The sequence below is a fragment of the Mycobacterium sp. genome, assembly GCF_035314665.1.
Lineage (GTDB): Bacteria > Actinomycetota > Actinomycetes > Mycobacteriales > Mycobacteriaceae > Mycobacterium.
In genome coordinates, this window is record NZ_DATFZD010000370.1 from 1 (window position 1) to 57,671 (window position 57,671).

Here is a 57,671-nt window from a genome sequence, read left to right on the forward strand (position 1 = left end):
TGGTCATCGCGTCGATTCCTTTGCTCGAGTGACTTTGGACGGTCTCTCGAAGAATCACGCGATGACCTTCATCTATCCGGCTACGACACGCCGGGCCATGCGATCAGGCCCGACTCATACACCACCTTGGTGGACGCAACCGAAGCAGCACTTTCCGCACAGGACCGCAACGCGTCGTCGCTCATCGATGCAGCGGGCAACGAAGGGGACATCCTCGACAGGACCGTGGCGTGGTTCGACCGGTTTATCGCCATGCCAGACCCTGACGACCTGAACATCGTTGCGTTGTGGACGATTCACACCCATCTGGCCACCGAACTACGTAGCAGCCCTCGGTTGACAATCGATTCCACGATGCCCGGCAGCGGAAAAACGACACTCTTGGAGCACCTAAACCGGCTGTGCTACAAGCCTCTTCAAGCAGCCGGCCTATCCTCTGCCGCAGTCTTGTCGCGAGCGATAGAAGCCGAGACGCGCACCGTCTTGCTCGATGAAGTAGACCGCACTCTGCGGCCGGACGGCCCGCTGACCCAAGACTTGCTCGCCATCCTGAACACCGGCTACCGCGTTGGTGCGGTCCGTCTTGTGTTGGTTCCCTCGGGCCCGAACGGCTGGGAGGTGAAAGAGATGGCAACGTTCGCGCCGGTCGCGATGGCCGGCAATGCACCACGGCTGCCCGACGACACGGTGCAGCGGTCCATACGCATCCTGCTCATGCCCGATTTCCAGGGCACCGTGGAAGATTCAGACTGGGAGCACATCGACGACGACGCCGCCCATTTGCACTCGGCCATCGCAGAATGGGCCGACGCGGCACGATCAAAAGTCACCGGTATGGCGGTCACGCTGCCCGAAGGGTGCGTGGGCCGATTCAAAGAAAAGTGGCGGCCACTCAAGCGCATAGCAATGGTGGCAAGCGGCAAATGGCCGAACATCGTCGACCAACTCATCCGCAAAAGCCTCGACGAAGACGCCGCAGAATCCGAAGCAGGGCTGAAGCGACGGCCGCCGGGCATGGTCCTGCTGACCGACCTCCACACCGTCTGGCCCAGCGGCCAACATTTCGTTCCAACCCGAGAACTCGTGTCCGAGTTGATCAAACACAACCCCGACTACTGGGGTCATGCCAGCTCGTATGGCAAAGCGCTGACCGATACACGACTCGGCATGATCCTCGTACAGGCGGCCAAAGTTACGTCAACGCGGCCCGGCGCTCATCGGGGATACGCACGAGCACAGCTTGAACCGATCTGGCACCGACTCGGCATCGCCCGGTCGGAACCCGGCGCACCTGGCAACGCCGGTGAACCCGGCACCGATTACAACGAACGCGACCAAGGTAACCGGGATGACCAACTCCACCAGGCTCAGCAGGGTCTCATTCAGCTAGCCACTGAAACGGTGACCGCGATGCCCGCGGCCAGTAACACGAGCAAGGGGGGCGAACTCTGCATCGAATGTGGTGAACACCCCCGATGCGCCGACGGCATCTTGTGCGACCGCTGCCGTCGCCGGCACGACAAGCTGGACATCACGGTATGACGGTCGTGCCCAAGTCGTCGGCGCGGAAGGCATGGACCGCCGGACGAAACAAGACCTAGTACCTAGCCACGCCGATATATTTTCAAAACTCGTCCGCCCCCTTATACGCCCGGGTCACGGTCTCTAGCCTGCCGCGCTAGGGATTTGGACCCACCCCTTCCACTACGCGAATCCACTGAGAAAATGACGGTGTGGCTCGACATTCGCCGCCACGTACACCCGACACTCTGAGGTTCAGCGAAGGCACCGTGTCCCACGAACGAGAGACACCGCATGAGGCCGCGTTACGCGAACTCATCGAAGAAGCGAACCGCAGCGGTGAATCAAGGTCAGCGCCGCGGCGGCACCACTTGGTGCCCGTCTTCTACCTGAAGCAGTGGGCCGACGACGGCAAGATCCGGGTGACCGACATCGACAAAGGCAAGTCCTGGATCACTACGCCGAAAAGGGCGGCAAGCGAAATCGACTACTACCGCATCGAATCTCCGGACCTCGACCCAGCAGAGATACCGCCCTTGCTGTTCGAGGTGACACTCAGCAAGATCGAACGATGGGGCGCCGATTTCATCGCGGCTGTGACCGACGATCCCATCGCCGCCCTCCGCGATGACGAGATGCGGGTGCTGTTCTCGAACTACATGGCGTTCCAGTATGTACGCGGTCGCGACTATCGAACCTTCACCCACGCATCAATGACCGACTTGTTCAAACTCACCTACGGCGAAATCACGGACGAAGGTATCCGACATGAGCTGTCTGAGAGGGGATTAGAAACCAGTCCTGAGAACCTGGCGTTGTTTCGCGGCTTTGTAGATCAACTCAACAGCGGTGAAATCACAGTCGGCCCGCATCAAGCCTCTGCGATTGGGATGTCGGGCGAGCTTGCCCAGGAGATCGGCTTGCACCTGTTCGCCCGCGGCTGGCACATCTACCAAGTGCCAGAAATATTGTTGACCTGCGACGAGCCGGTAATCCCAATCGCCGGCCCTCCTCACCCACGAGGCGAACGCGGTGGCGTAGGCGACGCAGCCGTCGTGATATTTCCACTGACGCCGGGGCTGCTGCTGGCCATGTTCGACGGTTTCAACGCCATCCCGGCCCCACCACACGAACTGGGACCTCACGATGTCGGTCAACTAAATCGTGAAATCGCTGCTGCGTCATCCACTTACACGTTCGAGCGGCCCGTCCGCAACCTCGCCTCAGGCTTTAAGCTCCCGAAGAAGGCAGCCGCGATTTCTCGAGCAGCCCCTGTCCCAGTCGATGACACCGCGGAGAAGCATCTGATCCGCAGCCACCGCCCGAGCCGGTGGGCCAACGCCAAGCGCATTCCACCGTGGCCGGTCGAACGCTGGTACCAGCAGTCAGGGTGACGGCCAAGGCAGCAGTCGCTGGCCTTAAGGCTCGATCTTGGCCGCTATCGCTGTATCTCGAAACTAAAGAATTGAGACCACTTCGGTGGGATGGGTTGTGTTACAGAAAACGCCAGTTGGTGGTGTCTCAGAAGTTGACTCAAAACAGCTGTCTCATATTGACATGTTCTGCGACTTTTGAGACAATCTCCATATGGCTATCGACACCGCTCCCGCCGCGACCGGCACCCAACTCGGATACGCCCGAGTCAGCACCGGACACCAGTCTCTCGACCAGCAAGTCGATGCACTCACGGGTGCGGGCGTTGAGACGGCCCGCGTCTATAGCGACAAGCTGTCGGGCATGTCTACGCGGGAGCAGCGTCCCGGCCTCGCCGCACTCCTGGACTATGCACGCGAGGGCGATGCCATCGTCGTGGTTGGCATTGACCGGCTGGGCCGCAACGCTGCTGAGGTGATGACGACGATTCGCGAACTCGGCGAGCGGAACATCGTCTTGCGCTCGTTGCGCGAGGGGATCGACACCTCGAACGCCACCGGCCGCATGGTCGCGGGCGTCCTTGCCAGCTTGGCGGAGCTTGAACTGGAACTCGGTCGGGAGCGCCGCACCGCCGCCCGTGAGGCACGCCGGGCACGCGGGCAATCCATTGGTCGGCCCAAGTCATTAGACGAGTCGAAAGCTGCCCTGGCGCAGCGGATGCACGCCAGCGGTGAATCGGCGAGCACGATTGCGGCAACGCTTGGGGTCAGCCGTGCCACTGTTTACCGTGTATTGGCAGAACAGCCCGGCTGACCTCCATGCACGCACGAGAGCGTTAGCAATAGGGGGCGTTGCCGCTGCCGCTGCTGGAGCCGACTCAAGGCTGTTTGAAGGTGACGCCAACGTTGGCGGAATGCTTGGCCTGTCAGATCTTGTTTCTCAGCGGTCAGGCAGTGAATCTTTTGGCAGCGACGCACGCAACTTCTCGAGTGCGTGTGCCGATGTGCTGTTGGGCGGTGCGTGCAAGGTGATGATGTATTGGCCGGGAGACTGGGTGAGGTCGAGCTGCGTGCGGGTCAGGTATAGATCGCCGACATCTGGATGGCGCATGTGGCTGATCCCCTTGGGGTATCCCACGTCGGCCTGTTCCCAGAGCTGCTTGAATCGCTTGCTGGCACTGGACAGTTCGCTGATGAGTGCGCGCAGTCGAGGATCGTCGGGATAATCGGCGGAGCCTTGCCGCAGACCCCGAACGGCCAGGGCGGTCGCTTCGTCCCAGTCGGGATACACCTGCTCGGCCGCAGGATCGAGGAACCGCCAACGCGAGAGATTCTGTCCCACTTCAAATCCCGGACACAACGCGCGGGCGAGCGGGTTTGCGGCCAGCACGTCCTGATACCAGCTCACGACGACCGCGGGCATAGGAAACTGGTCGATCAGTTCGGCGATCGCCGCCGACACATGCTCGTGCGCCACGCTGTGTGGCCGGGAGGCCGGCCGAGCGAGCTGATGCAGGTGGGCGGTCGCTTTGGCGTCCATGCACAGTGCCCGGGCAATCGCATCGAGGACTTCCGCGGAGGGGTGTCGGTCGCGGCCCTGCTCCAGGCGCTGCAGATACTCGCTGCTGATGCCGGCCAACATGGCCAATTCGTCGCGGCGCAACCCCGCGAGCCGCCGTCGCGGCCCCGGCACCAGTCCCACCTCGGCGGGTGTCACCCGCGCGCGCCGTGCCCGCAGGTAATCGCCCAGGTGATTGGCCTTGCCCACGCGACTAAGCCTAAACGTCGCCCTGCCGCTACCAGCCCCAACGGGTTTACCCAGCCCTGGCTGCGGCTCGACACGATCGACAACAGGAGAGCACGTTCTGCGGTCCATTTACACACAAAGGAGAACCATCATCATGACCAGCACAGCATCAGCCACGTCCAAGTCTGACCTGCTCGACACCGTCATTACCGCGTATGGCGACCTCGACCGCTGGCGCTCGCTCGAGCGGCTGACCGCGAAGGTCTCCGCTGGCGGTGTGCTGTGGGGGCTCAAGGGCCAGCCCGGCATCCTCGATCATTACACGCTCACGCTCACCCCGAATGTGCAGTCCGCGACCATGGCGCCGTTCGCGGAACCCGACCTTCGCGCCACCTACACGCCCGAGCGCGTCGCCATCGAGACCGTGGACGGCCGGCTGGTGGAGGAGCGCACAAACCCCCGCGCCTCCTTCCGCGGCCACACCATGCAGACCCCGTGGGACCGGCTGCACGCGGCGTACTTCGGGGGCTACGCGATGTGGACCTACCTCACCGAGCCGTTCACCTTCGCCGAGCCGGGCTTTTCCACCGTCGAGCTCGAGCCGTGGCAGGAGGACGGCGAGACCTGGCGCCGCCTGCAGGTGACCTTCCCCGATCGCATCGCCACCCACAACCGCGTGCAGACCTACTACATCGACGCGCAGGGCCTGATCCGACGCCACGACTACCGCCCAGACGTGCTCGGCCCGGCCGAGACCGACTCGGCGCACTACGGCTGGGGCCACCAGACCTTCGACGGCTTCGTCTTCCCGACACATCGCGCGGTGTACCCGACCGATGAGAACGGCCGCAAGGTGGCCGAGCCGGTGATCATCTCCATCGACCTCGAGGACATCGCCCTGTCCTAGGGCGCACACCTTGACAAACCAAAGGAGCCTTCGCATGTCGACGTACCGCGCTTTTCAGGTCACCGGGCAGCGACAGTTTGAATTGGTGCAGCGCGAGCTGCTCGGGCCGCAGCCGGGTCATGTGCGGTTTCGCGTGCACAGTTGCGGCGTGTGCCACAGCGATGTGCTCGCCGTTGAGGGCTTGCGCGCCGACCCGCGCCGGCCGGTGGTACCCGGGCATGAGGTCGTCGGCGTCATCGACGCGCTCGGAGAACAAGTACGTGGATGGAGCGTCGGTGACCGCGTTGGCCTTGGTTTTTTGGGCGGCCACTGCGGCGTGTGTGTCTGGTGCCGTCGCGGGGACTTCGTCAACTGCGAAAACCAACCTCGGCCGGGCACCACCGCGGATGGCGGATACGCCGAGGTGGTCTATGCCCGCGCGACCGGGCTGGTCCGTATTCCCGACGCCCTGGCGTCGGTGGATGCCTCTCCGCTGCTGTGCGCCGGCATCACCACCTACAACGCAGTGCAGAAGTTGAACGCGGAACCCGACGCGTTGGTGGCGATCCAGGGCATCGGTGGCCTGGGTCATCTGGGCGTGCAATACGCCAACAAGTTGGGTTACCGCGTCGCGGCCATCGCTCGGGGCACCGACAAGGCTGTGCTGGCAGAGAAACTCGGCGCGCACCACTACATCGACAGTGCCGCAGTCGATCCCGCCCAGGCGTTACAGGAACTCGGCGGAGCGGTCGCGATCGTGGCCACCGCGGCCAGCGGCGCATCCATGTCGCCGCTGCTGGCCGGGCTGGCACCACGCGGTCAGCTGGTGGTCGTCGGCGTGGGCGACGACCCGATCGAGGTCAACGCCTCCGATCTCGTCTTTGATAGCCGCTCGATCGTCGGCAGCCTCACCGGCTCGGCGAGTGAAAACGAGGCGAGCCTGCAGTTCAGCGCCACACACGGAGTCGCACCCATGACCGAGGTGCTGCCCTTCGAAGAGGCACCTGCGGCCTATGAGCGAATGATGTCCGGCCAGGCCAGATTTCGTGTGGTCCTCGATATGCAGACCAGTAGCCAAATGGGCACCGAGCGGGCTGGCGGACGCTGAGCTTCTGCAATCGCCACACCTGAAAACACGCTTCCTGCCAACGAATTACAGAACCGCGGCATCGAAGAGACACAACCGAAGAAAACCACCAAAGATCCGTAAGAAGGAGAACCAAAATGATCAGCAACCCGTTCCAGAGGAAAGCCTACGACGCGGTCGCGGCCGCGCTTCCGTTTGCAATTGATCCTGCGAAGATCACCGTGGAGCCCGGGGTGTCTTACCTGCCGAGCCCGATCAAGCTTCACGACTATGCCGCCGGTGTCATGGCCGCGTTCGGCTCGGTCGTCGAACATCTCGGCGAGCTACGCGGGTTGCCGTCCCAGACGATGATCCTGAACCGTCGGCTGTGCGGGTTTCATCTCAACGAACTGCAGGTCCAGCTGCTCAACGGCTATTCGGTCATGCTGGACACGTGGCCGATGGGCGCCGACAACGGTGCCTATCGCACGAAGGACGGGCGCTACGTCTGGATGATTGGGCTTTTTCCGCACTTGGTCAACGCGCTGTTGGGCCAACTGCAGTGCGCGAACACCGCTCAGGCGATCCAAGCGGCGGTCGAGAAGTACACCGCGCAGCAGCTCGAGGATGAGGTCGCGGGTGGCCTCAATCTGGCGCTGGGCGTGGTGCGCACGCCGCAGGAATGGCTGGCCCACCCGCAGGGAGCAGCAACGGCCAGGCTGCCGTTGTTCAACATCGATCAACAGGGCACCACCAAAAGGCGCGCGCTGGGCAACGCCAAGTATCGCCCGCTGGAAGGGGTGCGGGTGGTTGACCTGACCAACGTCGTTGCCGGTCCCACCGCTGGGTTTGCGTTGGCCGAGCAGGGCGCGGATGTCATCGTGGTCCGTAAGCCCCTCGGCGATTGGGTGACCCCGATCTGGCTGAGCGTGAACTGGGGCAAGAAATCCATCCTGACCGACATCAAGAGTTCCGACGGTAAGAAGCGCTTCGTGGACCTGCTGGTCGGCGCGGACGTGTTGCTTAGCAGCAACCGGCCTGGTGCGCTTGACGGTCTTGGTCTCAGCGAGGCCGAGCTGCGCGACATCAATCCCAATCTCGTTTACGGGTCCGAGTCGTTCGCTTCCCTCGGTACGCCGTGGGCTGGGCGCCGGGGATTTGAGCAGATTGCGCAGGCGGTCAGCGGCACCGCGCATGTGCATTCCGAGGGTCTGGGGCTAGACGCTCCCACCGTGACCCCCGCGCTGATGAATGACCACCTGACCGGCTATCTGTTGGCCATTGCGGTGGTGGCGGCGCTGGCCGAGCGCGAAGAACAGGGCGGTTTCTGGCGCGTCGACACCTCGCTCACCCGTTGTTCCACCTTCGGTCAAACGCTCGTCGGGCCGGTCGATGACGAGCCCTACGCGCCGATCACCGAGCAGGACCTCATCGACCACGGCGTGGACCAGGTCAGCCCGTGGGGCACCTTCACGCGGTTCGCTCCACCGGTGGCGTTCAGCCACACCCCGTCGATGGCGTTACGCCCGCCCGCGTGGCCGGGCACTGACCCCGACACCATCGGGTGGACGGCGAACCCGGCCGGCGACGCGCCACCGCAGACGCCGCACTATCCGTCGAAGTTGGCGCGGGAGGGCCGCATTCGCAACTTGGTGCCGAACTTCGGCATCGAGGATCGCGGCGATGGGGGTGGCGTCGTCGGCCTGGTTTCCAAGCCGGAGGCCCTAGAAGCCCAACTGCGAAAGTACGCAGCAGTCCACGTCTAAACCGGAAGCACCTGGCCCGGACCCAACCCGCACTCCCAGCGTGGGGTCCGGGCCCGATGCCGTCTGGCGGTAGTTGACAATCGTTGATCGTGCCGATGTACATTCCACCGTGCTCGTCTCCGCGCGCAGGAGTGTCGCTCCCGTGCGGCGCGAACGGCATTACCGGATAGCGTATTTGGTTGAGGTCTTGGTGCATCCGACGTCTGCTACATATCGACGTCCGCGGTGCGTCCGCAGTAGTTTCATCAGCGGCCCTCGCTTGCCAACGCTCCCAACCGTCTGACCTCGGACTTTTGTACGGAGCCAACGCGATCAATCGCAACAAACGCCCATGTTGACTCGTTCGCATCGAGTAGGTCAGGGGTTCGAATCCCCTTAGCTCCACCCTTAGCTCCACCAAGAAAGTCATCTAGATATCCCGTTGCAGCGGCCGACCGATATTGACGTCGCCATAGTCAGCCCGACAACCGACGGGTTCCCTCCCAGCGATTAAGGCTGCCCACAGCGCCACTGCACCCTTGCTGAGGAGGGAATGGTTTTGTTCGGGCTAATACGTAATGGGGTGCGGACTGAGGAACGGCTATATCTTTGGTCCCGATGATCAAGTCGCCTCTCACTCCGGTTGCGGTGATCGGCATGGCTTGCCGGCTGCCTGGAGGCATCGACTCTCCAGAACAGTTATGGGAGGCGTTGCTGCGCGGCGACGACCTGGTCACCGAAATTCCACCCGACCGATGGGACGCCGACGAGTATTACGATCCCGAGCCTGGCGCGCCCGGTCGGTCGGTGTGCAAGTGGGGCGCATTCCTAGATGACGTCGCCGGCTTCGATCCTGACTTTTTCGGCATCACCGACAAAGAAGCGACCGCGATGGATCCGCAGCACCGCTTGCTGCTGGAAACCTCCTGGGAGGCGATGGAGCACGGCGGTCTCACTCCGAAGGCGCTGGCCGACTCACGGACCGGCGTGTTCATCGGGTTGATGCACGACGACTACCAATTCGTGCACGCTGAGGCCAACGCATTGGAGGGTCCGTACGGATACATGGGCAATAGCTTCGCCATGGGCTCCGGGCGGATTGCCTACACGATGGGACTGCATGGTCCGGCTATGACGGTGGACACCGCGTGCTCGTCCGGCTTGGCCGCCGTGCATGTGGCCTATCGCAGCTTGCACGAGGGCGAAAGCGACATTGCCCTGGCGGGCGGCGCCTCGGTGTCGTTTGAACCGCGCAAATCCTGCTCGGGTTCTGCCATCGGAATGCTTTCCGCGACCGGACGCTGCCATGCGTTCGACATCGCCGCCGACGGTTTCGTGGCCGGCGAGGGTTGCGCAGTGCTGTTGCTCAAGCGGCTACCGGATGCGCTCCGCCACGGCGACCGGATCCTGGCCGTGCTACGCGGCACGGCCGCCAATCAGGACGGCCACACGGTGAATATCGTGACGCCGTCGCGGGCCGCGCAGGTCGAGGCCTATCGGGCGGCATTGGCTGTGGCGGGTGTGGACGCCCGCACCGTTGGCATGGTGGAGGCACACGGCCCCGGCACCCCGGTGGGTGATCCCATTGAATACGCCAGCCTGGCGGAGGTGTATGGCCTTGACGGGCCGTGCGCGCTCGCATCGGTGAAGACGAACTTTGGGCACACCCAGTCGGCTGCCGGAGCGCTGGGGCTGATGAAGGCGGTCCTCGCGCTGCAGCACGGTGTGATTCCGCGCAATCTGCACTTCACCCGGCTGCCGGATGAGATGGCTCAGATCGAGACCAATCTCTTTGTGCCGCAAGAAAATACGCCATGGCCCAGCACCGGTCACGATGGACCCCGGCGGGCGGCGGTGTCGTCGTACGGGTTCTCGGGGACCAATGTGCACGCGATTGTGGAGCAAGCTCCTGAGACGATCGCGCCGGGCGAGGCGCCAACCACTCCCGGCATGGATGGTCCACTGCTTTTCCCGCTGTCGGCCACGTCGGCCGACGCGCTGCGGCGAACCGCTGGTCGGCTCGCTGACTGGGTCGACGCACACACGTCGGACCTCGCGGCATCGGATCTGGCGTACACCCTGGCTCGCCGCCGTGCGCACCGGCCGGTACGCACGGCGGTCATCGCGGGCAGCCTCGAGGAGCTGGCCGAGGGTTTGCGCAAGGTTGCCGACGACGACTTTCCGCATCAGCCCGCGGTCGGGCAGGACGATCGAGGACCGGTATGGCTTTTCTCCGGACAGGGTTCGCAGTGGGCGGCGATGGGCGCCGAGCTGCTCGCGACCGAACCGGTATTCGCAGCGACTGTCGCCAAGGTGGAGCCGCTGATCGACCGAGAGTCCGGATTCTCTGTGACCGAAGCGATTTTGGCGCCCGAGACGGTGACCGGGATCGATCGGATCCAACCCGCGCTGTTCACCATGCAAGTCGCGCTGGCGGCCGCGATGAGGGCGTACGGTGTCCAGCCCGGAGCCGTGATCGGCCACTCGATGGGCGAGGCCGCGGCCGCGGTTGTGGCGGGAGCGCTATCGCTGGAAGACGGGGTGCGGGTGATCTGCCGCCGCTCGCGGCTGATGTCCACGATCGCTGGTTCCGGGGCGATGGCGTCGGTGGACCTGCCTGCCGAGCAAGTGCTTTTAGAACTCATGGCTCGCGGTGTCGACGACGTCGTGCTGGCGGTAGTGGCCTCGCCGCAGTCCACGGTGATCGGCGGCGCCAAGCAAACGGTGCGCGACCTGGTCGCGGCATGGGAGCAACGGGACGTGTTGGCCCGCGAGATCGCCGTCGATGTCGCCTCGCACTCCCCTGAGGTCGACCCGATTCTCGACGAGCTGTGCGACGTGCTGGCAGAGCTCAACCCGATGACACCGGAGGTGCCCTTCTACTCCGCGACCGCGTTCGACCCGCGCGAGCAGCCCGTGTGCGATGCCTGGTACTGGTCGGACAATTTGCGTCACATGGTGCGTTTCGCCGCAGCCGCGCGGGCGGCGTTGGAGGACGGCTACCGAGTGTTCGCCGAGTTGGCTCCGCACCCCCTGCTCACCCACGCTGTCGAGCAGACCGCCGACAACCTCAGCATGCCCCTAGCTGCACTCGCCGCCATGCGCCGCGAACAAGGGCTGCCGCACGGGCTGCGCGGTTTCCTGGCCGATCTGCACAGTGCCGGCGCGGCAATCGATTTCTCGCTGATCTACCCGGCGGGCCAGCTGGTGGATGCGCCGCTACCGACATGGAGTCACCGCCCCCTGCTTCTCACCGGCGGCGATCAGGATTCGCGGCCGCGCGGCGCCTGCACAGTCCCGGTGCACCCGCTGATGGGTGCGCATGTGCGATTAAACGAGCAGCCGGAGCGCCACGTTTGGCAGGGGGAGGTCGGCACCGCGGCGCACCCCTGGCTGGCTGACCATCGGATACACAATGTCGCTGCTCTTCCCGGGGCGGCCTATTGCGAGATGGCGTGGGCCGCAGCTCGCACGGTCCTCGGCGACAACTCCGAAGTTCGCGACATCCGTTTCGAGGCAATGCTGTTGCTGGACGACGAGACCCCGGTATCCGCGATCGCGTCGGCGACTTCGCCGGGCGCCGTCGACTTCGTGGTGGAGACCTTTCAGGACGGCACGCGGATTCGGCGGGCGGCAGCGGTGCTTCATGCCGCAGGATACGAGGACCAGCCACCGCCGTACGACATGCCCGCTTTAGTCACGGCCCACTCATGCCGGCTGGACGGGGCCGAGCTGCGAAAGCAATTCGACGAGCACGGTTTACAGTACGGCCCGGCTTTTGCCGGACTGGCCGCAGTGCACAGCGCGGACAAGACGGGCGGCACAGTGCTGGCCGAGTTGAGGCTGCCCGGCACTGTCCGCTCGCAACAAAGCGCCTACGGCATGCATCCCGCCTTGCTGGATGTCTGTTTCCAGTCGGTGGCGGCTCATTCCGACGCCCAGGTCGCAGGTAGCGTGGGTCTGCTGCTGCCGCTGCGCGTACACCGGATCCGGGCCTACGCTCCTGCCCGCACGGCCCGTTACTGCTATACGAGGGTGACCAGTGCCGATGGGGCCGCGTTGGAGGCCGACCTTGATGTGCTCGACGAGCACGGGACTGTCCTGCTGGCCGTGCGCGGACTGCAACTCGGTATCGGGGCCTCGGAGAGCGCAAACCGCGATCGCGTGCTGAACGAGCGGCTACTGACCGTCGAGTGGAAACAGCGAGCACTGCCCGATCTGGACCGCGTCGGCCCGGGAGCATGCTTGCTGATCAGCACTTCCGCCACTGCAGACGTCATGGCGACAAAGCTGACCGATGCGCTGAAAGCGAAGGGCGCCGGCTGTGCGACCATGACCTGGCCGCAGCATTCCGATCAGCAGGCCAATGTCGAATTGCTCGGCTCGCATCTTGCCGCCGACGAGGTCAGCGGTGTGGTCATACTCACCGGCCCCAAGAACGGCAACCCGGATGACGAATGCGCCCTGCGCGGTGGGGACTATGTGCGTCACCTGGCGCGGATCGCCAGGGCGATCACGGAATTCGACGAAGAACCACCGCGCCTCTACGTCGTGACCCGGGACGCCCAGAGCGTTTTGCCGGGAGACGTGACGAACCTGGAGCAGGCCGGGATTCGGGGCCTAGTGCGGGCGATCAGCACTGAATATCTGCATCTGCGCGCCACCCAGATCGACATGGACGAGGACACCGATGCCGAGCAGTTGGCACGGCAACTGCTCGGGGCGTCGGAGGAGGACGAGACGGCCTGGCGGAACGGTCAATGGCATACAGCGCGCCTGAGCCCGGCACCGCTACGCCCTGAGGAGCGGCGAACCGCCGTGGTGAAGCACCCCCACGGTGGTATGCGCCTGAGGATGCGCCTGCCTGGTGACCTGGAAACGATGGAACTGGCTGCGTTCGAACGCGTTTCGCCGGGGCCGGGAGAGATTGAGGTCGCGGTAACCGCGTCCAGCGTCAACTACGCCGATACCCTGTTTGCCCTCGGCCGGTATCCCGGTATCGACGGGGATCCACTACAGCTCGGAATGGATTTTGCCGGCGTTGTGATCGCGGTCGGTACCGACGTGATAACTCATCGGGTGGGCGACCACGTTGGTGGCTTCTCTCAAAGCGGTTGCTGGGCAACGTTTGTCACATGTGACGCCCGCCTAGCCATGACGCTGCCCCCGGGCCTCACCGACCAGCAAGCGGCGGCGGTGAGCACCGCGCATGCCATCGCCTGGCATGGCCTGCACGATCAGGCCAGGATCGCCAGTGGCGACCGCGTGTTGATCCACTCCGCCACCGGCGGCGTCGGGCAGGCGGCGATCGCGATCGCTCGCGCAGCGGGAGCCGAGATCTTCGCTACTGCCGGCAGCGAGCAGCGGCGAGCACTATTGCGCGACATGGGTATTGAGCACGTCTACGACTCTCGCAGCACCGAGTTCGCGGAGCAGATCCGGCGTGACACCGATGGATCCGGCGTCGACATCGTGCTCAACTCATTGACCGGCGGCGCACAGCGCGCGGGGCTGGAATTGCTCTCCGTCGGCGGACGATTCGTGGAGATCGGTAGGCACGACGTCTACGCGAACACCCGGTTGGGGCTCTTCCCATTCCATCGCAACCTCGCCTTTCACTACGCCGATCTGACGCTGATGTCAAAGAGTCACCCGAAGCGGATCGGCGACCTGCTGGGCAAGGTGTACAAGCTGGTCGCAGACGGTGAGTTGCCGTTACCGGAAACCACTCACTATCCGCTTGGCGACGCCGCCACGGCTGTCCGCGCGATGAGCGCGGCAGAGCACACGGGCAAGCTCGTGCTCGACGTGCCCCAGTCCGGGCAGACCGACGTCGTCGTACCGCCCAAACAGGCCCGGGTTTTCCGGCAAGACGGCTCCTACATCGTCACCGGCGGTTTGGGTGGCATCGGACTCTTCCTCGCCGAGAAGATGGCCGCGGCCGGTTGTGGCCGCATCGTGCTGAGCTCCCGCTCGCAACCTAATCCCAAGGCGCTGGAAACGATCGAGCTCATGCGCGCGATGGGCGCCGACATCGAGGTGGAATGCGGCGACATCACCCAAGTAGGCACGGCGGCGCGTTTGGTGGGCGTCGCGACCGCCACCGGGCTTCCGTTGCGCGGGGTGCTGCATGCCGCTGCGGTGTTCGAGAACGCGATGCTGGCCAACATGACCGACGATCTCATCGAGCGCAACTGGGCTCCAAAAGCCAACGGTGCGTGGAACTTACACCAGGTCACGGCCAGCCTGTCGCTGGATTGGTTCTGCCTGTTCTCCTCGGCGGTGGGTCTGGTTGGCTCGCCCGGGCAAGGGGCGTACGCCGCGGCCAACAGTTGGCTGGACGCATTCGCGCGATGGCGACGAGCCCAGGGCCTTACCGCCACGGGGATCGGGTGGGCATTGTGGGCCGAGGTCGGTCGCGCGGCCGAAGTGCGCGCCGAGACCGGCGAAGAGCTGGCTCCCGGGCAGGGCGGCGAAGGCACTGCCATCGCGCACTGGCGTGACACCGCTTTCACCGCCGACGAGGGTGCCGACGCGTTCCAGACACTGCTGCGCCACGACCGCGCGTACTCCGGGTACGCAAATATGACCGGAACGCCGTGGTTTGCCGCCTACGCACAACGTAGCCCGTTCGCTGAGTTATTTCGGTCCACGAGCCAAAGCTCAACGAACACAAATGATCTGCTTGACGAATTGTATGCGCTGTCGCCGGAAGAGTGGCCCGCCCGCCTCCGTCGCGTGATCTCCGACGCGGTCAGCCTGATTCTGCGTCGCACCATCGATCCGGATCGCCCCCTCTCCGAATATGGCCTTGACTCCATGGGCAACCTCGAGTTGCGCACCCGCATCGAGGCCGAAACAGGGTTACGGGTCACCACCAACGACATCACCACCATTCAGGGTTTGGCCGGGCTCCTGTGCGAAGAGCTGGCATCGGACAGGCCGGCTCGGCACCGTCGCAATAGGTCGGCACATCGACATGTTGGCTGATCCGCTGGTGCTGGACTGAAGGAGGTTCGGGTGTTTGCAGGTGCAGGGTCAGCGCCCGGGCTTTTTGTCGGAACTGTTTATGACTGGGCGCCCGAGCCGGGCAGAATCGTGTCTTGGCAACCCTCGCCGGCCTCGCTTGAGAAAGCCCGGCAGGCTCCGATAAGTGCTGTGCCACTGAGCGCTATGCAAGACGCCCATCTTCGCGGCTTTTCCCGCTACGCGGCACGGGGGCGGAATTATGCACGGCTGGTCATCGGCTCCGGAGACCAACCCGGTCGGTGCGATGTCCGTGCCATGAGTTACGTCATCAACTCACACCTACGCCGGCACAAGACGTATCACAGTTGGTTTGAGTATGAAGATGCGGAACGCATTGTCCGGCATACTATCGGCGACCCCGCCGACATCGAATTCACTCCGACCCGGCATGATGAGATGACGCCAAATGAGTGGCATAAATTTGTGCTGTCTACCCCGGATCCGGTGGAGTGGGATTGCTTCAGGTTCGGCATCATTCAGTGCGCGGACCACTTCACATTTTTCTCGATTGTCGATCACGTCCACTGTGACCCGACGATTATTTCCGGGTTATATACCGAGATCGTGATGAACTACCGTGTCCTCGTGACGGGCGCCGGGCTCGCTCAGTTGCCACCTGCGGCCAGTCACGACGATTTCTGCATCCGCGAGAAGCAGCACATGTCTGCTCTCACCTTGGATTCCCCCGAGGTCCGTAGGTGGATCGAGTTCGCCGAAAACAACGGTGGAACCCTGCCGGACTTCCCACTGCCACTGGGTGATCTGTCGGCAGCTTCTGGTGGCGACCTCGTGGTCGAACGGCTGATGGATCGGGAACAGACGGCCGAATTTGAAGCCCTCTGCATAGCGGCGGGCGCGCGCTTCAGCGGCGGCATGTTTGCCTGTGTGGCTCTCGCGCAATATGAGTTGACCGGCGCCACAACATATTATGGACTTACGCCGACAGATAAGCGCAGATCGCTGGCAGAATTTTCGACAATGGGGTGGTTCACCGGCGTGGTTCCACTGACTGTTCCGGTCAATCCGGCGTCCTTCGAAGACACTGCCCGTGCCGCGCAGGCTTCCTTCGATTCGAACCTAGACCTCGCGAACGTGCCGTTTAACTATGTACTGAAGTTGGCGCCCTGGCTCAGAGAATGGGGACCGAACTGCACCATGGTCAACTACATGGATACGGGCCTTCCCCCATTTTCAGCTACGATCGCCTCCCACATGAAGGACGCGAATATCAGAATCTACTGCGACCCAAGGGATCCGGCGCACATCTATACCTCGGTAATTCGCATCTTCGACGAGGTGTCGATTTGGGTGAACTTCCAGAACAACCCCGTCGCCAGGGACTCCGTGACCCGATATCTGAGTGCAATGAAAACTGTTTTTAAGCGGGTCACGGACGGACGCCCCGCGGATGCCGCAGTTGACGTATCCGGATGAAAGTTGTCTTGGCCGTGCATGGAACTCGCGGCGATGTCGAGCCCTGCGCCACTGTCGCTCGGGAGCTGCAGCGGCGAGGACACGAAGTGCGCATGGCGGTTCCACCCAACCTGGTTGACTTCGTGGAGTCAGCCGGACTGACCGCAGTCGGTTACGGCCCGGACTCGCAGGAGCAGGTGAACGCGGTCGCGGATTTCGTTCACCACGCTTTCAGGCCACAGAATCCGATCAACGTGGTGCGCGCAGGCAGGGAGCTTTTCGTCGAGGGCTGGGCGCAGATGAGCAGGACGCTGACTCCCCTCGCAGAAGGGGCCGACCTGCTGGTAACCGGCCAGACGTACCACGGGGTCGTCGCCAATGTTGCTGAATACCACGATATTCCGTTGGCAGCGCTCCACCACATGCCGATCTGCGTCAATGGCCAGCTCGCACTTCCGGCGATACCGTCGCCGACGCCCCTGGTCCGCTCGACGCTGAGGGCGGCTTGGTGGCTGTATTGGCGCATAACCAAAGACGTCGACGACACACAACGCCGTGAACTGGGGCTACCGCGGGCAGCGGCACCTGCGGTGAAACGAATGGCGGAACGTGGATCGCTCGAAATCCAGGCCTACGACGAGGCGTGCTTTCCGGGCCTCGCGGAGGAATGGAACGGCCGGCGACCCTTCGTCGGCGCTCTGACGATGGAGCTGCCGACGGATGCCGACGGTGAGCTCGCGTCGTGGATCGCCGACGGAGCACCTCCCATCTACTTCGGTTTCGGCAGCACACCAGTCCAATCTCCCGCCGATACGATCGCCATGATCGCCGCTGCCTGCGCGGCGCTAGGCGAACGGGCCGTGATTTACTCCGACGCGACCGAGTCCAACCGCAGCGCACATCCTGACCACGTGAAACTTGTAGGCCTGGCTAACTACGCGGCCATCTTTCCTATCTGTCGCGCGGTCGTCCACCACGGTGGCGCAGGAACGACGGCTGCCGCCCTGCGCGCCGGAATCCCCATGTTGGTGCTCTGGGACGTGGCCGATCAACCACTTTGGGGTGCCCAGATCACGCGCATGAAAGTCGGCCGTGCCGGGCGCTTGTCGACCATCAACCGGAAATCGCTAGTCGGGCATCTCCGCCAGATCCTCACTCCGCAATACGCTAGCCGAGCCCGCGAAATCGCCAGCCAAATGACCAAGCCTGCCGAAAGCGTTTCCGCGACCGCTGATCTCTTGGAAGACGCCGCTCGCGGCTGACCCTGTCCACGTTGGCCTCGATGAGCCGGAACGGATAGCGGGTGTGCCGCTCAATGACGTCGCGCAGCTGCGGCATGGAACTGCGCCAAGCCCTTTTGTGTTGCAGCAGCACCGTTTTGAGGAAAGGGAACCGAAAATCCTTGATGAGGCCGTCCCAGAAATAGAGAGTGCCGTTATTGCGCGCGGAGCGCGCACCAGCCCACCTAGGCTCCGATGAGCGTCCATAGCTTCTTTCGATGGCCGCGGCGGAGACGAACGATTTGACGCTGAGCCCCGCTTTACGCGCCCGTCGGGATAAACCGATCTCGTACCGCCAGATGACGGTGCCCTTGTGGACGACGTAGGTGAACTCACTCCAGAAATCGTTGAGGAAAGGGCGGGTGCGCGAGTTGAGATCCCAAGCCAGGAAGAAAGACTGAAGGTGCGGAACCAGCTGGGTATTTTCGATCGCGCCGTACATGTCAGCGTCGTGGAACGAGTTCCACATCTTTTCGAGAGGAAAGAGCGGACCGAACACGCTGTCGTTGGCGATGACGAAGCGGTCGAACTGATCGAGCGACCAGCCGCGCTGCCTGAGGATGCACCAAGCAAGGTGCCACGAGCCGAAGTCGTGGGAAAGCGTGCGGCGGGTGTAGACGCCTGCACACAGGGAGCGGATGGGAGCGACCGACTCCCGCGTGAGGGTGGGCGAGCCGGAGACGAAGACGATGGTCGCGCCCAGCCCGCGCAGCGCCGCCAGGTAGTAGCCGACGTAAGGATCGACGATGCCTTGGGGATCGAAGTGAGCGAACAGGACGAGCGTGCGGCAATCGGGTGGGGGCTGCGGTGCAAGCGCCACGTGGGTTTCGCAAAGGAAGCGAAACGTGTTGCCGTCCAAGCGGTGGCGCACGGCGGCCAAGGTGCGCTCTGATTCGGTGCGCAGCATGTTCGGGAGTTTCAACACGACCCGAATTCCGTAGTACTAAACGTCCAAACGGGCAAACTGATTCCGCCGGTACCGCTCAACACAGGCCGCTCTTCTGACCTTGCCGCTGGTGGTGATGGGAATCGAACCAGGCGCTACCACAACGAGATCCGCGACGCTGAGGCCATGTACGTTGGATATCGCCGCGGTGACTTCACGTTTGACGACATCGAATCCATTCGATGCCTCGTCGGAGTCCGCGCGGTTCTTGAGTTCGATGATGGCGACGAGCTTTTCCATGCCCTTATCCGGAACCGAGATCGCCGCGCAACGTCCCGGCGCGATGCTCTGAATCGTCGCCTCGAGGTCGTCGGGTGAGTGGTTGCGCCCATACACGATCAAAAGGTCCTTGATACGGCCGATGATGAACAGCTCTCCTTCGGAGATGAAGCCCAAGTCTCCGGTTCTCAGCCACGGCCCTTCAGGGGTGCCGGGCGACGGAGTGACAAGCGTCGCCCCGAATGTCTGCTCAGACTCTTGCGGTTTCTGCCAGTAGCCGGCAGCGACGTTGCCTCCGTGCACCCAGATTTCACCGGTCGTTCCCGCCGGGCACTCAATACCCTTCTCGTGATTGACGATCCGCACCATCGGTGACTGCGGCACGCCGTAACTCACGAGCGGTGTACCGCCCCCGCCTGCCCACCGCGTCGCGAGACCCTCGGTCAGCTTTTCGGATTCGAAACGAACGATTTGTGGTGGTTGACCCGCAGCACGAGTCGCGACATACAACGTTGCCTCGGCCATTCCATACGAGGGCCGTAACACCCTGTCCTGAAGGTTGCAGCGGGCGAACCGCTCCGCGAAGCGCCGGAGTGTCGCGGGCTGTACCCGCTCGGCGCCACTGAGGATGCTGAGCACATGTCCGAGATCAAGGCCGGTCATGTCGCGATCTGATGTTTTTCGTGCCGCCAAGTCGAAAGCAAAGTTAGGTCCTGCCGAAAGTGCATGGCTGTTGCTGGCCAGCAATTGCATCCACCGGGCCGGCCGCTGCAGAAACGAGACCGGACTGGTGAGCACGGTATGAAAACCCGTCAGAACCGGAAAGATGATTCCGAGATGCAATCCCATGTCGTGATAGAACGGCAACCAGGAGACCACAGTGGTGTCGGGTGGCGCAACGCCTCCGTGGTCCCCAAAGAAGCTCGCGTTGATCTGCTCGAAATTCGACATGATGTTTTGGTACGAGACCATGACCCCGACGGGGGTGCGTGTCGATCCCGACGTGTATTGCAAATATGCGGTGTCAGCCGAACCATCGACGCGCGGGGCGGCCCCAGTCTTCGAGTCGAGGTCCAGCAAATCGACCTCGATGATCGACGGAACGGATTCCCCGGACTTCGCCTCGACATACTGGGCAACATCGCCTGGAACATCGGATGTCGTGAGAACGGCAGCGGGCGACGCATCACACAGCACTGCATCAACACGTTCATCGCTGGCGCCACCCAGCGGCACCGCGATGAGTCCGGCCTGTAACGCGCCAAGAAACGCCGTAATGTAGTCCAGTCCTGGTGGCGCCAATATCACAACCCGGCCACCAGTTGACCCGTGAAGTCGGAGCTCTTGTGCAAGGTTAATTGTTCGTCGATACAGCTGCGACCACGTCAGGCTTTCGGGAATGCCTTCCCCGTCCCGTTCGTAATCCATAAACGTGAACGCCGTCCGGTCTGGCTGCAGACTGGCCCGTTCGCGCAGCAAAGTCGGGATGGGAGACTTAAGCATGGGCGTCAGGTTACCTCCGCCATCACCACGGCGTCGGACTTGCGCCGGAGATGATGGCCGCCTCCAACGGACGCCGACCGAAAGGCTCATCGACCGGCTGAACCACAACCCAATCTTCTTGAGAATCTTGAATTCGCGCTTCAAATACGGTTACCGGTTCCTCAGCCGACTGCTCACAAGAGACGATGTGCTGTTCCTCAACTACGGATATGAGGAGGAGCCGCCGATGGCTCTGCCGCTGCCGGCGTCCGATGAGTCCGACCGGTTTCCCATCCAGCTCTACCACCGCACGGCAACCCAGGTGGATCTCACCGCTAAAAAAGTGCTGGAGGTCAGCTGCGGCCACGGCGGCGGCGCATCGTATCTGACGCGGACCCTGCACCCGGCGTCCTATACAGGGCTGGATTTGAACACCGTCGGCATAGAGTTCTGCCGAAAGAGGCACAATCTGCCTGGCCTTGACTTCGTCGAAGGCAACGCCGAGAGCCTGCCCTTCTCTGATCGGTGCTTCGACGTTGTGATCAACGTCGAAGCCGCCATCAACTACCAAAACGTCGCACGTTTCTTCGCCGAAGTAGAACGCGTGCTGCGCCCGGGTGGGCATTTCGTGTACGCCGATATCCGCTACGCCGACGAAATCGCCGCCTGGGAGGCGGAGCTTGCCAACATCCCCATGCGCCTGATATCGGAACAGGTCGTCAACGCGGAAGTTATGCGCGGGCTGGAGAAAAACCGGTTGTTAGACCAGATCACTCGTCGTCTGCCGAATATCGCGGTTCTGCACGGCATAGCCAATGACTATGCAGGTGGGCCGGGCTCGTTGATCTACCGCCGTCTGGAAATCGGTGAGGCCTCGTACCGGTTGTTCTGCTTTGCCAAGGATTGAGGCGGCGTGATGACTGCTGCGGAGTCTCCAACAGCCTATTCTTTGAGGACCCCTGCAAACGCGGGGGGCCAGGATTGGCGGAGGGTCGGATGACGGCCGTAGCGGCGTGCCGGACGTGCGGCACCGAACTCCGTGAGACTGCGCAGTTCTGTCACGCATGTGGCTCACCTGTTGCTGCGACCGACGCCCATGCTGAGTACAAGCAAGTGTCGGTGCTGTTCGCCGACGTCGTGCATTCCATGGACATCGCCATGGCCGTCGGCGCGGAGCGGTTGCGCGAAATCATGGCCGAACTGGTCGACCGCTGCACCAAGGTGGTGCGCCGCTACGGGGGCACAGTGGACAAGTTCACCGGCGACGGGATCATGGCGCTGTTCGGCGCACCGGTGGCGATCGAGGACCACGCTGTTCGCGCCTGTCTAGCGGCCTTGGGCGTTCAGGAGGAAATCAAGCGGCTTGCGATCGACGTCCGAGAGCGCGACGGTGTGGAGCTGCAGTTGCGGGTGGGACTGAACTCCGGTCAGGTGATCGCGGGTGAAATCGGTTCGGGACCGTTCGGCTACACCGCAATCGGTGAGCAAGTCGGGATGGCGCAACGGATGGAATCTGTGGCACCGCCGGGTGGGGTGATGCTCAGCGAATCCACCGCCCGACTGGTTCAGCACGCCACACTGCTGGCCGAAGCCGAGGAGGTCCATGTCAAGGGCCGCGATGTTCCGGTGCTGGCCCGTCGTCTTCTTGGCCTGGCGGACGAGCGTCAACGAAGTCGCTCCCTGCAAGGCGTGTTGGTTGGGCGTGACCTCGAAGTTGCAACGATCGCAGGCCTGCTGGATCGGTCGATGAGTGGGCGGGGATGTGTGGTTTGTGTTGCCGGACCGGCGGGCATCGGCAAGACGCGACTCGCTGATGAGGCGGTCGCGATGGCCCGTCGTCGTGGTGTTGATGTGTTTTCAGTTTTCTGCGAGTCGCACACCAGCGATGTCCCCTTTCTTGTTGCGACCGCGCTGTTGCGCGAAGCCGTCCGAATAACCGAGCTCGACGATGAGGCGGCGCGCGCACAGGTGCGCGCCAGGATCCCCGATGCCTCCGAGGAGGATGTGCTGCTGCTCTATGACCTGATGGGCATTCGAGATCCCGACACGCTGCCTCCCACGATCCATCCCGACGCGCGGCGGCGACGGTTGACCGCACTCATCAACTCCATGTCGTTGACCCGCACCCAACCGGTCCTCTTCGTCATCGAGGATGTGCATTGGATCGATGAGGTCAGCGAGTCGATGCTGGCCGAGTTCCTCACCGTCATACCCCGAACGCCGTCGATGGTGCTGATCACCTACCGCCCCGAGTACTCCGGTGCACTCGCGAACGTGCCTGGATCGCAGACGATCTCGCTGGCACCCTTGAGTGATTCGGAGATCGCGGCGCTGATCGACGAGTTGTTGGGCACCGATCCGTCGGTCGCCGGGATCAAAGCGCTCGTTGCCGAACGGGCAGGCGGGAACCCGTTTTTCGCGCAGGAGATGGTGCGCGAGCTCGCCGAGCGCGCTGTGCTCGAGGGGCACCGCGGCGGTTTCACCTGCGGCACAGATCTGGCCGAGGTCACCGTTCCGGCGACCCTGTACGCCACCATCGCCGCGCGCATCGACCGGCTGGATCCTGATGCCAAGCAGACGCTGAACGCCGCGGCAGTGATCGGCTTGCGCTTCACGCCTGACTTACTCGCCGCTGTGGGCGACGCCCCTGTACTCGACGCGCTGCTGAGGGCCGTGCTGATCGATCAGGTCCGTTTTACACCCGGCGCCGAGTTCGCTTTCCACCACCCGCTGATCCGCACCGTGGCCTACGACTCACAACTGAAATCCAATCGCGCCCAGATGCACCGGCGTCTGGCCGCCGCTATCGAGGCCCGCGAGCCGGAATCGGCCGACCAGAACGCGGCGCTGATCGCCGAACATCTCGAAGCCGCGGGTGACTTGCGGGACGCCTACGGTTGGCACATGCGCGCGGCAAAGTGGGCGACCTACCGCGACATCGCTGCGGCGCGGCTGAGTTGGGAGAGTGCCACCAGGATCGCCGACGCATTGCCCGCCGATGAGCCATACCGGGCAGCTATGTGCATTGCTCCTCGCACCATGTTGTGCGGGATCGCCTGGCGGGTGCATGTGAACAACGTCGGGGACCGCTTCGATGAGATGCGGAAGTTGTGCAGCGCCGCCGGGGACAAGGCGTCACTGGCCATCGCGATGGCAGGGCTGGTGGTGGACCAGACGTTCCAGGACCGGGTGCGCGAGGCGTCGCGGTTGGCTTCCGAAGCCATCACCCTTATCGAGTCCATCGGCGATCCAACCTTGATGGTGGGGCTGTCTTTCACGCCGATCCGCGCCAAGATGGCAAGTGGCGAGTGGGCTGAGATGCTTCGCTTGTCGCAGAGGGTCATCGACCTTGCCGACGGTGATCCCGCCAAGGGCAACTTCCTTTTCGGGTCTCCCTTAGCGCTCGCCTTCGTGCAGCGGGCTATCGCCCGTTACACCCTGGGTCGTCCCGGATGGCGAGACGACCAGAGGCGCGGTCTGGCCATGGCGCACGGCGCCGACTCCCTGTCCTACGTCACGGTCGTCAGCTACGTGTACTCCGCGGGGATACCGGGTGGCGTGGTGCTGCCCGACGATTCCGCGGTGCGCGAGATCGAGGATGCGCTCGCGATTGCCGAACGATCGGGCGATAACCTCCAATTGGGTGTCGCCTGGATGACCCTGGGCCTTGCGCTGGTGCACCGCCACACGGATGCCGAGCGTGATCGCGGACAGAAGCTGCTGGCGGAGGTCCGCGAAGTGTTCCTGCGCGGGGGGCATTTCTTGTGCGATCTACCGATGCTTGACGTGTACGTGGCGCGTGAGGCGGCTCGCCGTGCAGATCGCGACCAAGCGATACCGCTGATGTGCGCCGCCGTCGACCATCTCGCTCGCGATGGACAACTGCTGTCGTGGGGCGTTCCCGCGACGGGTGTTCTGGTGGAGACACTGCTCGACCGCGGGGCCGAACGTGACGTGGCCGAAGCCGAGGCCGCAATCGAGCGGTTAGCGGCTGCGCCAGCCGATGAGGGCCTGGTGATACGTGACATCTGGCTGGAGCGGGCGCGAGCTTTACTGGCGCGGGTTCAAGGCGATGTCGGGGCTTACACGCACTTCAGGGATCGCTACCGCGACATGGCGAGAACGCTTGGCTTCGACGGACATATCGCGTGGGCCGAGGCGATGCCGTAAAGGTCGATTGGGGTAAGCCGACCCCATTACCGTTGTGTCGTCACGATGTCACTCGCCCAGGACGCACCGCTCTGTTGAACCTGGCCAGTTGGGTGCGAGGTCGTCGAGATGCACAAAGCGCAGCCGGGGTCGGGAACAACGAATTCCTCGACGCGGGTGCGTCCGCGGGCTGCCTCGTCTCGGAGGGATGTGGCGGCCGCTAGAACAGATAGACGCGCGCGTTCTTGCCCCCAGTGCAGCTGATCCAGTTGCCTGCAGGGTCTCCCGCGCATTGCATTACGAAATTCGTGCCATCGCATTGCACGCCGCCGTTAGGTTTGCAGTCGAGGGCACCCCGCGCCGATACCGTTCGCTGGTCGCGGGTCGGGCGACCGTATTGTGACCAATACGCATTGAGCACGCTCTGCGCGAAGTAGCACGACGTACTACCGGTGCCACGCCCAGAATGGCTCCCGAAGCCTGTCTCACTAGGCTGTGAATAACCGTGGTCGCAAGTCGCACGGAGGCTGCTGTTGTCGGGGCCTTGCACCAGCGGCGGCAGCGTGGGCGACGGCGGAGCCAGGATGAACTTAGCCAGCAGAACAGCGCCCGCGACTGCAAGGACGCCCGTGACCACCAGTATTGCTACGAGCAGCCCACGTTTTCCGGTTAGGCGCGGCTCGTGTCTCGGCTCTTCTCGTTGTGGGATTTGGCGCTTGTCGCGGTTCAGCGATTCGGTCTGGTCTGTATCCGTGTCCCGCTCCGCAGCCAGATGAACGATTGGCGCTGGGGAGGATCCCCCGGTATCTTCGTCGTCCGCGGGCGCAGGAGCCGTGCCGTCCAGGCTCGAGCTGTTCTTGTTGGGTCGGGGTGCCGGAGCGGTCTTCTTGCGCCGGACCGGGGGCCTCGTAGAGCGACTTGCACGCTCGTCGACCCGGAACAATTGCGTGTTCTCCCCGCGAACATACAAGACGGGTGTTACCCATTCGAGCGTTCCAGGTGCTTGGAGGATGCCGATCCGACCGCTGCGGCTGGCCTCGTCGACACTGCGCCCATGCGCGATCGCTACGTAGAAGCCTTCAGCAAAGGCGATAGCCGCGGGATCGCTTACAGTGAACTGCATCGCGGCCACCGCGCTGATCCCGCTGTGCACCAGCGCGGCGGCGGTGCCTGAGAACAGGTCCTGCGTCCCCTCCGCACCAGAGGAACAGGAGTTCAGCACCACAAGACGTGGCGTCGGTCGAGCCTGGTTCAGCAGGTCAACCAGCTGATCGGCGCCCACCAGATTCGCCTGGCCGCCCGGCCCGACCAGCGCGAGGACTCCTTGGTCGGTTGTGGGGTCGTAGTCGCCGTGGCCAACGAAGTGCAACACGTGCCAGTGGTCGGACAGAAGTTTCTCCTGCACCGCTTCCCAGGTAGCTTGCTCCAGCCACTCCAGGTGGATCAGGCCCCCGGAAATTGCGCCGGCTAGAGCCCGGGACAGGTTGTCTTGCTCAGCTGAGACGTCCAGAGCCGGCATCCCGCGAGGTGAGGCGATCAGCCCCAAGACTCGCAGCGGCGGGGTCACCTTAAGGGGTTGGTGGGTAAATGGCGCAGGGACGCGACGCACCAGCGGCTCCTTGCGGCAGATGTAGGCCTCGATCTCAGGGTCAAACAGCGCCTCCCAGGGCAGCGCGGCAAGCTTTGGTTCAGCCAGCCGCAGCACCATCCGCAAAGGTTCGTCGCGCCGCTGGGCGATTCCCACGCTGGCCCGGTAAGCCCCCAACACCGGGCCGCTGAACAGCGCATCGAAAAGTAGCAGGCCCACCCGGCGCAACTCTTTCTCGGGAGCCGAAACGATCTTGCGCCCCGCCACCGCCGAAGCCAGCACGGTCATCTCCAACGCGTACCGATCCCGCAGCAAGCCCTCCACATCGAGCTGAACAACAGCGGACGGTTCACCACCTGAAGGAGCATTCATCACGCGGGTGATGAACTGACCGGGACGCGGACCGGCGCTCATCTCCAGCTCGATACTCCAGGCCATCACTTCCCCTAGCCGGCGGTCACCCCACCTCCGTTAGAATAGATCGCTCTTTCGGCCGACCAGACAATTACGCCAAAATCTCCCGCTTAGACAGGCAGCCCCTTACTAGGGCATTCCCCTCTAGGCATCTAGAAATTACGAGAGGCGGCTTCCGCTATTTCGGGGGCCATTATGGGAGCAAAGCGGCGCGGCAAGAGGAGTAATCAATGGAGACGCTGGCATTCCCACTTGAAAGCGGTGGCCAGGCCTCGGTGCGCCGCTACCACATCTGGAGCTTGTGGTAGACCGGTGACCTCGCGGATCGTCGCACGCATCCATTTCGTGCAGCGGTTGCTCGGCCGGACTTCCCATCGCTTCGAGAGCCGCGCACACGTCGATACCGGCGCCTCGGATAGGTGCCGACTTCGGGCCAGCGAGCGGCGTGATGTAGAGGGTAGGACCAGAAATTGGAGTTTTCGACGGATATATCAGTCCGGCTCGGGGATTGTCTGAATCGGCTCCTATTGAGTATGCGTACACGAATGATTGGTAGATGTCGGCAGAGTTGATCTTCTTCGTTCAGCCCTTAGCGGCGGATGGTGATGCCGTGCTCCCGGAGGACGGTGGCGACACGTGTGTTGGACATGCCGCAACGAGTGCCGATCTGCTGAGTGGTTTCGTCGGCTTCGTACCGACGCATGATGTCGGCGATGTCTTGCGCAGACGTTTGGTGCGTGATTTCGCATTGCCTTGATGCAACAAGGTGTGGTCGAGGCGGAGTTCGGTTGATGTGTTCACGCAGGTCAGCCTACTTTTGACAGAGGTGACCGAGGTTCGAGTTTCCTTCCTATTGCCTCCACAGCGCTTGAGCAACGGCACCGTCCGCGGCCGTCACCCGGTTTACTGGCGAGGGCCACTGAGGCTGTCCCCGTGACTACCAGGACTAATTGGGACAGGCTGCCGATCCATTTGCCGGAATTCGAAGCGCGCGCGGTGCGCTCACGGTGCTCAGAAGTATCAGCTCACCCACAAAAAGGAGGACGCGATGTCCACGATTCACTTCCACCAGACGACCAGCTCAACCCCGGAGCAGTTCATTGCCGGGCTCACCGACTTCGGACCGGGCCGCTCGAAGCTCTTTCCGAACAGCGCCGATTCGTACCTCAAGGTGCATCACCAGGGCCCTGCTGAGGCCGACGTCACCGAGGGCTCGGGCGGGATCTGGGAGAGCCTGCATTACGACTGGTCCGATCCCAACCACGTCAAGCTCACGACGACCGACTCCAACATGTTCGGCGGCGCCTCGGGCTACACCTACACCCTGACGCGGCGGTCCAACGGAATGACCGACGTAGATGTCGTCATCGTTCGGGAGGGCAAAAACCTCAAGGGAAAGGTACTCGCGGGTGTGCTCGGAACCGTCGGCAAGCGCTCGTTGGGGAAGGCGTTCACCACCAGCGTCAAGGCCATCGAGGCCCGCAGCGGCGCAAGCGTGAACGAAGTCTTTTAGCAGGGCTCGCGGCGTCCACCACTGCCCGTTGGTTTACTCGGGCAGTGGGTGGCGCCAGAGCAGATCCATCCGCGAGAAGGGCGACAGACATGACCGACACCGACGAGATGTTCCTGATCACCGGCGCCACCGGCAACACCGGCGCGCACACCGTGAAGTTGTTGCGCGAACGTGGTCTGCGCGTCCGCGCGCTGGTGCACTCCGTTGACGAGCGAGCAGACCGGCTACGTGAACTGGGCGCCGAAGTCGTGCAAGGCGATCTGCTGGATTTTCCGACGATCAGCGCGGCCACGGCCGGGGTCAGTGCGGCCTACTTCAACTACCCCGTAGCCCCAGGCCTGGTGGAGGCCACCGCGAACTTTGTGCAGGCGGCCAGCGAGGCCGGCGTGCACGCGGTGGTCAACATGTCGCAGATCCCGGCGCGCCGGGAAGCCAAAAGCAATGCTGCACGGGCACATTGGATCGCCGAGCGGCTGCTGGACCGCAGCGCGCTGATCACCACGCATCTACGGCCCACCTTCTTCACGTTCTTACTGAACATGTTCTGGATCCGCGAGAACGACCACGGGATCTATCGACTGCCCTTCGCCGATGGCCGCTTCGCCCCCATCGACGCCGCCGATCAGGCCCATGTCATCGCGGCCATTCTTCAAAACCCCCACCCGCATGACCGCCAGACCTACCCACTGTTCGGCACCGAAGAACTCAACTGGTATGAAATCGCCGCGAAAGTCCAACACACCCTGGGTATCCCGGTGCGCTACAAGCCCACCGACATTCCCACCTTCGCCGCCGGCCTGACCGCCGCCGGCGCCTCGGCGCATTTCGTACAGCACATCAGTGCCGTGGCACAGGACTACCGCGACGGCATCTTCGCCGGCGTTAACAACCTCGTCGAGGTGATTGGCGGAGTCAAGCCGATCACCGTGGAGGACTACGTCGAAGCCACCCGCTCCCAGTTCGAAATCAGCGGGAGCCCTCGTCGGTGAGCGCGAAGCGACTGGATATCGGCGTCGTCAGGGAAGCGCCCGTACCGCGCCGATGCTGGCGATCATGACCAGAGCTATCGCGGGGTAGTCGCTCCAGCCGAGCCGCTGATGCAGTATGAACCAGCCGGCCAAAGCGGCGATGGCCGGCGACAGGCTCGTGAGGACTGCGAAGGTGCTGGGCGGCAGGCTGCGTAACGAAATCAACTCAAGTGAGTACGGGATGACCGAACACATCAGCCCGACGGTGATCGCCAGTCCCGCAACGCTCCATCTGAGCGCGGCGTGCGGATCGATCGAGGTCATGGCGAAAGGGGCCGTCAATAGGCCACCCATTAGGGTCGCCAACGCGAGAGCGTCGAGGTTGTCGAATATCGTGCCGACATGCGCCGTCGCCAAGATGTAGCCCGCCCAACTGGCCGCTGCGCCGACGGCGAAGGCCAGCCCGATGGCATTTGTTGCTCGTAAATGTCCGGGCCCTAGACCGAGCAGTGCGACCCCGGCGAATGCCAACACGGCCCACGTCCAGTTCAACCAGCGGCGACTGAGCAAAACGGATAGCAGGAGCGGCCCGCAGATCTCGACCGTAACCGCAACGCCGAGCGGTATGCGCGAGAGCGCTTGATAGAAACACAGATTCATCGCCGTCAGCGTCAGCGCCAACGCGAGGATCGCGCGATACGCGCGAGCGGTGAGTCCGCGCCATCGGGGTCGGCCGAACCCACACAGCACCACACCCGCCACGGCGAAACGTGCGAACACCGTTCCCGTCACACCCAAAGCGCTGAAAAGGCCGACCGCGAAGGCGGCACCCACTTCTTGCACCGTCGCTGCCACGAGGACCAGTCCTGCTGGCCACGCCGTAGCCCGGCGCGTTGGCGTCGGAGTCTTCATGTCCGCCTGAGTCGGTTCACGCGCATCGATCGTAATGTGGTAGTGACATACTCGCCGGCCGTCACCTGCCACCGCGCTCCGCCCGGCATATTCGAAACCATGCCGCAGGTTCCGCCCGCCCGCTATCTGCTGCGCGCCAAAGATATGGTTGACGCCCGCTACGCCGAGCCGCTCACGGTGGATGATTTGGCCGCTGCCGCCGGGCTGTCGCGCGCCCACTTCAGCCGCATGTTCGCCCGCACTTTCGGTGAGTCACCGCGCTCTTATCTGCAGACGCGGCGGTTGGAACGAGCCGCCGCGCTGCTGCGTTACACCGATCGGTCGGTGGCCGAGATCGCCGTCATGGTTGGTCTGCAGAGCGTCGGCTCATTTACCACCAGCTTTGCCCGGGTGTACGGGTTGCCGCCCGCGGTGTATCGAGCCAGCCTACCGCCGGCGTCGGTGCATGCGCGTGTGCCCAGCTGCATCTTGCGCCGCGATACCCGACCGCGCGCCGATAGCCGCGTCAAGACAGCACACGGGGAGAAGACGACTGGCACCGGCAGACCGTAGGGTCGTGCCCATGCTGAAGATTGCCAGCGCTCACTTATGGGTGCATGACCAGGACGTGGCACTGAAATACTGGACCGAAAAGGTGGGTATGGAAGTGCGCCAAGATGTTTCGTTGCCAGATCTCGACTTCCGTTGGCTCACGGTCGGCCCGCCGGGCCAGGACGACGTGTCTATCGTGCTGATGGCGATTCCGGGTCCGCCGGTGATGGATGATGCGACCCGCAAGCAGGTGGCCGAGGTGATGGCGAAGGGTTTCGCCGGCACAGTATTTCTGACCACCGACGACTGCCAGGCCACCTACCAGGAGATGAAGTCCCGCGGCGTGGAGTTCACCGAGGAGCCCCACGACATGCCGTACGGCATCGACGCCGGTTTTCGCGACCCGTCTGGTAACAGTGTCCGATTGACTCAGCTAGCCGAAATCGGCGCAAATAGCGGCGGGTGAGCCAGCGTCGTCACCAGTTCGCCGGCAGATGTTCCAATCGCCAGTGCCGGTACCGGGGAGATGTGGCGATGTCGTACAGAGTCCAGAGCGGCTGCACTGTGTCGAGGTGCGCCGGGTCCTCGCCCGCATCATCGGTCTCAAACGCTGCGAAAACGATTTCGCCCGCCCAGTGCAGCCGTATCTTGCCGTCGGCCCAGCGCTTGAAAATGGTCAGCAGCGGTAGAGGCTGGCCGTCAGCACCGTCGTTGCCGTAGTCACGGCGAAAATTGCAGCGCGCCGCCGACAACACCCCGATGTGTCGCCACTCCCTCTCCTGCGCGAACGCCGCCACCTGCTCGATCGGGGCCTTTGCGACGATCGCCAAGTTGCCACCCAAGCCGTCGAGCTGGGCGATCACACCGTTCCACATGTCGATCAGCGGGGTGCACGATGGGCACGGTCCCTCGTCAATGGGCAGTTCCGAGCCGATACCGCGTGTCGGTATGGGCCGATCGTCACCGCAGAGACGCGGGAACATGTAGTGGTAGAGCATCAGCGTGTCGCTGTCACCGAACAGCTCGGACATCCGAACCGTCGTGGCGGCGCCGTCGTCGCCGATTCGATCGAACACATAGTCTTCGGGGACCTCGCCGCCAGGCGGTAGTGATTTCCGCTGCGCCGCAACGGCCTCCATTTCCCGCTGGAGATCGACCTCCCGCTGAAACAGCGCGTCACGCGCTTCGCGGTACTCCCGCGACTCATTCGGAAAATCGATCGTGTGCTCTGCGAAGTCGCTCATGGTCGCCAAATTAGCAGACTTACATGATGTGTCAATCAATCAAATGCTTGGGGCCAATAGACCAACGGCCGGCAGTGGTCCGGTGGACTCACTGCCGGCCGTTGGCCGGTGCCGTTCAGTTGCCCAGCGGTGGCGCAGGCTCGGGCGCAGGTGCCGGAACCGGCTGGTCGGCGCTGACCGTACCTGCCGTCTGCTGCACCGGAGCTGCCGGGGCAGCTGCACCTAACTGGCGGGCGGCGAAATCGGCGGCTTGGTCGGCCATTCCGTTGCTCTTGTACGAGCTGTGCGCGCCTCGGTCAAGGCCACCGGGGAAGCAGACCGGGTCGCCGGTTGCGCAGAGCTGCAGGGTTTTCGCCGAGTAAAGCTGCCCGATGCTGATCGGTGGGGCGTCGTGGTCGACCAGGTTCATAAACCAGGTGTCCGGTGTTCCGAACAGAACCACCGCCGCGACGTGCGAGGCGATCGCGAGAGACATCGGCCCGGTGATACCGGCCGGCAAGGCGAACCCGGCGGGAACGGCGTCGGCGGTGGTGTAGCCGGCCACTGCCGCGCCCTGCGAGTAACCACCGAGCACGATCTTGGTGGTCGGGCAGCTCGCCGCGATCGTCTGAATCCTGTTGCTGGCGTCGACGATTCCCTCGGCGGCGCGGCCGAAGTCCAACGAGGCCGGGTAGTTCACCCCGTAAATGTCGACGGTCTTGCCTGGCAGGCGGGCGTTGAGCGCGTCCACGAACGCTTGGCCCGTCGCGCCGACACCGGGTGCTTCATTCGTTCCACGGGCGAAGATGACTTCGATGTTGGCGCACGAGTCGTCGGCGGCGGCGTTCGCCGACGGTGTGGCCGCGAACGAGCCGGCCAGGATCGCGATCGCGGCGGCCGCGGCGAAAATCGTCGACAGTGCCGCTCGGACGGTCAGCGTCCGCATCCTGACTACCAGGGGTGTAATGGTGCTCACGATGCCTCTTTCCTGATCCTGTCCATCGCTTAACTGTTTAAGTGACGGTTCTGCACCCTTACAAGTCGCTGGTTGCCGCGGCGATTCCGGCGAAAGTCAGTGATCTACGCCACGTTCGGGTTGGGGGTGCGGTGAGGAGGCGCGTGGCTCCCTCGACGATTGGGCGACCGGTGCCCGCGAGCGTTCACCACGTCCCCTGACGAAGGTGCTTGATATATCACCTAGTCGCGGCGCGCCAAGGGCATCGCCGGCGGCCTGTACCAGGTAAAAAACCACGCGGGAATCTCCGGTTCAATGTTTTAGTTGATGGCACTGTGAGCACTAAGCGTCAGACTCGGTGGCTGGATGCAGACGAGCAGCGCACGTGGGCGCAGCTGTCGACGATGATTCTGCGGCTGCAGCCAGTAATAAGTTCTGAGCTGGAGCGCGAATTCGGGATCAGCCATTTCGAGTACCTGATCATGGCGCGGCTGTCTGAGGCGCCAGTGTCGAAGCTACGGATGAGCGTGCTCGCGACGACCACTGGTAGCTCGTTGCCAAGATTGTCCCAAGCCGTCGCCCGCCTGGAAAAGCGCGGCTGGCTCTCGCGGCAACCCGACGCCGAGGACGGCCGTTACACGCTCGCGGTGTTGACGACCGCAGGACGGCGACGCCTGCAGCAGGTCGCCCCTGCGCACGTCGAGACCGTACGGGAGTTCGTCTTCGATCGATTGACGCCAGACCAGATTCGCGAGCTGGGCGCGACTTGTCAGCGCATCCTTGATGCGCTGCCGCCGGATGAAAGCTGGCCGAGCACCGCGTCGGCCTAGGCGAGCGTCCTCCGTACAAAAGGCTTGATGATTTCTGCGGCCGCCGACAGTCTGTATTGGCATGACCAACGACAGCATCACCGCCAGGATCACCATCCCCGCACCGGCCGAGACAGTGTTCGATGTGCTGGCGGACCCCACGACTCACCCCGCCATCGACGGGACAGGTTGGCTAAGAGCAGCCCTCGACACGGAACCTCTGACGGGTCCCGGCCAGATCTTCCGGGTTGCGATGTACCACGATGGCCACCCCAACAAGAACTATGAGATGGCCAACAAGGTGGTCGTCTGCGACCGCCCACACGCCATTGCCTGGCAGCCCGGCCAGGACGCCGCCGGAGACGGGAGCCTTTCATTCGGCGGCTGGATTTGGCGTTATGACATCCGCAACCTCGGATCGTCTCAAGCGCACGTCACCCTTACCTATGACTGGTCGGCGGTTGTGCCCGAGCTCCGGCAGCACATTCAATTCCCGCCGTTCGATCCCGGACACCTCGACAATTCGCTGAAGCATCTGTCCGATCTGGCCACCGCGCACGTCACCGGCTAAGCGGGCTCGAGCGCGCGCGGCCAGGCCAACGGGTTGAGTCTGTGGAACGGATCCTCGGAACGCACCGCCTGCAGGTCGGCGAGTAGGTTTTCAAGCGATTCCTTGTTGGCGTCGCGAACCGTTTCCAGCCAGGTCGCGGCGTTCTTGCGGGCAGGCTTAGTGGTGCTGATCGGTTCCCCGAACGCCAGGTACATCCGTTGCGGGCGCGGAATCAGCGTCGGACCGATGCCGTGCATCAGTGGCATGGCCATATCAGCACGCCCGGAAAGCCTTTCGCTAATGGATAGGCTCAACCGTCCCCAGGTGCTGTCTCGGGCGAAGAGGCTCTGGTGCATATCGTCTCCGCCGACCAGCGCAACGGGAACAATCGGATAGTTGCTCTCGATGGCGACGCGGGCGAAGCCGCTGCGACCTTCCCATCGCAGTCGGTATTCCTCGCCTTTGAACTTGGCGATCTCTCGACCCCCGCCCGGAAACACCAGCACGGTTTCGTTGTGGCGCATCAGTTCTCGCGCCGAGTCGGGGTGACCGACCACCCCGCCGTAGGCCGCTATCAAGTCCTTGGCGAGGCCGCGAGCATCGCCCATGCCCCGTTCGGCCAACGGCCGTACCCGAACGCCCAATTCGCGGCGCAGGTAATACGACGTGAGAAACACTTCCAGGCCGGACTGGGTGTGGTTGCCGACCAGCAGGAATCGGCCGTCGCGCGGTAGGTCCGCCAACCCGTCCACGTAAGGCCGATACAAGTCGATCAGGGGATTCAGGCCGTCGCCGATGTGCCCCAACAGCTGCTTCAACGCCCGCACCCGGCGCGGCTGATTCATGATCGCTTCCAGCTCCTCGGCGGTCACGGTCTTCTTGCCTTCCGGCGGCCCCAGCCTCACCCGATGTCTCCCTTCACTGTCGTTGACGACATGCCTACCAACGTAGCAGACGAACTAGTTCGTTTGGCTATAGTGCTTCTGTGAGATCGAAGACAGAGTTGCGCGACGAGATTCTTGCCGCCGCCCGCGCGGAGTTCGCTCAATACGGGCTGGCAGGGTCGCGCATCGACCGGATTGCCGCCGCCGCGCGGGCAAGCAAGGAGCGGTTGTATGCGCACTTCGGCGACAAGGAGACGCTGTTTCGCGACGTCGTCGCCGCTGACGGTCGGCAATACTTCGCCGCTTTCCGGATGCGGCCCGACGCCGTTGCGGAGTTTGTCGGCGATGTCTACGACTTGGCTCGCAGCCATCCCGAACACCTTCGGATGCTCACCTGGGCCAGGCTGGAGGGACTGACGATCGACGCGCCGGATTTCGACGAGCAAGCGCCACCGGCCCATGCCCTGGCGGCTATCGAAGCCGCCCAGGCAGCGGGTTTCGTCGACAAGTCGTGGGCTCCGGTGGACCTATTGGTGTTGCTGTTCGGGATCGGCCTGGCGTGGGCGCAGTTTCCTGACCCGCAACCCGAGGCCGACGACGCCTCGGTGATCGCATCGCGGCGGGCGTCGGCCGTCAAGGCGGCCGGCCGCGTCATCTTGCCGATGTCTGAATAGCCGCCTTCAGGGCGGATCGGCCGAGTTCATGATCGCCGATTCATAGAAACTTCATAGCCCGTGACTATTAGGAAATAGCGCACTTAGGAACGCTTCGCATGAACCATAATCAGCGTGTGGAGCGAAGACGTAACGGCCGCCAGCAGAGCCAATCACCGGTCACCATTCTGAAGGAGCTGCCTGCCCTGGTTGTCTTGGAGCGAATCCCGGTCCCGGTGCTCGCTATCGCACACGACGGCACGCTGCTGTTCGCAAATACCGCTTTTTCCGAGATGGTTGGCTGGGCCTGCGAGGAAGTGTTGTCGCTGAAGTTCGATGACATCTTCCACCTCCCGCCCAGCACCGAATCGCCCACCGAATCGCCCATCTCCGTCGTCCAGGCGTTGGCGAACATGGTCGTCGAGCTGGCCCACCGGGACGGCTCGAGTGTGCGGGCGCTCATGAGCCGGTCGGCGCTGATCCGTTCCGATGACAACATTGCGCTCGCGACATTCCAGGATTTGACCGAGCAGCTATGGCTTGACGAACACTAGTTCGTCACAGTGTTTTTCGCGGCGCCGTCTGTTGGCTGAGCGTCTGCCGGAGAGACGGCCTTGATGGCCAAAGCCGTGCGTCGCTTGACGAACTGGGTGAAGTAATCGATCCGGTCCGGTTGCACGATGCCACGAAGGACTGTCGCCACCGCCTTACCGAAGTCACTGAGCAACTGCACCGGCTCGTCCAGATCGCTGACCTGACGCATCCCCACATAAATGGATACCAAGAGTCGTCCGACGTCTTCGGGATCACCTTGCTCGACGATGTCACCCTCGCCGATGCCTCGCTGGGCGATCTCTCCCATGAGTACGATCCAGCCCCCCAACAGCCGCGCTTGCAGCTTCTCGGTACGGCCGACCGACTCGAGCAGATTGAATGACGCGCGGGTGACATCTTGGGTGATGTCTCCAACCGCGATCAGGTAGGCGACGTCGATGAGGGTTTCCAGCCCGGATAACTTCTTGCCGAGCAGGTTTTGCACCGACTCGGAATATCTGTCGACCTGCTCGTCGACGATGGCCAATGCCAGCGCATGCTTGGATCGGAAATGGAAATACATTGCGCCCTTGGTCAATTGCGCTTCGGCAAGAATGTCGTCGAGGCCGACGGCGTAGTAAGGGCGTTGGGCGAACTGGTGTGCGGCAGCTCGCAGGATCTGATCTCGGGTCGTATCCGACCGCTTGTCGCTCAGGTCGCTCATCGTTGAATCCCGCGGCTAAGAACCATCTTTGTGTCGTCAGATCGTGCTCGGGGTCAGGGCCTGGCTGTCAGCCAGGAAGGGCATCGGCATCCAGCGCGTGGACAGCAGCGACTCCATGGCGTTGCCGGGCAACGGGCGCGACAACAAGTAGCCCTGGGCTCGATGACATCCATGCCGCATCAAAGTCAGTGCCGCGGCGGGTGTTTCGACTCCCTCGGCCACCAGCTGCAGTCCGAAGGCTTCGGCAAGTCCGATGATCGCCCGGACGATTGCCAGATCACGACTACTGGTGCCCAGGTCGCGGACGAATGACGTGTCGATTTTGAGCGTGTCAACCGGCAGCGACTTCAGGTGCGACAGAACGGCATAGCCAGTGCCGAAGTCGTCGATGGCAATCTGGACCCCGACCTCTTTCAACTCCTCGAGCGTTCTGCGGGTGGTTTCGATGTCGCGAACGACGGCGCGCTCGGTGATCTCCAGGCACACCGAGTCGCCGTCGATACCGAACTCGTCGATGGTGTCGGCCACGCTGCTGACAAAACCCCGGGTGACCAGTTGGGCGGGCGACACGTTGAGCCGCAAGGTGATGTTCTGGCCCACGCCACGCGAACGCCACCGGCTGAATTCCGCGCACGCGCTGCGCATTACCCATCGGCCCAATTCCCCGCCGAGGTTGGCAGATTCGGCGACGCCGATGAACGACTCCGGTAGCAGCAAGCCCCAGGTCGGGTGCCGCCAACGAACCAGCGCCTCGGTCGCGACGATCGCACCGGTCCACAGGTCGACCTCGGGCAGATAATGCAGCAGCAGCGCTTCGCTGTCGATCTCGCCACTGAGGTGGAGTTCGATGTCGTTGCGGAACAGCCGCTGCAAGGACATGTCGTCGCTGGATACCGCGACATGGTTGCCGCCGGCGCGCTTGGCGCTCAGGACGGCCTCGTCGGCGCGATGGAGCAGATCACTGCTGTTGTCGCGTCCCGGCATGCCCACCGCCACGCCGACGCTCACCGTGCGGGTGATCATGTGACCACCCAAGGCCATTCGGTCGCGCAGCGCCACACACAGCTCGTCGGCAGTCCTCTCCGCGGCTTCGATCGACATCGGCCGATCGGGAACGACGACGAATTCGTCGCCGCCCAGGCGAGCGGTCATGCTTCCCGGGCCCGCTTTGATGCGCAGCTGTTCGCCGAATGTCCGGATGAACCAGTCGCCGGCGCTATGGCCGAGGTAGTCGTTGATCGACTTCAGCCGGTCGAGGTCGAGATACAAAACCGGGACGGGACCGGGCCGCCCCACGGCGAGTCGGTCGGACAGGTGGGCGATCAGCGCGCGGCGATTGTGCAGACCGGTCAGATCGTCGTGTTCTGCGAGGTCGCGAAGCTTCTCTTCGGCGGTGATCCGTGCCTGCAGCTGCGCGAGCAGCGAGGCGATGGTCTGGATTGTGTTGAGCTCGTCGGGCCGCCACTTTTTGCGACGGAATTTCATGCAGGTGAGCTGGCCGGTGGTCGCCCCGCCCGAGATCAATGGTGCCGCGGCCGCCGACGGTGACGAGATCCTGGAGGCGTCCAAGCCCCAGCGCTCGTAGGCGCCGGCAACCCAGCGCGCGTAAGCGGGCTCGGTCGGTTCCGGCCGGATCACGACCAAGTTCTTTCCGTGCTCGCACAGCGCCAGGATCGGGTCGGCGCTGCTGAAGTGCGCGACGGTCTGGGGGTCGGGGCCCGCGTGGTCACGCCGCGGTGGCCATGCCGCTACCAGCCTGGAAACCCTGATCTTGTGGTCGTTATGGCGCAAGAAGGCAGCGTCGATATCGAGGTGCTGGACCAGCTCGGCGAGGACCTGTTCATTCACATCGGCGACGGTGGAGGCAGTCGTCTCCATCAACCGTGTGGCGACGATGGTGACCAGGTTGCGCGCCAAGGTCTCCTCCGATGTGATGCGTAGCTCGGGGTGCCGCGCCGGTTTTCGGGCCCGCAGTATTAAACGTTTGTCTAATTCGGTATCGAGGTCAGGCAGCAGCAGTCGAGAAGCGAAAGTATATACAGAACCAGCCTGCTGTGGCGGCCGAACGATACGACGGGCCTCCTAACAAGCGAATTCCGTTGCGGTGAGTATTTGGTATCGACCCGCCGTCCAATTATCCGGACCTTAAGTCCCGTAGGGTCTCTGCCCGGTCTGTCCGCGCCTACCGAGCGGCCCGAACCTACGACGGCTCGGTTGCCTCGGATCCGGGTGGGGCTCGCGGATTATGCGCAAATCTCCTTTCGCGGTCGAGAAAGAATTCCAGTCGGCGGAATTGCGACGATGCTCGGCGCTTTTTATGCATTCGCGGGTAGCTCGTTCGCGACGTCGACCCGCTCCCGCGATCGCCGGGGTGGTGCATCCGGCACGGTCGCCGGGCCCGCCGAGCGCAGCGCCCGGCTCGGGCCGGCCAGCTAAATAAACTGCTTGATTTAACTGGGGCGCGGGTGTTCACTTGGGCGGTGACCGCAGCCAGGGTTCTGCGCAACGACCGGTCGACGGGTACGCGAGAAGCGATCTTGTCAGCGGCTGAGCGGTTGTTTGCCGAGCGCGGCATGTACGCCGTGTCCAATCGGCAGATCAGTGAAGCGGCGGGGCAGGGCAACAATGCCGCCGCGTGTTACCACTTCGGCACCAGGACCGATTTGCTGCGTGCCATCGAAGGCAAGCACCGAGAGCCAATCGAGGAGTTGCGGGGGCAGATGCTGGCCGGCATCGGCAACTCGACGGAGCTGCGGGACTGGGTGGGCACGCTGGTGCACCCGCTCACCGACCACCTGGCGGCACTGGGTAACCCGAGTTGGTATGCCCGCTTCGCCGCTCAGGCGATGGCCGATCCGACCTACCGGCAGGTGGTCACCAAGGATGCGCTCACCTCACCGTTACTTGTTCAGGCGATCGACGGCATCAACCGCTGCCTGCCGGACCTGCCCAAGCGGGTCCGCTTCGAACGGATGGTGATGGCACGCAACCTGCTGATGCACACGTGCGCCGAGCATGAAGGCGAGCTGGCCGAACACGGGCCGCGATCACGGTCCAGTTGGCCGGTCGCGGCCGAAGGGCTGGTCGACGCGATCGTCGGTTTGTGGCGGGCGCCGGTTCACCACACGCAGGCCGCGTCATCTCACTGATCTTCAATTCGCCTTGGGTGTAAGGAGCGCTATGGCTGACATCTCGACCGAAACGATGAGCGAGGCCGCGGCGGAGGTGCCGGAGTATCCGATGGCCCGGGCGGCGGGTTGCCCGTTGGCTCCCGCGCCGGTGGCGTTGGAGCTCAACGCCGTCAAACCGCTTAGCCGCGTGCGGATTTGGGACGGCAGCACACCGTGGTTGATCACCGGCTACGACGCCATCCGTGCGCTGTTCACCGACTCGCGCGCCAGCGTCGACGATCGCAAGCCCGGCTATCCGCACTGGAACGAAGGCATGTTGGCGACGGTGGACAAGCGACCGCGCTCGGTGTTCACCTCAGATGCCGAGGAGCACACCCGATTTCGCCGCATGTTGTCCAAGCCGTTCACCTTCAAGCGGGTCGAAGGCCTGCGTCCGGCCGTCCAGAAGATCACCGACGACCACATCGACGCGATATTGGCCGGCCCCAAACCGGCGGACCTGGTCGAGACATTGTCGCTACCGGTCCCGTCGTTGGTGATCAGTCAGTTGCTGGGCGTGCCCTATTCGGACGCGGAGTTCTTCCAGGAGCAGGCCCACAAGGGGATGGGCCGGTACGCCACCGCCGAGGAGTCGGCCGAAGGCGCTACCGCGCTGGCGAGGTATATCGCCAAAATGGTTCGCGCCAAAGTTGAAGAACCGACCGAAGATTTGGTGGGCGACCTGGCCGAGCGGGTCAAGGCCGAAGAGTTGAGCGTCAAGGAAGCCGCCCAGTTGGCCACCGGCGTGCTGATCGCCGGGCACGAGACCACCGCCAACATGATCAGTCTGGCTATCGTGGCGCTGCTGGAGCATCCCGATCAGCTGGCGTTGTTGCGCGACACCGACGATCCGAAGGTGATCGCCACCGCAGTCGAAGAGTTGATGCGCTACCTGAGCATCATTCAGACCGGTCAACGCCGGGTCGCCGTCGAGGACATCGAGCTGGCGGGCGAGGTGATCCGCGCCGGCGAGGGCATCATCCTCGACATTCCGCCGGCCAACTGGGATGCTCGTCGTTACTCCGACCCGGATCGGTTGGACCTGCAACGCGAGGACAATCCGCACGTCGGCTTCGGCTACGGCCGGCACCAATGCGTCGGCCAGCAGCTGGCTCGCATGGAGTTGCAGATCGTGCTGCACACCCTGCTGCGGCGTATCCCGACACTGCGGCTGGCGGTTCCGGTGGAGCAGCTGCCGTTCAAACACGACGCTTTGGCATACGGGCTCTACGAACTACCCGTCACATGGTGAGTGACAGCGATCTGTCTTTGGTGGTGCCCGACTTGTCGGGCCGGTTGGCCGTGGTGACCGGAGCCAACAGCGGCCTGGGATTCGGCTTGGCCCGGCGACTGGCGATGGCGGGCGCCGACGTGGTGCTGGCGATCCGCAATCGGGCCAAGGGCGAAGCCGCGATCGACAAGCTCCGTGCGGATGTCCCCGACGCCAAGCTGACGATCAAACACCTCGATCTTTCCTCGCTGAAAAGCGTTGCGGCACTGGGAGATGAGCTGGTTGCCGAGGGTCGGCCAGTCGACGTTCTGATCAACAACGCGGGTGTGATGACGCCGCCGCGGCGCGAAGAGACCGACGACGGATTCGAGTTGCAGTTCGGCGCCAACCACCTCGGGCATTTCGCGTTGGTGGGTCATCTGCTGCCGTTGCTGCGGGCCGCGCCGTCGGCGCGGGTGGTGACCGTGAGCAGCCTGGCCGCCGGCCAGCGCGACATCGATTTCGACAACGCCAATGCCCGGCACGGCTATAAACCCATGCGCTCCTACGGGATAGCCAAGCTGGCCCAGTTGATGTTCGCGGTCGAGCTCGATCGTCGCAGTCGGGCCGGCGGCTGGGGCGTGATGTCCAACGCCGCTCACCCCGGCTTGAGCAAGACGAACCTGCTCAGCGGAGCGTCGTACGCCGCGGGCAGGCCGACATTGCAGGCCCGGCTCGCTCGATTGTCTTGGCGCGTGCTGCCTTTCATGTGGCTCGAGGTCGACGAGGGCATCAAACCGACGCTGTATGCCGCCGCGTCGCCGAGCGCCGAGGGCGGCGCCTACTACGGTCCTCAGGGTTTCTACGAAACCACCGGGGGCGGAGTGACTTTCGCCCATGCGCCGCGACTCGTCCGCAGTGACGCTGACAACGATCGGCTGTGGCGGCTCTCTGAACAGCTCACCGGCGTCACTTTCCCGGATTAGACAAGGGAGCGGTAGCCATGGCGTTTGTCGGACGCACTGATGCAAAAGATCCCGGTGCCCAGCAGCACCAGTGGGAAAGGTTGGCGCAACGGCGAGAGCGGTTGTACGCCGAGGACGCCCAATTCAGGGACACCCGTCCCGACGAGGCGGTGGCCGAGGCGGTCCGCCAGCCGGGGTTGCGCATCGCCGAAGCGATGGCAACCGTGATGGAGGGCTATGCCGACCGGCCGGCGCTGGGTCAACGTGCCCGCGAGGTGATCACCGATCCGGCGACCGGGCGCTCGTCGCTGAGGTTCCTGCCGCGGTACGACACCGTCAGCTACGCCGAGCTGTGGGGGCGGGTGCGGGCGGTGGCTTCCGACTGGCACCACCATCGAGAGCATCCGGTGCGTGCCGGGGACTTTGTGTGCGTGCTGGGCTTCGCCAGCATCGACTACACGGCAATCGAATTGGCGTCCATACACCTCGGTGCGGTGGTGGTGCCGCTGCAGACCAGCGCGCCGGCGGCGCAACACGCGCCAATCCTTACCGAAACCCAACCCCGAATTCTGGCGGTGGGTATCGACTATCTCCACAGCGCGGTCGAGGCCACGCTGAACGGCGCTGCGCCTGCGCGGCTGATCGTCTTCGATTACGAGCCGCGCGACGACGACCAGCGCGCGGCGTACGAGGCCGCGTGTCGTCGGCTGACCGATGCCGCAAGCCCGCTGCGGATCGAAACGATCGACGAGGTGACCCAGCGTGGATCGGCGCTCCCGCCGGCCCCGCTGTACGTGGCCGGGCCCGATCAGGATCCGCTGGCCTGGGTGTTCTACACCTCGGGCACCACGGGCACGCCGAAGGGCGCGATGTTCACCGAAAGCCTGTGCATCGGAACATGGCTCGCCCAATCCGATCAACCGGTGATCACGTTGAGCTACATGCCGATGAGTCACCTGATCGGCTACGGCTACGTGATCATGACGTTGGCCAACGGTGGCACCAGCTACTTCGCCGCCAAGAGCGACCTGTCCACATTGTTCGACGACCTGGCGATGGCGCGCCCCACCACGCTGAGCCTGGTGCCGCGAGTGTGCGAGATGTTCTTCCACCAATATCTGAGCGAGCTGGATCGGCGCACGCTTGCCGGTGCCGACGCCGACCACGCCGGTGGCGAGATCACCACGGCCATGCGGGAGCAGCTGCTCGGCGGTCGGGTGCTGGCGGTGGGCTGCGGTTCGGCGGCGTTATCCCCGGAGATCAAGGTCTTCATGGAGTCGGTGCTCGATCAGCATCTGATGATCGGCTACTCGTCCACCGAGATCGCCGGTGGGATGATCGTCGCCGACGAGCACGTGCTGCGCCCGCCTGTGATCGACCATAAGCTGCTCGACGTCCCCGAGCTGGGCTACTTCAACACCGACAAGCCGTACCCGCGAGGCGAATTGGCGGTGAAGTCATCGCGGTTCATGGCGGGCTACTACAAACGCCCCGACTTGACCGCGGTGATGTTCGACGGCGACGGCTACTACAAAACCGGCGACATCATGGCGGAAGTCGATACCGACCGATTGCGCTTCGTCGACCGGCGCAACAACGTCATCAAGCTCTCCCATGGCGAGTTCGTCGCCGTCGCGCGTCTCGAGGCGCTGTATTCCACCAGTCCACTGGTCCGGCAGATCTACGTATACGGCAGCAGCGAGCGGTCCTTCCTGCTGGCCGTCGTCGTGCCCATTGATGATGCCGTCACCAAGACGGCGATCGCTGCCTCGCTGCTGAAGGTCGCCAGGGATCACCAGCTCAACGGCTACGAGATCCCCCGCGACTTCGTGCTGGAGACCGAGCCGTTCAGCCTGCAGAACGGGTTGCTGTCGGGTGTCGGGAAGTTCTTGCGGCCCAAGCTCAAAGACCGCTACGGCACAGTTTTGGAGCAGCTGTACGCCAAGATGGCCGACGATCAGATCAGCGAACTGCGGGCGCTGCGGGCCGGCGGCGCCGATCAGCCGGTGCTGGCGACCATGACGCGCGCGGTGCAGGCGACACTCGGCGTATCGGCCGGCGACGTCGACCCTCAGGCGAGGTTCATCGATCTGGGCGGCGATTCGCTATCCGCGCTGACCTTCTCGCGGCTGCTCGCCGACATCTTCGGAGTCGAAATTCCCGTCGGGGTGATGGTGGATCCGACCGCCGACCTGCTCGCCATCGCTAAACACATTGAACGGCATCGGGATTCGGATAGGCTGCGACCGACCTTTGCTTCCGTGCACGGCGCCGACAGCGCCGAGGTCCGGGCCGACGACCTCACACTGGACAAATTCGTCGACGCGGACCTGCTCAACAACGCCGCATCGCTGCCACGCCCCACCGGTGACATCCGGACGGTACTGGTCACCGGCGCGACCGGATTCCTCGGACGATTCCTCTGCCTGGAATGGCTGCAGCGGCTTGCCGATTCCGGCGGCACGGTGGTCTGCGTCGTGCGGGCCGGCGGCGCGGCGCAGGCGCGTCAGCGGATCGAGGCCGCCCTGGCCACCGATGCCGAGCTGCTCAATCGTTTTCGGAACCTGGCCGACGGCCACCTCGAGGTACTCGACGGCGACATCGGCGAGCCCGACCTCGGGTTGGACTGGTCCACCTGGCAACGTCTGGCCGGCTCGGTCGACCTGATCGTGCACCCCGCCGCTCACGTCAACCACCTGCTGCCGTATCGGCAGCTGTTCGGCCCGAACGTCGTCGGCACCGCGGAGGTGATCCGACTGGCACTCACCACCAAACTCAAGGCGGTCCAGTACATCTCCACGATGGGCGTGGCCGCGGTCGCCGACCACATCGTCGACGAGGATTCCGATATCCGCGCGGCGGTCCCGTCCTGCACGATCGCCGACGGCTACGCCAACGGCTACGGGATCAGCAAATGGGCCGGCGAGGTACTGATGCGGGAGGCGCACGACCTGTGCGGGTTGCCCGCGGCCGTTTTCCGGCCCGGCATGATCCTGGCCGACGGCCGCTACTCGGGGCAGCTCAACGTGCCCGACATCTTCACCCGGTTGCTGTTCAGCCTGGTCGCCACCGGAATCGCCCCGCGCTCGTTCTATCGCGCCACCGGCGATGGCCGTCGTCCGCACTACGAGGGTCTGCCGGTCGACTTTCTCGCGGCGGCGATCGCCGCGGTTGACGCTCGCGACGGCGGGGGCTTTGACATCTACAACACCACCAACCCACACGACGACGGGATCTCGCTGGACACCTTCGTCGACTGGATCGCCGAGGCCGGCTACCCGATCCAGCGGGTCGACGACTACGCCGACTGGGTGAACCGGTTCGAAACGGCGATGCGCTCGCTGCCCGAACACCAGCGCCAGCGTTCGGTGCTGGCGGTGATGGACATCTATCGGCAACCCGCAGAGGCCACAGAAAACGCAGCGGGTTCCCCGGTGCCGGGGCAGCGGTTCGCGTCGGCACTTGAGAAATCGGGACTCGCGATACCGCGGCTGTCCAAAGAGCTAATCTGCAAATACCTGACGGATCTGAAACTGATTGGTGTGCTGGAGAAATGACCCAAACGAGTGCGCTCTATCCGCCCGGCGGCTTCGGCGCGCCGAAGCATCGACGCGGTCACGCCCAGGGCGATGTTGGCCTTCCCGCGGGCACCGAGGTGTTCTCCGCCGACACCCACATCTCGTTGGCGGCCGACATCTTCTACGAACGCTTCCCCGACAACCTCAAGGACAGCGCACCGCGGATCTGGTACGAAGACGGCGCGTACCAGGTGGGCCAGCAGGGCCAGTCCATCCTGCCGGACGTCTTCAGCGCCGTGTTGATGCAATACGACGATTTGGCCGGCGCCGCCACCAACAACATCGAAGCCCGGATACGCGAGTTGCACGAGGACGGCGTGGACCGGGAACTGGCCTTCCCGAACGCGGTGCTGGCACTGTTCCACTTTCCGGACAAACAACTGCGCGAACGGATTTTTCGCATCTACAACGAGTACATCGCCGATCTGCAGGAGCGCTCGGATGGTCACTTCCTCGGTGTGGGCCTGATCAACTGGTGGGACCCACAAGGCGCGAGGCGGACGATGGCGGAGTTGAAGTCGCTGGGCCTCAAGACGTTCTTGCTACCGCTGAACCCTGGTAACGATGACGACGGCAACATGCTCGACTACGCGTGCACCCCGATGCGTGCGGTCTGGGAGGCGATCGAGGAGTCCGAGCTGCCGGTGACGCATCACATCGGAGAGACTCCGCCGAAGGCGCCGTGCGAGGTCAACAACGTCGCGGTCGCGATGATGGTCAACATCGACGGGTTCCGGGAAATGTTCTCCAAGTACATCTTTGGCGGTATCCTCGACCGTCATCCGCGGCTGCGGATCGGATGGTTCGAAGGCGGTATCGCCTGGATTCCGCCTGCGCTGCAGGATGCCGAGCATGTACTGGCGTCGTATCAGCACATGCTCGACCACCCGCTGCAGCACGACATTCGTTACTACTGGAACACCCACATGAGTGCGTCGTTCATGGTCGACCCGCTGGGTCTGAATCTGATCAAACAGATCGGCGTCGACAAGGTGATGTGGTCATCCGACTACCCGCACAACGAGAGTACGTTCGGCTATTCCGAGAAATCGCTGGCGGCTGTTGTTCAGGCGGTCGGCCCGGAAAACGCCGCCCAGATCGTGAGCGGCAACATCAAGAAATTCCTGGGCGTTTAGATGGCAGCCCCAATGAGTCCCCAAACGCTGGTCATCCCCGATGAGCCGGACTGGTCGCGGATGCGTCGGGAAGCCGGTGCGCGGCTTCGATCGGCCATGGCCGACAACGGCGTCGATGCGCTGATCCTGTTGATGAACGACAACGTGGTGTACGCGACGGGTGCCAGTTGGCCGGTGCTCGACGCCGGCCTGTCGCACGTCGAGCGGCCGGTGGCGATCGTGCTGGCAACCGATGAGCACCCGCATTTGTTCCTACCGTTCCGGGAAGGGACCGCGTCGGAGTCGCAGGTGCCGGCCGATCACCTGCACGGTCCGCTGTATCTCGAATTAGAGGAGGGCGTCGAGGATTTCGCGCGGGTGATTGCCGACCTGTTACCGCTAGGTGCGACTGTCGCGGTCGATGAGCTGACCGGGGCGATGCGTCGGGCCGCGGATCGGCTCTTTCCGGGCGGGCCGCCGTCGGAGGCGGCCGTGGTGGTGGCGGAAGCCAGCCTGGTCAAGACAATAGACCAGCTTTCTTGCCTCCAAAAAACCACTCGCATCACCGAGCAGGCCATGGCCGACGTGCAGCAGCAATTGGCGCCCGGCGTACGGCAAACCGATCTGTCGGCCAAGTTGGTGCGCAGGGCATTCGAATTGGGTGCGACCGCCAATATGCTGGAGGCGATCTGGCAGGTGATGCCGCCGTCGCGTGCCGAGGGGGTCTGGACGACGCACGGCGACCTCGCGCTGCCGCTGCTGACCGCGGAGCGCGAACTCGCCAAAGGTGACGTGCTGTGGACCGACGTCAGCATCAGCTACGCCGGGTATTGTTCGGATTTCGGTCGAACCTGGCTAGTGGGCGACCAGCCCTCGGCGCGCCAGCAAGCGCAATTCGACCAGTGGCGTCACATTCTCGACGCGGTGCTGAAAGTGACCAAAGCCGGTGCGACGTCGGGTGATCTGGCCCGCGCGGCGATCGCCGCCAACGGCGGCAGCAGGCCGTGGCTGCCACACTTCTACCTCGGACACGGCATCGGCACCTACCCCGCCGCGCCGCCCATGATCGGAACAGATCTAGGCGAGGAGTACGACGACAACTTCGTGTTTCCGGCAGGCATGGTGCTGGTGCTGGAGCCGGTGGTGTGGGAGGACGGCACCGGCGGCTACCGCAGTGAGGAGATCGTGGTGATTACCGAAGACGGCTTCGTGCCGATTACCGACTACCCTTATACGCCCTATGGCGCGCGCTGACGACGATGCAGCGCCCGACGACGATGCACCCCGCGAAGCGGGGCGAGGAGGAGTCGGGCAATCCAATGCGAAGCGATGCGGAGGAGTAGCGCCGATGGCAACTGAGATTTCGCCCGACGGCCGGGCATTACGTATGGGTCGTCGCGAACGGGCGCTGGCGCAGATGCGTGCGCACGACATCGACATCCTGGTGCTCGGACGACAGGCCAATGTCCGCTACGTGACCGGTGCGCCACAGTTGTGGATCGGCGGGACGCGGCCGTTCGGCCCGGTCTGTGTGGTCGTTCGAGCCACCGCCGAGATGTATCTCATGAGCACAGCTGACGAAGGGATCCCTGAGGAGATCGGCCGCGACCGGCTTTACGGTCTGGCCTGGAATCCACTGACGCTCATCGACGTCTTGAAGAACATCGACGGGGCATCGACCGCCCGCCGCGTCGGAACCGACGCGATCACACCGACTTTCGCCACGCTGCTGCCGACGGCGTTTCCGAATGCCGAACTCGTCGACGGCGAAGTGGTGATGCGGACCGCGCGGCGGACCAAGACGCCCGATGAGGTGGCGGCGATGAACACCGCGCTGCGGGTCGCCGAAGCGGGAATTGCCGCTGCGGTCGCGGAATTGCGGCCCGGACTTTCGGAGCAGACGTTGGCGGGCGCGGTACTGGAGGCGATGGCGGCGGGCGGCGTCAGCACGCCGGCCACCCAGGACGCCGCATGGGTGACCTGTCGGGAACACCCGTGGCGGCGAGCAACCGGCGACGGCCAGGTGAATTCGGGTGATCTGGTGGCGTTTTGTGCCGGAGCTCTGGCCGACGGATACGTCGCGGAGGTAGGCCGGACCTGGCCCGCCGGTGACGCCGACGACGGGTCGACTCACAAGCTCTATCAGCGCTCGAATGAGCTGTGGGACAGGATGGTTGCCGCCTGCCGTCCCGGCGCGCCGGCCAGTGATCTGCTCGCGGCTTACGGCCTGGCCGGCGAACCGCTGCCGCCGATGGCCATCGCGCACGGGCTGGGGCTGGGCTTCGATCCGCCGGTGATTTCCCGGCAGCTTCCGGCCACCGCCGAACGCGAACATCTGGATCCGGGGATGGTGTTGGCACTCACCGGCTACGTGTGGCAGGAAGGTGTCGGCGCGGTACTCCACCGCGACACCGTCGTCATCACCGACAGCGGGCCAGAGGTGCTGACTACCAGCCCGTCGTGCCAGTAGTCGGCGGGCTCACCCAAGCATCGCGTCGAGAAGATCGCCGAAGTGCTGTGTCTCCCAGAGGTTTAACGCATTGGCGAGCATTTGCAACGGCGCGCGGACACTCTCGTCGTCCTTGATGAGCGGATCATTGCGGGTAAGCGAGCGAGCAGCATCGCCGAAACGTGAAAGGATCAAGGCGGGTACGTCGAGCAGCCACGCGACCGCCATGATCCCGACGTAAAGCATTAGCTGACGGCGTAATTCGCCCACGTCGAGATCGGGCCCGCCGCACTCGCGTATCTCCGCGACGAACAGGGCAAGCAAGTCGTCGAGATGGCAGTCCCACATGTCGGTTTCGGCGCCCGACATCGCTCCCCACAGCGCCATCGCGACGTTCATCTGGCCGACGCATCCCCAGTCCAGCAGACCACAGTGCAACGCGTTGTCGGCGTCGCGCCAGAACCATGCGTTGTCTACGTTGGCATTCCAGTGACACAGCGCGAGGTAATCGGTCGCGCCGGCCAGATAACTCCACACCGCGGGCTCGTGCCGCAGGAATCGAGACGCGTCGTTGCGCAGCCGCACGATGAATTTCGCTGAGCGAACGTTGGCGGGCAGCAACCCGGGACTGGCCTCCGCGAATTCGGCCAGCCGGTTCAGGCGCCGGTCCAGCTTGTCGGCGCTCAGCGGTACTCGTTCACCGACCTGCGCCGCCTGGAGATCGATAGGGAACTGACCGGCCTGCTCGGGACGCAGGCGTCTCGATCGGTGGTACCCGACGAGCCGCGCCAGCGCGGTCAGCAACGCGCGGTAGTGATCGAGTGGTTCGGGCATCTCGTAGTCCAGGCACTTGTGGTATTGGCGCTCGATGCCGTTGGCTCCGAAGTGAATTCGTTCGGTGATCAGTATTCCGGTACCCGTGTCGCGATGATAGTCGGCGAACTGAATTGCGGGCACGGTGATCGGGAATCCAGGCGCACCGGACAGCGACGCGAATAGCACCTCCGATTCCATCTGCGTCTTCCCGCGGTCACGAATCGGGTTGTCCAAGTCGCGGGAGAACTTGACAAACAAATCGGCATGGGTTTGTGCGTCGGACTTCTCGTATTCGATGCGCAGCAGAACTTTCCGTCCGGTGCTTCCGCCCGGAACTTCGTGAAACCCGCTGATCCCGGTGACCGCGTTGCCGGCGGTCAGGGCACCCGAGGCACGGAAAGCCTGGCTCAGAAACGTTGTCCCGCCGGCGCGTAACGCGGCGGGGTCGGCGGGGATGGGGAGTCCGAAGTGATCCCCGGTGACCCAGCGATCGTCTGCGTCGATCACCAGGTCTGTTCGGCGGCGCGGACCAACATGTGGTTGACCGCCACTCTTCGGTCGCGGGTGACGATGTAAAGCACTGCGTCGGCGATGTCTTCGGGCGCCAACTTGACCATGCCGGCGGTCTGACGATCGAATGCCTCGCGCGACTCGGGGGAGAGGTGGCTGCCGATCTCGGTGTCGACCGTGCCGGGCCCGACCACGCCGACCCGCACTCGCTTGCCCAGCAGCTCCTGGCGGATGCCCTCGCTGAACGCGTTCACCCCGAATTTCGTGAGCGAATAGACGGCGGTGTTCGGACGGGCGACCCAGCCGGCGGTGGAACTGATGGTGACCAGATCGGCCACACCGCGTGGTGAGTCCGCGGCCGCGTCGATCAGGTGCGGGACGGCGGCCCGGGTGACATACAAGACACCCTGCACGTTGACCCGAACCAGGTCGTCCCAATCCTGTAGCGGCGCTTCAACAACGGGCGCCATCCGCATCAGCCCGGCATTGTTCACCACCGTGTCGAGTCGTCCCAGCTCGTCGACGGTCCGCTGCACCGCGGCGGCGACGTCCTCGGCGTCGGTAACGTCGGCGGCCACGGCCAGCGCGGTGCCGCCGGCCGATTCGATATCGGCCTTGACTTGATCCAGCCGATCGGCGCGGCGGGCGACCAGGGCGACCGCGGCGCCCTGGGCCGCCAGCGCCCTTGCCGTCGCGGTGCCGATGCCGCTGCTGGCGCCCGTCACCAGCGCCGCGGTACCCGCCAATATCTCAGTCAAGTGCGCCGCTCCTCCTCATCGCTGCGCTCTGCATCGTCGCCGTCGCGGTCATGTTCTCTCCGTCGCGTGGGGGCGCAAGATCTCGTGCAGAACATAGTCGTTGTGCTCGCCGAGGTCGGGAGCGCCCCGCTCGATCTGTGTCGGAGCAACCGACATTCGCCACGGCGCCGCCACGATCGGCCGTTGCCCCTCGCGATGATCGCTGACAAAGCGGTAAAGCTCGCGGTCCCAGAGCAATTGATCGCCGATCACGTCGAGGGAGGTCGCGCTCTTGCTCGACGGCACGCCGGCCGAGCGGAGCCGGTGCGCCAGTTGAGCGGCGTCGTGACTACTGGTCAACTGGGCGAGGTCGGCGTCGAGCGCATCGGTGTGTTCGAGTCGCGCGGGCATGCCCGCGTAGCGCACGTCCTCGGCGAGCGCCGGGGCACCGAGGACTTCGCACAGTGCGCGCCACTGCACCTCGTCGGCCACCGCAATGCTGATCCAGTCGCCACCCGCACAGCGATAGCAATTGTGCGGGGCCATATCCGGATCGCGGTTGCCTTCGGGGACGACCTGCTTATCGGTCAGATCGTGTTCGAGCAGACAATCGCCGATCATCGACGACAGCGTCTCGACGGCCGAGACGTCGACGAACTGGCCTTCGCCGGTGCGGTCGCGATGCAGCAATGCCACCACGGCGGCGAGCGCCGCGGCGGCGCCGACGGTGGAATCCCCGTAACGCATGCTAGTGCCGAGCGGCGGTCCACCCGGATAGCCCACCAGCGAGGCGATTCCGGCCAACGCGGCGAAGCACGGCGCGTATCCGGTCTGATAGCCCAGCGGTCCGTCGTTGCCCCACATCTTTATTGACACCGACATGATGTCGCTCTTGATCGACGTCAGCTGCTGGTAACCGAGTCCCAGGCGCTCCATCGCCCCCGGCCGAAGGTTGTTGATGACGATGTCGCTGTGGGCGATCAGGTGACGGAGCCGGTCCATGTCTGCTGCCGACTTGAGGTCCAACTCCACGCTGAGCACTTCGGGGTTGATGGACAGAAAGTAGGGCGCGTGGTTGATGTCGGTCCCGCCGTAGGCGCGCATCTCGTCGGGATTGGCGGAGCTTTCCACCTTGATCACTTCGGCGCCCAGGAACGCAAGTAGCTTGCCGGTGTACGGGCCGGCCCACACTTTGGTGAGCTCGACGACCCGGACCCCTTCTAACGGGCCGCCCCGCGACACCCTCGGCGGTTTGAGTTGGGCCGAAGTCACTTTCGGCGACGGGCGTGGCGTCGCGATGCTGGCCGCGATCTCGGCGGTGTGCTGGCCAAGGATCGGGGCGGCGTGGGTGATGCGCGCCGGTGATGCACTCATCAGGTAGGGAACTGTCGGGTACGCGGCGGCGCCCAGTACCGGATGGGTGACGTCCTGAAAAAAGCCGCGATGACGGTACTGGGGCGAGGTCTTCAGGTCGGCAGCGCTTTTGACGGGCACCAGGGGCACTCCCAACCGCTGCGCCTCCTCTGCTGCCGCGTCCTTGGTCAGGCCCGCGACCCACTTGGCGAACCCGTCCCGGAATGTCGCCACTTTCTCCGGCGTAACCGAGAACTCAAGCCAGTCGTCGTCGAATGTGTTCAGCCATTCTGGTTGGCCCATCAGCTTTTTGAGGCCCATCCAGTGGTTAGGGCTGGTCATGTACAGGTAGACGAAGCCGTCCGCGCATGCGAAGAACGAGGCCGGGCCCTGCTGGTCGTAATCGGCGCGGGTGTTTTCCGGCGCGACCTCCCCGGTGATGAACCTGCCCAGCACGCAGTCGGCGCGCGACGCTAGCACCGCGTGCTGTGACACATCGATGAATTCACCTCTGCCACTGTGCAAGTGCGAGAACAGCGACGCCGCGACGCACAACGCCGCGTCGAGCCCGGCCTCGTAGTCGGCGAGGAAACGGCCGGGTCCCTTCAACGGCGGTTTGGCCGGGTCGGCGTGGCTGGGCGTGTGGTAACCCCATCCGCTGCTGTGGAACACGTTGATGCTCTTGGCGTTCTGGAACTCCGGCGGGGCCTGACCGCCGTAGGGGGTGATCGAGCAGAACACCACGGCAGGGTGCCGACCTGGAATTTCGGTCGCTGACAAGCCAACCGCTTCGGCCCAGGCTGGGGCGTGATCGTCGACGACCGCGTCGGCTGTGGCGATGATCCGGTGCAGCCTCTCGATCTCGGCGGCACCGGACACGTCGAGCACGACCGAACGCTTGTTGGTGTTCAGGTAGGCGAACAGCGCGCTGCGCTCAGGTCCGCCAGCACCGCCGATGATCGGGGCCATCGCCCGAGTCGGGCTACCACAATCCGGCCGCTCGATCTTGACCACCTCGGCGCCGAAGTCCGCGAGCAGTTTCCCGCAGTATTCTCCGGCGACCGATTCGGCCAGCTCGACGATCCTGATACCAGTCAGTGCCGACATGCGCTCCCTCGAAACGTTAGGGCTTGTTGCGTCCCGAGCGGCTGAGCCGCCACTCCGGCGGGAAGTTCAGGTCGTTGTCCTTGACGACGTTGTTGAGGCCCTTTTCGAAGGTGCCCTCGGTGAGGTCGACCTCTTGCGCGTCGTTTTGGATCAGCGGCAGCATGCCCTCGACCATGCCGGTGAGCAGGCTGCCGAAGTACTCGCCCTTGTGCTGCTTGTACAGCTCCAGGAACGTCTTCTGCACCGCGACGGTGTCGGTCGGGCGCGACTTCGAGCATGCCAGCGCGTATTTCAGCGTCTCATCCTCAAGCTTGTCGCGGGGCACGACGCTGTTGACGAAGCCGCAGTCGTACATCTCCTTGGCGCTGAACGGCCGGCCGGTGAACAGCATCTCGGAGAACTTCCGCAGGCCCATCGTCTCCGCCCACCACCACAGGCGTGGTCCCCAACCGACATAGCGGAAGGCCGGATGCCCGAAAAGCGCGTCGTCAGAAGAGATCACCAGATCGGCGTCGCCGGCCTGATAAAAGTGCCAGCCGTAGCAGTAGCCCTTGGCCTCGATGATGCTGATCTTGCGAAGCTCCTGAAGCGGGCGATTTCCGGCGCGCGCCTTCGCGTAGAAGTCGGTGACGGTGGACAGGTAGCGGTATGAGCCGCCCGGCGGGTACTTGACGTCGTCGTCGTTGATGGCGAGTTCATGCAGCAGCGGCAGGCCCGGGTTCTCCAGCATCGGACGCTGCTCGGGCAAGTCTCCGCCGCTACCGAAATCCTCGCCCTCACCCCGGATCACCACGACCTTGACCTCGTCGTCCACGTTGCACTTGTGGATCAGGTCGGCGTAGTTCTGCCGCATGCCCAACGTGGTCGCGTTCTGGGCGTCGGGACGGTCGAAGGTGATGTAGGCGATCCGGTTCTTCTTGTCCTTCTCGAACCTGATGTACTGCTCGGCTTCCTTCTTCAGTTTTTCGTAGTCGTATTCAGGCATGACTTATCTCCAATTCGTTGTGTCTACTTGAGCAAAGCACCGGCATCGACCGGTAGCGAAACGCCGGTGACATAACGAGATTCGTCAGAGGCGAGGAACAGGACGGCGTTGCTGATGTCGGCGGCCTCCACCCAGGGCACCGGCAGCGTATGCGTCATCTGCGAGAACGGGGCGAAGTCCTCGGGTCCGGGATTCTCCAGATCGGGCCGAAACAGCTTGAACGTCACGTCGTTCATGGTCATCGGGGTGTTGACCTGGCTGGGGTGCACCGAGTTCACCCGGATTCGGTGCTGGCCGAGCTCGACGGCGAATGACCGCATCAGTCCCATCACGCCGTGTTTGGCGGCGATGTAGTGGCCGGTGTAGGCCATGGCCTTGTGCGACCCGACCGAGCCGGTCAGCACGATGGATCCACCGCGCTCGCCGGCGAGGATATGCGGCACACCGGCTTTGACGGTCTTCCAGACGCCGGAGAGGTTGACGTCGATCATGTCCTGCCAGATCTGCTCGGGGATCTTGTGCAGTTTGTTGCCGAAGGTGCCGACGCCCGCGTTCGCGACGATGATGTCGAGCCGGCCGAGTTGTTCCACACCGCTGTCCACCAAGGCTTTGAGCGCGTCGTAGTCACGCGCGTCGGCCTCTGCTGCCACGATGCGGCGGTTCTGGGCCTTGACCAACTCGATGGTCTCGGCGAGGTCCTCGGGGTTCGAGTGCGGGTAGGCCATGTTGTCGATTGGCCCGCAGATGTCGAACGCGATGATATCGGCGCCCTCTTGGGCCAACCGGACGGCGTGGCTGCGGCCCTGGCCGCGCGCCGCTCCGCTGATGAACGCGACCTTGCCCTCAACGCGACCGGTCATCGCCGTGTCACGCTGTCCGGGCCGGCATCGACTCCCACCCTCGGACCGTCGACGTCGGGCTGAGTCGGGCGTTCGCCAGGTCGACTTCCCACTCCGGGAAGCGTTTGAGGATCTCTTCCAACGCGATTCGGCCTTCCAGGCGGGCCAACGCGGAGCCCAGGCAGAAGTGGGTGCCGACGCTGAAAGCCAGGTGCTGACGAGTCGGCCGGTGGATGTTGAATTCCTCGCTGTCCGGGCCGAATTGGCGGTCGTCGTGGCAGGCGGCCCCGAGGAGCATCATCATCACGGCGCCTTCGGGGACGGTTTGGCCGTGGAAGCTGATGTCGCGGGTCACGTACCTGGCCGCGTGCGGGGCCGGTGTCTCGAATCGCAGGAGTTCCTCTACGGCCTGCGGTATCAGTGCGGGGTTGTCAACCAGTTCGCGGCGCTGATCCGGGTGTTCGGCGAGAACCTTTCCGGCCCAACCGATCAGCCGGGTGGTGGTCTCGTTGCCCGCGCCCGCGACGACGTTGAGATAGATCAGCAGCTCGTCGCGGGTCAGTCGGCGGGTGGTGCCGGTCTCGTCGACGAACTCGACGTTGAGCAGTTCGGTCATGATGTCATCGGACGGATGGGTGGCGCGCCAATCGATGTAGGCGGCAAAGATTTCGCCGGTGGCCAAGCCGCGTTCGTGGTTCATGGGTTTGCCGGCCTCGGTGCGTAGCTGTGCGTTGGTGCGGTCGCGGATGAATTCCTGATCGTCTTCCGGGATGCCGAGCAGCATGCTGATGACTTTCATCGGCATTTGGGCGCCCAGGTCCGCGACGAAGTCGATGTGTCCGGAACCGATGAGCGGGTCCAGCGACTGGGCGCAGAATTCGCGGATCTGCGGCTCGAGCGCAGCGATTTTGCGGGGGGTGAACATCCGGGCCAGCAGCTTGCGGTGGATGTCATGGATCGGCGGATCTTCCATGATGAGCAGGCCGGGCGGGATGTCGAGGTTGGCCTTGATCAGCTCCAGGATGATGCCCCGAGCTGAGCTGAACGTGGCGTGGTCGACCAGACCCTTGTCGACGTCGGTGAACCGGCTCAACGCGTAGAAGTCGTGCTGTGCGTTGTAGTACACCGGCGCTTCTTCGCGCAGTCGGCGGAACATCGGATAGGGGTCAGCGTTGAGGACGACGTCGTAGGGGTCGTAGTAGACGTCACAGACGTCTTGGAGATCTCCGTCGGTGCTGATCGTCACGAAATCTTGCCTTTCGCTACAACTTCCACGCCCGGATGGGCCGCGTGCCGGGGTCGATGCCGACAGTGTGTCAGCGTCTGAGGCGGTACGGGCGATTTGTACTTTCTGCTTAACGGAACTGCGCTGGCCGGCTCAGGCGCGACGCCGGTTAACTCTATTGCCGTAGAGAACCACATGGGCTGGCATTTGGGCAAGAGCCGGGTGGCCTAGCGGCTCGGCGTTGACCGCCGGCGGCGCGGCTGCACCGCGGCGCCGACGTGGGTGAGCCGTCCCTGTTGCTCGCTGCCCAGGATCCCGGCCACGACGGCCGACAAGACGCCGTCGAGCTGCTCCGGGCTGTCGATGATCCGGTCGCCGTGGGCGAACCGCAGCAAAAGACCGTTGATGAACGTCAGCGTGACGTTGCTCAGATCGTCGACGACCGCGGGATCCAGGTCGGCGCCGTGTGGCAGCAGCTGCACCAAGATGTCGTGATGA

At 63.9% G+C, this 57,671-nt stretch carries 44 protein-coding genes and 1 tRNA gene (1 of these 45 running past the window's edge); 28 read left to right on the forward strand and 17 right to left on the reverse strand.

Annotated elements, in window-relative coordinates; all coding sequences use genetic code 11:
- The first annotated feature begins 129 nt into the window (after positions 1-129).
- The 3 genes from VKI00_RS26015 (at position 130) to VKI00_RS26025 (ending at position 3,708) form a co-directional block, all read left to right on the forward strand.
- Positions 130-1,542: a DUF3631 domain-containing protein gene (locus VKI00_RS26015; RefSeq protein ID WP_324443377.1), complete on the forward strand. Its 1,413-nt coding sequence runs from the start codon at positions 130-132 to the stop codon at positions 1,540-1,542.
- Positions 1,543-1,895: 353 nt separating this feature from the next.
- Positions 1,896-2,915, forward strand: a complete 1,020-nt coding sequence (locus VKI00_RS26020) for a DUF4238 domain-containing protein (RefSeq protein WP_324443494.1) — start codon at positions 1,896-1,898, stop codon at positions 2,913-2,915.
- A 193-nt stretch (positions 2,916-3,108) separates the two neighbouring features.
- Positions 3,109-3,708 (forward strand): recombinase family protein, encoded by a 600-nt coding sequence (locus tag VKI00_RS26025; protein ID WP_324443378.1) that lies wholly within the window; start codon positions 3,109-3,111, stop codon positions 3,706-3,708.
- A gap of 126 nt (positions 3,709-3,834) precedes the next feature.
- Here VKI00_RS26025 and VKI00_RS26030 read toward each other — a convergent pair whose 3' ends face one another.
- On the reverse strand, positions 3,835-4,662 hold the full coding sequence (locus VKI00_RS26030) for a helix-turn-helix transcriptional regulator (RefSeq protein WP_324443379.1): 828 nt from the start codon (positions 4,660-4,662) through the stop codon (positions 3,835-3,837).
- Between the two features lie 133 nt (positions 4,663-4,795).
- On the opposite strand from VKI00_RS26030, the gene VKI00_RS26035 reads away from it, so the two are divergent.
- The 7 genes from VKI00_RS26035 to VKI00_RS26065 all read left to right on the forward strand — a co-directional run bounded on the left by VKI00_RS26035 (position 4,796) and on the right by VKI00_RS26065 (position 18,042).
- The gene (locus VKI00_RS26035; protein WP_324443380.1) at positions 4,796-5,548 is read left to right on the forward strand and encodes a hypothetical protein; all 753 of its coding nucleotides are present in this window, start codon (positions 4,796-4,798) and stop codon (positions 5,546-5,548) included.
- Between the two features lie 34 nt (positions 5,549-5,582).
- Complete coding sequence (locus VKI00_RS26040; RefSeq protein WP_324443381.1) at positions 5,583-6,635, forward strand: alcohol dehydrogenase; 1,053 nt, start codon at positions 5,583-5,585, stop codon at positions 6,633-6,635.
- A gap of 116 nt (positions 6,636-6,751) precedes the next feature.
- A complete protein-coding gene (locus VKI00_RS26045; protein WP_324443382.1) occupies positions 6,752-8,359 on the forward strand; it encodes a CoA transferase in 1,608 nt (535 codons plus the stop codon).
- 299 nt (positions 8,360-8,658) lie between these two features.
- Positions 8,659-8,743, forward strand: a tRNA-Ala gene (locus VKI00_RS26050).
- 213 nt (positions 8,744-8,956) lie between these two features.
- On the forward strand, positions 8,957-15,328 hold the full coding sequence (gene pks2, locus VKI00_RS26055) for a sulfolipid-1 biosynthesis phthioceranic/hydroxyphthioceranic acid synthase (RefSeq protein ID WP_324443383.1): 6,372 nt from the start codon (positions 8,957-8,959) through the stop codon (positions 15,326-15,328).
- 294 nt (positions 15,329-15,622) lie between these two features.
- Complete coding sequence (locus VKI00_RS26060) at positions 15,623-16,801, forward strand: acyltransferase (protein ID WP_324443384.1); 1,179 nt, start codon at positions 15,623-15,625, stop codon at positions 16,799-16,801.
- The gene (locus VKI00_RS26065; protein WP_324443385.1) at positions 16,798-18,042 is read left to right on the forward strand and encodes a glycosyltransferase; all 1,245 of its coding nucleotides are present in this window, start codon (positions 16,798-16,800) and stop codon (positions 18,040-18,042) included. The genes VKI00_RS26060 and VKI00_RS26065 overlap by 4 nt, the downstream gene beginning before the upstream one ends.
- On the opposite strand, the gene VKI00_RS26070 is transcribed toward VKI00_RS26065, so the two are convergent.
- Positions 17,948-18,967, reverse strand: coding sequence for a rhamnan synthesis F family protein (locus VKI00_RS26070; RefSeq protein ID WP_324443386.1), 1,020 nt, complete (start codon positions 18,965-18,967; stop codon positions 17,948-17,950). The genes VKI00_RS26065 and VKI00_RS26070 overlap by 95 nt on opposite strands.
- Before the next feature lie 36 nt (positions 18,968-19,003).
- On the reverse strand, positions 19,004-20,728 hold the full coding sequence (locus VKI00_RS26075; RefSeq protein ID WP_324443387.1) for an AMP-binding protein: 1,725 nt from the start codon (positions 20,726-20,728) through the stop codon (positions 19,004-19,006).
- Here VKI00_RS26075 and VKI00_RS26080 point away from each other — a divergent pair.
- Both VKI00_RS26080 and VKI00_RS26085 read left to right on the forward strand, forming a co-directional pair.
- The gene (locus VKI00_RS26080; protein WP_414687291.1) at positions 20,712-21,614 is read left to right on the forward strand and encodes a phthiotriol/phenolphthiotriol dimycocerosates methyltransferase; all 903 of its coding nucleotides are present in this window, start codon (positions 20,712-20,714) and stop codon (positions 21,612-21,614) included. The genes VKI00_RS26075 and VKI00_RS26080 overlap by 17 nt on opposite strands.
- 89 nt (positions 21,615-21,703) lie before the next feature.
- Positions 21,704-24,877 (forward strand): adenylate/guanylate cyclase domain-containing protein, encoded by a 3,174-nt coding sequence (locus VKI00_RS26085; RefSeq protein WP_324443388.1) that lies wholly within the window; start codon positions 21,704-21,706, stop codon positions 24,875-24,877.
- A 199-nt stretch (positions 24,878-25,076) separates the two neighbouring features.
- Here VKI00_RS26085 and VKI00_RS26090 read toward each other — a convergent pair whose 3' ends face one another.
- Positions 25,077-26,882, reverse strand: coding sequence for a CHAT domain-containing protein (locus tag VKI00_RS26090; protein WP_324443389.1), 1,806 nt, complete (start codon positions 26,880-26,882; stop codon positions 25,077-25,079).
- 532 nt (positions 26,883-27,414) lie between these two features.
- Between VKI00_RS26090 and VKI00_RS26095 the strand changes: the two genes are divergently transcribed.
- From VKI00_RS26095 to VKI00_RS26105, 3 genes are all read left to right on the forward strand, one after another.
- Positions 27,415-27,615, forward strand: a complete 201-nt coding sequence (locus VKI00_RS26095) for a hypothetical protein (RefSeq protein WP_324443390.1) — start codon at positions 27,415-27,417, stop codon at positions 27,613-27,615.
- 291 nt (positions 27,616-27,906) lie between these two features.
- Positions 27,907-28,371: a hypothetical protein gene (locus VKI00_RS26100; RefSeq protein ID WP_324443393.1), complete on the forward strand. Its 465-nt coding sequence runs from the start codon at positions 27,907-27,909 to the stop codon at positions 28,369-28,371.
- 89 nt (positions 28,372-28,460) lie between these two features.
- Positions 28,461-29,360, forward strand: coding sequence for an NmrA family NAD(P)-binding protein (locus tag VKI00_RS26105; protein WP_324443395.1), 900 nt, complete (start codon positions 28,461-28,463; stop codon positions 29,358-29,360).
- Positions 29,361-29,387: 27 nt separating this feature from the next.
- Here VKI00_RS26105 and VKI00_RS26110 read toward each other — a convergent pair whose 3' ends face one another.
- Positions 29,388-30,194, reverse strand: a complete 807-nt coding sequence (locus tag VKI00_RS26110) for an EamA family transporter (RefSeq protein WP_324443397.1) — start codon at positions 30,192-30,194, stop codon at positions 29,388-29,390.
- 156 nt (positions 30,195-30,350) lie between these two features.
- Here VKI00_RS26110 and VKI00_RS26115 point away from each other — a divergent pair, with 156 nt between their 5' ends.
- Together VKI00_RS26115 and VKI00_RS26120 are read left to right on the forward strand one after the other, a co-directional pair.
- Positions 30,351-30,803, forward strand: a complete 453-nt coding sequence (locus tag VKI00_RS26115) for an AraC family transcriptional regulator (protein ID WP_324443496.1) — start codon at positions 30,351-30,353, stop codon at positions 30,801-30,803.
- A 10-nt stretch (positions 30,804-30,813) separates the two neighbouring features.
- A complete protein-coding gene (locus tag VKI00_RS26120) occupies positions 30,814-31,248 on the forward strand; it encodes a VOC family protein (protein WP_324443399.1) in 435 nt (144 codons plus the stop codon).
- 10 nt (positions 31,249-31,258) lie between these two features.
- Here the strand turns inward: VKI00_RS26120 and VKI00_RS26125 are convergent, their stop codons facing one another.
- Both VKI00_RS26125 and VKI00_RS26130 read right to left on the reverse strand, forming a co-directional pair.
- On the reverse strand, positions 31,259-32,026 hold the full coding sequence (locus tag VKI00_RS26125) for a DUF899 family protein (RefSeq protein ID WP_324443401.1): 768 nt from the start codon (positions 32,024-32,026) through the stop codon (positions 31,259-31,261).
- A gap of 115 nt (positions 32,027-32,141) precedes the next feature.
- On the reverse strand, positions 32,142-32,951 hold the full coding sequence (locus VKI00_RS26130) for a cutinase family protein (RefSeq protein WP_324443498.1): 810 nt from the start codon (positions 32,949-32,951) through the stop codon (positions 32,142-32,144).
- Between the two features lie 344 nt (positions 32,952-33,295).
- Between VKI00_RS26130 and VKI00_RS26135 the strand changes: the two genes are divergently transcribed.
- Both VKI00_RS26135 and VKI00_RS26140 read left to right on the forward strand, forming a co-directional pair.
- On the forward strand, positions 33,296-33,790 hold the full coding sequence (locus VKI00_RS26135; RefSeq protein WP_324443403.1) for a MarR family winged helix-turn-helix transcriptional regulator: 495 nt from the start codon (positions 33,296-33,298) through the stop codon (positions 33,788-33,790).
- Between the two features lie 61 nt (positions 33,791-33,851).
- Positions 33,852-34,340 (forward strand): SRPBCC family protein, encoded by a 489-nt coding sequence (locus tag VKI00_RS26140; protein WP_324443406.1) that lies wholly within the window; start codon positions 33,852-33,854, stop codon positions 34,338-34,340.
- Here the strand turns inward: VKI00_RS26140 and VKI00_RS26145 are convergent.
- Positions 34,337-35,164 (reverse strand): lysophospholipid acyltransferase family protein, encoded by an 828-nt coding sequence (locus tag VKI00_RS26145; protein ID WP_324443500.1) that lies wholly within the window; start codon positions 35,162-35,164, stop codon positions 34,337-34,339. The two genes, VKI00_RS26140 and VKI00_RS26145, sit on opposite strands and share 4 nt — an antisense overlap.
- Before the next feature lie 140 nt (positions 35,165-35,304).
- On the opposite strand from VKI00_RS26145, the gene VKI00_RS26150 reads away from it, so the two are divergent.
- On the forward strand, positions 35,305-35,877 hold the full coding sequence (locus VKI00_RS26150; RefSeq protein WP_324443408.1) for a TetR family transcriptional regulator: 573 nt from the start codon (positions 35,305-35,307) through the stop codon (positions 35,875-35,877).
- Positions 35,878-35,975: 98 nt separating this feature from the next.
- Positions 35,976-36,410, forward strand: coding sequence for a PAS domain S-box protein (locus VKI00_RS26155; protein ID WP_414687292.1), 435 nt, complete (start codon positions 35,976-35,978; stop codon positions 36,408-36,410).
- Here VKI00_RS26155 and VKI00_RS26160 read toward each other — a convergent pair.
- Together VKI00_RS26160 and VKI00_RS26165 are read right to left on the reverse strand one after the other, a co-directional pair.
- Positions 36,407-37,114 (reverse strand): TetR/AcrR family transcriptional regulator, encoded by a 708-nt coding sequence (locus VKI00_RS26160; RefSeq protein ID WP_324443412.1) that lies wholly within the window; start codon positions 37,112-37,114, stop codon positions 36,407-36,409. The genes VKI00_RS26155 and VKI00_RS26160 overlap by 4 nt on opposite strands.
- Before the next feature lie 36 nt (positions 37,115-37,150).
- Positions 37,151-38,992, reverse strand: a complete 1,842-nt coding sequence (locus VKI00_RS26165; protein WP_414687296.1) for a putative bifunctional diguanylate cyclase/phosphodiesterase — start codon at positions 38,990-38,992, stop codon at positions 37,151-37,153.
- Between the two features lie 587 nt (positions 38,993-39,579).
- Between VKI00_RS26165 and VKI00_RS26170 the strand changes: the two genes are divergently transcribed.
- The 7 genes from VKI00_RS26170 to VKI00_RS26200 all read left to right on the forward strand — a co-directional run bounded on the left by VKI00_RS26170 (position 39,580) and on the right by VKI00_RS26200 (position 49,622).
- A complete protein-coding gene (locus VKI00_RS26170) occupies positions 39,580-40,263 on the forward strand; it encodes a TetR family transcriptional regulator (protein WP_324443416.1) in 684 nt (227 codons plus the stop codon).
- Positions 40,264-40,294: 31 nt separating this feature from the next.
- Entirely contained in the window at positions 40,295-41,536 is a 1,242-nt protein-coding gene (locus VKI00_RS26175; protein WP_324443418.1) for a cytochrome P450, read from the forward strand.
- Positions 41,533-42,480, forward strand: a complete 948-nt coding sequence (locus VKI00_RS26180) for an SDR family oxidoreductase (RefSeq protein WP_324443420.1) — start codon at positions 41,533-41,535, stop codon at positions 42,478-42,480. The genes VKI00_RS26175 and VKI00_RS26180 overlap by 4 nt, the downstream gene beginning before the upstream one ends.
- Before the next feature lie 17 nt (positions 42,481-42,497).
- On the forward strand, positions 42,498-46,016 hold the full coding sequence (gene car, locus VKI00_RS26185; protein WP_324443422.1) for a carboxylic acid reductase: 3,519 nt from the start codon (positions 42,498-42,500) through the stop codon (positions 46,014-46,016).
- Positions 46,013-47,173: an amidohydrolase family protein gene (locus tag VKI00_RS26190; protein ID WP_324443424.1), complete on the forward strand. Its 1,161-nt coding sequence runs from the start codon at positions 46,013-46,015 to the stop codon at positions 47,171-47,173. Before car ends, VKI00_RS26190 begins: the two co-directional genes overlap by 4 nt.
- Before the next feature lie 12 nt (positions 47,174-47,185).
- On the forward strand, positions 47,186-48,406 hold the full coding sequence (locus VKI00_RS26195) for a M24 family metallopeptidase (RefSeq protein WP_414687293.1): 1,221 nt from the start codon (positions 47,186-47,188) through the stop codon (positions 48,404-48,406).
- Positions 48,407-48,500: 94 nt separating this feature from the next.
- Positions 48,501-49,622, forward strand: coding sequence for a M24 family metallopeptidase (locus VKI00_RS26200; RefSeq protein WP_324443428.1), 1,122 nt, complete (start codon positions 48,501-48,503; stop codon positions 49,620-49,622).
- A 9-nt stretch (positions 49,623-49,631) separates the two neighbouring features.
- On the opposite strand, the gene VKI00_RS26205 is transcribed toward VKI00_RS26200, so the two are convergent.
- The 7 genes from VKI00_RS26205 to VKI00_RS26235 form a co-directional block, all read right to left on the reverse strand.
- Positions 49,632-50,924: a hypothetical protein gene (locus tag VKI00_RS26205; RefSeq protein ID WP_324443430.1), complete on the reverse strand. Its 1,293-nt coding sequence runs from the start codon at positions 50,922-50,924 to the stop codon at positions 49,632-49,634.
- Positions 50,921-51,685: an SDR family NAD(P)-dependent oxidoreductase gene (locus VKI00_RS26210; protein ID WP_324443432.1), complete on the reverse strand. Its 765-nt coding sequence runs from the start codon at positions 51,683-51,685 to the stop codon at positions 50,921-50,923. The genes VKI00_RS26205 and VKI00_RS26210 overlap by 4 nt, the downstream gene beginning before the upstream one ends.
- Positions 51,686-51,733: 48 nt before the next feature.
- On the reverse strand, positions 51,734-54,124 hold the full coding sequence (locus VKI00_RS26215; RefSeq protein WP_324443434.1) for a CoA transferase: 2,391 nt from the start codon (positions 54,122-54,124) through the stop codon (positions 51,734-51,736).
- Between the two features lie 16 nt (positions 54,125-54,140).
- On the reverse strand, positions 54,141-55,109 hold the full coding sequence (locus tag VKI00_RS26220; protein ID WP_324443436.1) for an enoyl-CoA hydratase/isomerase family protein: 969 nt from the start codon (positions 55,107-55,109) through the stop codon (positions 54,141-54,143).
- 23 nt (positions 55,110-55,132) lie between these two features.
- Positions 55,133-55,969 carry a mycofactocin-coupled SDR family oxidoreductase gene (locus tag VKI00_RS26225; RefSeq protein WP_324443438.1) on the reverse strand — a complete coding sequence of 279 codons (837 nt, stop codon included), beginning with the start codon at positions 55,967-55,969 and terminating at the stop codon, positions 55,133-55,135.
- A 7-nt stretch (positions 55,970-55,976) separates the two neighbouring features.
- Complete coding sequence (locus VKI00_RS26230; RefSeq protein WP_414687294.1) at positions 55,977-57,194, reverse strand: cytochrome P450; 1,218 nt, start codon at positions 57,192-57,194, stop codon at positions 55,977-55,979.
- A gap of 206 nt (positions 57,195-57,400) precedes the next feature.
- Positions 57,401-57,671 carry the final stretch of a TetR/AcrR family transcriptional regulator gene (locus VKI00_RS26235; RefSeq protein ID WP_324443504.1) on the reverse strand. It continues 413 nt past the right edge of the window, so only the last 271 of its 684 coding nucleotides appear in the window; its start codon lies beyond the right edge, outside the window; it ends in the stop codon at positions 57,401-57,403.

Bases quoted from the DNA above. Each gene is read 5' to 3' on its own strand.
- VKI00_RS26105 (WP_324443395.1), top strand. From the start codon at position 28,461: ATGACCGACACCGACGAGATGTTCCTGATCACCGGCGCCACCGGCAAC.
- VKI00_RS26140 (WP_324443406.1), top strand. From the start codon at position 33,852: ATGACCAACGACAGCATCACCGCCAGGATCACCATCCCCGCACCGGCC.
- VKI00_RS26200 (WP_324443428.1), top strand. From the start codon at position 48,501: ATGGCAACTGAGATTTCGCCCGACGGCCGGGCATTACGTATGGGTCGT.
- VKI00_RS26025 (WP_324443378.1), top strand. From the start codon at position 3,109: ATGGCTATCGACACCGCTCCCGCCGCGACCGGCACCCAACTCGGATAC.
- VKI00_RS26080 (WP_414687291.1), top strand. From the start codon at position 20,712: ATGGGAGACTTAAGCATGGGCGTCAGGTTACCTCCGCCATCACCACGG.
- pks2 (WP_324443383.1), top strand. From the start codon at position 8,957: ATGATCAAGTCGCCTCTCACTCCGGTTGCGGTGATCGGCATGGCTTGC.
- VKI00_RS26040 (WP_324443381.1), top strand. From the start codon at position 5,583: ATGTCGACGTACCGCGCTTTTCAGGTCACCGGGCAGCGACAGTTTGAA.
- VKI00_RS26175 (WP_324443418.1), top strand. From the start codon at position 40,295: ATGGCTGACATCTCGACCGAAACGATGAGCGAGGCCGCGGCGGAGGTG.
- VKI00_RS26120 (WP_324443399.1), top strand. From the start codon at position 30,814: ATGCTGAAGATTGCCAGCGCTCACTTATGGGTGCATGACCAGGACGTG.
- VKI00_RS26215 (WP_324443434.1), bottom strand. From the start codon at position 54,124: ATGTCGGCACTGACTGGTATCAGGATCGTCGAGCTGGCCGAATCGGTC.
- VKI00_RS26160 (WP_324443412.1), bottom strand. From the start codon at position 37,114: ATGAGCGACCTGAGCGACAAGCGGTCGGATACGACCCGAGATCAGATC.
- VKI00_RS26155 (WP_414687292.1), top strand. From the start codon at position 35,976: ATGAACCATAATCAGCGTGTGGAGCGAAGACGTAACGGCCGCCAGCAG.
- car (WP_324443422.1), top strand. From the start codon at position 42,498: ATGGCGTTTGTCGGACGCACTGATGCAAAAGATCCCGGTGCCCAGCAG.
- VKI00_RS26195 (WP_414687293.1), top strand. From the start codon at position 47,186: ATGAGTCCCCAAACGCTGGTCATCCCCGATGAGCCGGACTGGTCGCGG.
- VKI00_RS26225 (WP_324443438.1), bottom strand. From the start codon at position 55,969: ATGACCGGTCGCGTTGAGGGCAAGGTCGCGTTCATCAGCGGAGCGGCG.
- VKI00_RS26165 (WP_414687296.1), bottom strand. From the start codon at position 38,992: ATGGAGACGACTGCCTCCACCGTCGCCGATGTGAATGAACAGGTCCTC.
- VKI00_RS26060 (WP_324443384.1), top strand. From the start codon at position 15,623: ATGAGTTACGTCATCAACTCACACCTACGCCGGCACAAGACGTATCAC.
- VKI00_RS26220 (WP_324443436.1), bottom strand. From the start codon at position 55,109: ATGCCTGAATACGACTACGAAAAACTGAAGAAGGAAGCCGAGCAGTAC.
- VKI00_RS26125 (WP_324443401.1), bottom strand. From the start codon at position 32,026: ATGAGCGACTTCGCAGAGCACACGATCGATTTTCCGAATGAGTCGCGG.
- VKI00_RS26130 (WP_324443498.1), bottom strand. From the start codon at position 32,951: ATGCGGACGCTGACCGTCCGAGCGGCACTGTCGACGATTTTCGCCGCG.
- VKI00_RS26070 (WP_324443386.1), bottom strand. From the start codon at position 18,967: ATGCTGCGCACCGAATCAGAGCGCACCTTGGCCGCCGTGCGCCACCGC.
- VKI00_RS26190 (WP_324443424.1), top strand. From the start codon at position 46,013: ATGACCCAAACGAGTGCGCTCTATCCGCCCGGCGGCTTCGGCGCGCCG.
- VKI00_RS26095 (WP_324443390.1), top strand. From the start codon at position 27,415: ATGTCGGCAGAGTTGATCTTCTTCGTTCAGCCCTTAGCGGCGGATGGT.
- VKI00_RS26065 (WP_324443385.1), top strand. From the start codon at position 16,798: ATGAAAGTTGTCTTGGCCGTGCATGGAACTCGCGGCGATGTCGAGCCC.
- VKI00_RS26085 (WP_324443388.1), top strand. From the start codon at position 21,704: ATGACGGCCGTAGCGGCGTGCCGGACGTGCGGCACCGAACTCCGTGAG.
- VKI00_RS26145 (WP_324443500.1), bottom strand. From the start codon at position 35,164: ATGAATCAGCCGCGCCGGGTGCGGGCGTTGAAGCAGCTGTTGGGGCAC.
- VKI00_RS26090 (WP_324443389.1), bottom strand. From the start codon at position 26,882: ATGGCCTGGAGTATCGAGCTGGAGATGAGCGCCGGTCCGCGTCCCGGT.
- VKI00_RS26075 (WP_324443387.1), bottom strand. From the start codon at position 20,728: ATGCTTAAGTCTCCCATCCCGACTTTGCTGCGCGAACGGGCCAGTCTG.
- VKI00_RS26115 (WP_324443496.1), top strand. From the start codon at position 30,351: ATGCCGCAGGTTCCGCCCGCCCGCTATCTGCTGCGCGCCAAAGATATG.
- VKI00_RS26100 (WP_324443393.1), top strand. From the start codon at position 27,907: ATGTCCACGATTCACTTCCACCAGACGACCAGCTCAACCCCGGAGCAG.
- VKI00_RS26045 (WP_324443382.1), top strand. From the start codon at position 6,752: ATGATCAGCAACCCGTTCCAGAGGAAAGCCTACGACGCGGTCGCGGCC.
- VKI00_RS26035 (WP_324443380.1), top strand. From the start codon at position 4,796: ATGACCAGCACAGCATCAGCCACGTCCAAGTCTGACCTGCTCGACACC.